The sequence below is a fragment of the Halorubrum sp. Ea8 genome (genome assembly GCF_002252925.1).
Classification (GTDB): domain Archaea; phylum Halobacteriota; class Halobacteria; order Halobacteriales; family Haloferacaceae; genus Halorubrum.
Map to the genome: position 1 here is coordinate 1 of NZ_NHPF01000081.1, position 55,656 is coordinate 55,656.

Sequence of the window (55,656 nt, forward strand, 5' to 3'; positions counted from 1 at the left end):
CGCGACGCGCTCGGTCCCGGGCTTGACCGAGAAGCGGCGGAGGTCGAAGAGGAACGCCGCCGCCTCGTGGTAGTCCATGTCCGTGGGTCGGCGTCGGGTCGCTTAGGCGTAACGGACCGTGCCCTCGAACCCGGCACCGGTGGGCGGTTCCCGCCGCCGCGCCGGCCCGTCGCCTCCCGCCGCGAAGAGCAACCCTTACGCGCGCGGCCGACCGAGCGATCGCATGAACGAGACAGCGGCCGCGTCGGCGTCCGCGGTCGACGAGGCCGATTCGACGGGGGACGACGGCGCCCGCGACCCGGCCCTCGTCGGCGAGGGCGTCCGGCGGTCGTACGGCGACGTCGTCGCGCTCGACGGGGTCGACCTCCGCGTCGAGGCCGGCGAGGTGTTCGGGCTCATCGGCCCCAACGGCGCGGGGAAGACGACTCTCGTCCGGGCGCTGACGGGGACGACCGACGCCGAGGGCGACCTGCGCGTGTTCGGCGTCCCGCCCCGCGAGGTCGACCCGCAGCGCGTGGGCCTGCTCCCGCAGTCGTTCGACCCGCCGGAGCGCCTCACCGCGACCGAGTTGGTCGAGTACTACGGCGGCCTCTACGACGACGCCCGCGGCGTCGAGTCGGTCCTCCGGGACGTGGGGATGGCCGACGACGCGGACGCGTGGTACGAGACGCTCTCGGGCGGCCAACAGCGCCGGACCTGCGTCGCGACCGCCATCGTCAACGACCCCGACCTCCTCTTCCTCGACGAGCCGACGACCGGGATCGACCCGGCCGGCCGGCGGTCGATCCACCGCCTGATCGAGCGGCTCGCCGACGGCGGGACGACCGTCTTCCTCACCAGCCACGCGATGGACGAGGTCGAGCGCCTCGCCGACCGCGTCGCCCTCCTCCGCGACGGCGCCGTCGTCGCGGTCGGGCCGCCCGACGAGCTGATCGCCGAACACGGCGGCGCCCCCCGGTTGGACGTGACCCTCGACGGCCCCGCGAGCGACGGGCTCGTCGAGCGCGTCGACGAGCGCGTCGCGGCGAGCCTCGCTGGCGACGCCGACGTCGAGTCGACCCGCGAGGGGCTGCGGGTCCGAGGCGTTCGGCCCGAGACGATCGGCGACGCGGTCGACGCCCTCGACGCCGCCGGGGTCGCCTTCGAGTCGCTCGCGTGGTCCGAGCCCTCGCTCGAGGACGTCTACCTGCGTCTCACCGGCGAGGAGTACTCGCCGCGGGAGGGGCGGGCGATCCCGAGCGAGGAGACGCCGGCCGCGCCCGACGGCGGCGACGCACCGGACGGAGGCGGCCGATGACCCGCGTCGGCCGGATCGGCACCGAGGCGACCGCGGCGGCGCGGTCGTTCCTCCGGCGGCGAACGGCGGTGTTCTTCACGTTCTTCTTCCCGGTGATCCTCGTGGTGATCTTCGGCGCCTTGGTCCGCACCCAGCCGACCGGCGGGGGGCTGTTCGCGGAGCCGGCGGGGTACTACATCCCCGGCTACCTCGCGGTCGTCGTCCTCTTCACTCCCCTCTCGCGGGTCGGCTCGGAGATCGCCCGCCACCGCGACGGCGGCCGGTTCGAGAAGCTGGCGACGACGCCCCTCTCCCGCGCGGAGTGGCTGCTCGCGCACACACTGGTCAACGTCGCGATCATCGGCGCGGCGAGCCTGCTGATCTTCGGGCTCGTCCTCGCGGTGACCGACGCCGAGCCGGTCGTCTCGCCCGCGCTCGCCGTCCTCCCCGTCTTCGTCGCCGTCGGCGTCGCGCTGTTCTGCGGGCTCGGCGCCGTGCTCGGCGCGCTCACGGACTCGCAGGACGGCGTGATCGCCGCGAGCAACACGGTCGCGCTCCCCCTGCTCTTCCTCTCCGAGACGTTCGTCTCGCCCGACCTGCTGCCGGCGTGGTTCCGGCCGGCCGTCGCCGCCTCGCCGCTGACGTACTTCGCGCGCGGGACGCGGGCGATCGTTCACGAGCCAGGCGCGTGGGTCGGCGACCTCGCCGTCCTCTCGGCGCTCGCGGTCGCGTTCCTCGCGGTCGGCGCGTACGCGGTCCCGCGGACGGACTGAGGCGGGAACGGCATCGAACCGAGGCGGGAAGGTACCCGACGGGGGACCCGCCGTCCCCGAAGCCGGTCATTTATATCGCACGGTGCCGTCTCGGAGAGACGAGAGAGGTCCAGTGTTGACGACCGTTCAATTCACCTGTTCGGACTGCGCGCAGACCATCGAGGTCAACGAGGAGATGCGGGAGACGATCCTCGCCACGGGCTGTCCGGTCTGTACGACCGGCGCCAGCGAGGGCGACTTCTCCGACGATACCGACGACAGATAGGGTCTCGCCCGGACGGGTCGCTCGCCGGGTGACGATCGAAAATCAGCGCGTCAGCGGCCGCCTCACTCGTCGTCGCGCTCGACGACGATCGTCCGCCCGGTGAGTCGGTCGGGGACGAACCGATAGAGGTCGATGTCGAGGTCGGGCTTCCCGTCGGCCCAGATCTCGAAGAGGGGGCGGCGGGTCTCCCCGTACTGCGCGATCGTCTCGGGCGTGAGCTCGTCGAGGTCGACCCTGCGGAGCGTGCCGACGCCGACGACACTGCCGTACTCGTCGCCGTCCTCCTCGTACACCACGATCCGCGCCTTCGGGTTCGAGGCGAGGAACTCACGCTTCTCGCTGTCGGGCGTCGACACCAGCCGGAGGAAGGCGTCGCGGGACTCCTCGTCGAATCCATAGGAGATCGGGATAGCGTACGGCGTCTCGTCGCGCGCAAGCGAGAGCACGCCGGTCTCGTGGTGCGAGAGGAACGCGTCGACCTCCGCGTCGGTCATCTCGACCTCGCTGTTCGTCGCCATACGCAACGAGTCGGCGTACGCCCGGATAAAGGACACGAGACGGATCGGACCGCGGAGCCGGCGAGGCGGGTGGAGGTCCGCGCGCTCGACGGGCGGAGGTCTGCGCGCTCGGCGGGCGAGGGCGATGCGGTCGACGTATCTCGGGGTAACGGCGGGGAGAGCCGAGGCAAACGACGGGGCGGCGTTACGCGGTCTGGGGGTCGCTGATGTCGCTCTCGGTGACGGGTTCGCCGCAGACGACGCAGCCGACGTCGAGCAGCGTCGCCCGCATAGCGTCGTCCACCTCGATCGACCGACGGCACTCCGGGCAGACGAACGTGTGAGTCCCTGGACTCGTCATGGATACGAGTACGACACAGACACTCATGAAGGATGGTTTGGATTCCTGAAGTTTCGGAATCCGATCAACGGCGGCTCTCGGTCGCACGCGGCCGCTCAGTCCAGTAGCGACGAAAGCAGCTTCCGCTGTGCGGCCGCGATATGCTCGCTGAACGTCGAGCGGTCGATGCCGAGCGATTCGGCGACCTCGCCGGCGTTCGCCCCCTTGGGGTGATCGAAGTAGCCGGCGTCGTAGGCGGCCGTGAGCACCTCGCGCTGACGCTCGGTGAGGTCGCTCCGGTCAACGGTGACCAGGTCCGACTCCTCCGGCGTCGACGACGACTGGAGGAGCCGCAACACCTCCATGTCCGGGGTCGACTCCCGGAACGCGTCGAGCACCGATCGGAGCGTCGGGAGATCGGTCGCGTGGAACGTGACGAGGAGGCGCCCGTCTCGGATCGTCGTCTCCGAAACCGGCAGCCCGTGCCGGTCGAGCACCGCGAACGGCGAGTCGGCCGAGGAGTCGGCCTCGAACCGGTACGCGGCCTTGGCGCCGTAGTCGAAGACGACGTCGACCCCCTCGGGCACCGACAGGTCGGCGTCGGCGATGAACTCGAAGACGGCCGACCCCCCGGCCCCGTCCGGCGTGCTCCGCGCGACGCTGTAGATCGGGCTCGAACCGTCGGCGACGCCGTCGAACGGCGACGGCGTCCCCGTCGGGAGCGAAACCTCCGCTCTGATGCCGGATCCCATCTGCATCCGTCCGTGACCGCCCCCGGGCAAAACGTTGACGCCGTGGGCCCGTCTGCGGTCCCGCACCCCGGTGGTCCCGCGTCCCGGCCTCGCTTCGCGCCGCGACGCGATCGGGCGCCTCGCTCCGCGCGGGCAGGCACCCCGCCGCGAACGGGTCGGAGGCGACCGATTCCGGCGCTCACTTATAAAATACCCCTCATATACAGGGGCGGTGTTGGGGTGGGTGGAGCGGGTACCTACATCCATGAAGCGACAGGCCTCGTACGCGACTGGACCGACGACGGCGACCGAGGGAGACGAGACGCTCGACGCGACGTTCGACGCCCTCGCGGACCCCGACTGTCGGGCGATCCTCGGCGCCGCCGACACGCCGATGACCACGAGCGAGCTGGCCGACGCGTGCGACATCGCGCTCTCGACGGCCTACCGGAAGGTCGAGCGACTGAGCGAGACGCCGCTCCTGGTCGAGGGAGTCCGCTTCGACCCGGAGGGAGACCACGCCGCCGAGTACAGTCGCGGCGCCACCGACGCGGCGGTCGAACTCGGTGACGACGGCGTCACGCTGACCGTCGAAGACGGGAGCATCGACTCGCTCACCGCGCCCCCCGAGACGACCGGGATCTCTGCCGACTGACTCTGAAACGCCGGTTTTTCGGGCTGATAATCGGGCGATCAGCCTTATGTGCCGCCCGGAGAACCCGTACCGTATGAACGCCGGTCCGGATCCCGAGACCCTCCTAAACCTCGCTCAGGACAAGGTCGTGGTCCTCGACGAAGACGGGATCTATCGGCACCTGAACGCGGCCGCCACCGACGTGATCGGGTTCGACCCGGAGGCGCTCGTCGGGACGGACGCGTTCGATCTCGTCCACCCGGAAGACGAGGGACGGCTCAGGGAGACGTTCGCGGCGGTCGTCGCCGGCGAGGTCGACCCGGACGAACCGATCGAGTACCGGTACGCCACCGCGGACGGCGGGTGGGTGTGGCTCCGGACGCGGGTTCACACCCCCGCGGAGACGGGCGTCGACGGCTACGTGTTGACCTCCCGCGACGCGACCCGCGAGGTGGAGTCGCGGCGGCGCCTGGAGACGATCGCCTCCGTGTCTCCGGACGTGTTCTGGATGTTCTCCGCGGACTGGTCCGAGCTGTTGTTCATCAACGACGCCGTCGAGAGCGTGTTCCACGTCGCCCCCGACCGGCTCCGTCGGAACCCGGAGAGCTTCCTCGACGCGGTCCACCCCGACGACCGACCGTACGTCGAACGAGCGATGGAGCGGCTCTCGGCGGGCGAGTCGGCGCTGATCGACTACCGGCTCGGGACGGAAGACGGGACCACCCGGTGGGTTCGAGTGCCCGGCGAGCCGGTCGTGGAGAGCGGGGAGGTCGTCGCTGTCACCGGGTTCGCGCAGGACGTCACCGACGAGTACCGCCGCGAGCGACAGCTCGCCGTGATGGACAACCTGCTCCGTCACACGCTCCGCAACGACATGAACATCGTCGACGGCACCGCGGAGCGGATCGTCGACCGCGTGGCGGCCGCGGACGCGTTCGACCCGGAGGCGTGGGAGAGCGAGGGGGCGGGGACCCCCCCGACCGACCCGGAGGAGCTGGCCGAGCTCGGAGCGGCGCTCGCGGAGGACGCCGAGACGGTTCGGCGGGTCGCCTCCGATCTGCTGACGACCGCCGAGAAGCAGCGCGGGGTCATCGACCTGCTTCGCCAGCGCGGCTCGCCGCAGTCGGTGGAGGTCGCCCCCGTCGTCGAAGCGGCGCTCGACATGGTCGTCGACGACTGCGACGGCCGCGGCGAGATCGACGTCAGCTACCGCGGACCGACCGCCGACGGAGCGGCCGGCGTCGAGCCGAACGGCTTCGAGCGGGCCGCCGACCGGGACCGCGACCCCGACGCGACCGCGGACGGCGATCCCGTCGCGAGCCTCTCCGTCTCGTACCCGCGAGGCGTGCGGGCGTTCACGCATCCGGAGCTCGACTACGCGATCGCCGAGCTCGTCGAGAACGCGATCGAACACGCGGAGTCGACGCCGCGGGTTCGGGTCGACGTGACCGAGACGACGGAGTCGGTCGGTATTTCGATCCGCGACAACTGCCCGCCCATCCCCCCGGAGGAGCGGTACGTCATCACCGACCGGTGGGAGATGGACGACCTGCGCCACACGGGCGGGATGGGGCTCTGGCTCGTGTACTGGGTCGCGAACCGATCGGGCGGCGACCTCTCGTTCGACACGCACGCGGACGGCAACGTCGTCACGCTCACCGTCCCGAGCGTCGGCCGGGAGGCGGGCGAGGAGTCGCTCGCGGCGAGACCGCCCGGGCGACCCGAGACGGCGGTGGGACGCGCGAACGCCGGAAGCGACGTCGCGGGACACGCGGCCGGGAAAGAAGTCGACGGTCTGGAGGACGTCGGTTCGGGAGCGGGGAGCGGGTCGGGGAGCGATTGAGGACGGGGACAGGAAGCGATTGAGGACGGGGACAGGAAGCGATTGAGGACGGGGACGAACCGCGCCGATCCGCGGACGGTCCTCGTCCGACCCAGACGATTCCGAACGGTCGTTCGTTATTGACTCCGCTACCGAAGACGCTCCCACGGATCTTAAGCCACAGGTTCGCGTAGATTCACCTTGATGGGTACGCTCAACGAGCTGTTCGACCCGGATCGGGTCGCCGTCGTCGGCGCGACGTCGCGCGAGGGGGCCGTCGGCCGCGCCGTCACGTCGAATCTCCTCGACGATTTCGACGGCGACACCGTCCCCGTCAACCCGAACTACGACGAGGTGCTCGGGACGCCCTGCGTCGACGAGGTGGCCGACGCCGACGCCGACGTCGCCGTGATCGTCGTCCCGCCCTCGATCGTGTTGGACGCGATCGAGGCGTGCGGCGCCGCGGGCGTCCGGAACGTCGTCGTCATCACCGCCGGGTTCGGCGAGACGGGGGAGGACGGGGCCGCGAGGGAGCAGCGTCTCGCGGAGATAGCCGACGAGTACGACCTCAACCTCGTCGGCCCCAACAGCCTGGGGATCATGTCGACGCCCTCGGGCATGAACGCGACGTTCGGCCCGGAGAACGCGCTCCCCGGCGGGCTCTCGTTTATGAGCCAGTCGGGCGCGTTCGTCACCGCGGTCCTCGACTGGGCCAACGACAACGGGATCGGCTTCAAGGACGTGGTCTCGCTCGGCAACAAGGCCGTACTCGACGAGACGGACTTCGTCGACCACTGGGGGTCGGACGAGGAGACCGACGTGATCATCGGCTACCTCGAGGGGATCGAGGACGGCCGCGAGTTCATCGAGACCGCCCGCGAGACGACGCAGGACACCCCGATCGTCGCCGTGAAGTCAGGGCGGACGAGCGCCGGCGCGCAGGCCGCCTCCTCGCACACCGGCACGCTCGCCGGCTCCGACAAGGCGTACGAGGCCGGCCTGGATCAGGCCGGGGTCATCCGCGCGGAGTCGGTCGACGAGCTGTTCGACTCCGCCGGTATCCTCGGGAGCCAGCCGCTCCCGGACACCGACAGCGTCGCCATCGTCACCAACGCCGGCGGCCCCGGCGTGATGGCGACCGACGCCGTCGGCGACGCCGACCTCGACATGGCGTCGTTCACCGCCGAGACGAGCGATGCGCTCGCCGAGTCGATGCCCGACGAGGCGAACATCCACAACCCGGTCGACGTGATCGGCGACGCCGACGTGGAGCGGTTCCGCGAGGCCCTGGAAATCACCGTCGCCGACGACAACGTCGGGGCCGCCCTCGTGCTGGCCGCCCCCACGGCGACGATCGACTTCGCAGACCTCGCGGACGCCATCGAGGCGGTCAGCGAGGAGATGGACGCCCCCGTGGCCGCCTGTCTGATGGGCGGCGACCGGACGCGCGAGCCGAAACAGCAGCTCCAGGCGCGGGGGATCCCCTGCTACTTCGACCCGGCGCGCGGGATCGAAAGCCTCGCGACGCTCGCGCGGTACCGCGACATCAGGGAGCGCGAGTACGACGACCCGATGTCCTTCGACGTCGACCGCGAGCGCGCCCGCGGGATCCTAGAGACGGTGCGCGACCGCGACGACAACCGCCTCGGCGTCGAGGCGATGGAGCTGCTGGACGCGTACGGGATCCCCACGCCCGACGGCGAGATCGTCGACACCCCCGAGCGCGCCGCCGAGGTCGCCGCCGGCGTCGACGGCGACGTCGTGATGAAGATCGTCTCGCCGGACATCCTCCACAAGTCCGACATCGGCGGCGTCGCCGTCGGCGTCTCGGACGCGGACGTGGCGGACACCTACGAGGACCTGATCACCCGGGCGCGAAACTACCAGCCGGACGCGACCGTGCTCGGCGTGCAGGTCCAGGAGATGGTCGATCTGGAGGACGGCGTCGAGACTATCGTGGGCATGAACCGCGACCCGCAGTTCGGCCCGCTGCTGATGTTCGGGCTCGGCGGCATCTTCGTGGAGGTGATGGAGGACACCACCTTCCGCGTCGCGCCCGTCTCGGAGCCGGAGGCCCGCGAGATGACCGAGGAGATCCAGTCGGCGCCGCTGCTGCGCGGCGCCCGCGGCCGGGACCCGGTCGACGTCGACGCCGTGATCGAGACGATCGGTCGGCTCTCGCAGCTGGTCACCGACTTCCCGGCCATCCTCGAACTCGACATCAACCCGCTCGTCGCACTGCCCGACGCCGACGGGGCGAACGCCGCCGCCGTCGACGTGAGACTCACCGTTGACCCGGAGGAACTCGACCCATGACAGACACCACCACGACACTCGTCACCGCGACCGGAGAAGGAGCCGGAAAGACAGCGATCACCGTCGCGCTCGCGCGGCTCGCCGCCGACCGCGACCGCAGCGTCGGCTACATGAAGCCGAAGGGGACCCGCCTCCAGTCGAACGTCGGCAAGACGCTCGACCAGGACCCGATGCTCGCCCGCGACGTGCTCGGCCTGGACGCCGAGATGCACCAGATGGAGCCCGTCGTCTACTCGCCGACGTTCGTCGAGGGCGCGATCCGCGGCACCGAGGACCCCGACGCGCTCCGCGACCGGGTCCGCGAGGAGTACGATGAGCTCGCGGCCGAGCGCGACCACATGTTCGTCGAGGGCGCCGCCAGCTGGACCACCGGCGGCGTCGTCGACCTCACCGACGTCGACATCGCGGAGCTGCTCGACGCGCGGGTGGTGCTCGTCGCGGGGTACGGCTCGCCGAACGACCTCGACGACGTGCTCGCGGCCGCCGACGCCTTCGGCGACCGGCTCGCCGGCGTCGTCTTCAACAAGGTCTCCGACGACGCGTTCGACTCGCTCGACCAGGACGGGATCCCGTTCCTCGAGTCGAGAGGGATCACCGTCTTCGGCGCGATCCCGCACGAGAAGGAGCTCGCGGGCGTCACCGTCGGCGAGCTCGCCGACGAGCTCGGCGCCGAGCTGCTCACCGACGCCCCGACCGACGGCTTCGTCGAGCGGTTCCTCGTGGGCGCGATGGGCGGCGACGAGGCGCTGCGGTACTTCCGGCGCGCCCGCGACGCCGCCGTCATCACGGGCGGCGACCGCGCGGACGTCCAGACGGCCGCGCTCGAGGCCTCGGGCGTCGCGTGCCTCGTCCTGACGGGGGGACACCGGCCCTCGGGCGCGGTGCTCGGGAAGGCCGCCGACGCCGGCAAGCCCGTCCTCGCGCTCAACACCGACACCGTCACCGCGATCGATCGGGCCGAGGGGATCGTCCGCAGCGGCCGGACCCGAGACGCGCGCACCGTCGATCGGATGGCGGAGCTGCTCGACGCGCACGTCGACATCGACGCGCTGGTGTAGGAAGGCGACGCGCCGGTGTCGGAGGGCGACGCGCCGGTGTCGGAGGGCGACGCGCTGGTGTCGGGGGCCTCCGGCGGCGCCGTCACCCCCGCAATCGCCGCCCCGTCCGTCGCCGCGGGCGAACGTCTGACATACTGTTTTCAGGGAGGACGACGTAGGCGGCGTATGACCAGTCTCTCGGAGGCGTACGGCGGACGGGGACGCTCCGAGGTCGACCCGCGTCGGCTCTACCTCGGCGTGGGCTCGTTCGTCGCCGGAACCCTGCTCCTCGTCGTCGGGCTCCTCGTCGCCGCGGAGGTCACTCTCCCGAGCGGCTACAGCTCCGGCGAGGCGCGGCGGCTCGGCGGCGTGCTCGGCGGCGTGGGCGTCCCACTGGTGTTGCTCGGCGTGATGGCCGTCCTCCCCGCGGACCGCAACACGCGGGTCGCCGCCGTCGTCGGGGCGAGCGTGATGTGCCTCGGCGTCGCGCTGTTCGCGTACGCCTACCCCTACCACTGGGTCAGCGGACCGCGACCGGAGCTGACCGACCTCACGCTGCCGACGGCGGGGCTGTACTTCGTCGGCGCCGCGACGGCGCTGTGGAGCGTCTTCGTCGGCGTCGCCAACTTCAAGACGCGCAACGACCCCGGCGGCACCGTCACGATGGAGGTGACCCACAAGGGCGAGACGAAGATCATCGAGGTCGGCCGAGACCAGATCGACGGGATGGGCGGCGTCGGCCTCCTCGGCGGGACCCCCGACGGCGACGTGGAGACGCAGACGAACCGACCGGACCGAGCGGGACGGACGGACGCGACGACCGGGAACGGAGCGACGACGAGTTCGGGAACCGGTCTCGGCACGGGCTCGTCCGGAGGCGTCTCGGGCGAGCGACGGGGGGGCTCCGCCGGCGTGAGCGACGGCGGCGAGGCCGACACCGACATCCGGTCGCCCCTCGGCGACGCGGGACCCGCCGACGGGCCGAACGGACCCGCGGGTCCGGGCTCAGACGGGCGGGCCGGCGCCGACGTCTCGCCCGGCGTCGACGCCGCCGCGCGGGACGGCCCCGGCGACACCTACTGCGGGAACTGCACGCACTTCGACTACGTCCGGACCGATCAGGGGATGCAGCCGTACTGCGACCATCACGACGAACTGATGGACGACATGGACGCCTGCGAGGAGTGGACGCCCCGGTAACGGACCCGGCCGCTCCGCCGCCGTCCCGCCCCGCCGCCGTACCGCCCCGCAACCTACCCGCTCTTTCGCTCGCCGACGCCCGTCGCCGACGGGAGCTGCGACTCCGCGACGGCGAACGCGAGCGTGCTCAACACGGCCGTGAGCGTCCCGGCCGCGAGCGCCATCGCGAGGTCCGGGAGGCCGAGCGACGTGACCCCCCGCGCGTCCGGGAGGAAGAAGCCGGAGACGGCGTACAGCACGACCGCGATGGAGAGCACGTAGAAGGGGGCGTTGAGGTACCGCCACCGGAACCGGCCGCCGAGGTACTCGTCGGTGATCTGACCGAGGCTGGAGGTGACGCCGGCGACCGCGAGCCACTGGACGAACCCGTGGACGAACGCGGCCAGCGTCACGCCGGCGGTGATCGACCCGCCGCGGACAGCGCTGACCGTCTCGACCGTCTCGACGCCCTGCACGCCGCCGACGACGATCAGCGCGAGCGCGACGACGTACGTGACGAGGGTCACGCGCCCCGTGTAGAGGACGTTCCGCACCGTCGAGGCCGCCCCGTCGACGGTCTCCTCCAGCCCGAGCCCGCGGAACAGCGAGTAGAGTCCGACGAGCCCGGAGAGGATCCCCAAGACCGCCGCGCCGGCGACGTCGAAGAGGTTCGCGACGACGACCAGCGGATAGATGAGGAGGAGGACGCCGAGGGGGACGAGAATCGTGCCGCGGGTCTCCGGGTCCGCGAGCACCTGCTTGATCGTGTAGTAGAGCGATTCGAGGTCCTGCGCCTGCCGGACGACGACGCGTCGCATCCCGTCGATCGGCATCCGCGAGCGGATCACCGGGAGGACGGATTCGTCCTGCGCGCCGTCGGTGATGACCACCGCGGAGACCTCCTCGCCGGTCGACAGCTCGGCGAGGACGCGGTCGACCTCCTTCCCGACCGCGCGGTTCGCCTTCACGTCGGACCCGTCAACGCCGGTGACGGCGGCGACCTCGACCGCCTCGCCGCCGGCCGCGAGTTCGTCGTGGACGTTCACGCCCTGGAAGAGGACGTTCACGTCCGAGTCCTCCGGGTCGGCCGTCGCGAGCGCGACGGCGGCCTCCGTGACGTCGGCGGCGCCGATCACCGGGGTCGGGATCCCGGTCTTGCGGCCGAGGTCGTCGTCGAGGTCGACGCAGAGGACCAACAGCATTACGCGACGCTATGCGAGGGGCCGGCATATGTTTTCGGCTCGGAGCGGCGGCGCACGGGGGCGGGAGTTTCCGGCCCGTGTGCCGGTCGCGTCTCCTCGGTCGGGTCGGCTCAGTCCCCGCCCGACGCCGGCTCGTGTTCGATCCCGTTCATCATCTGGCGGACGTTCTCGCCGTCGCTGAATGCGGCCGGGTACGCCGCGAGCGGGAGGACGAAGTCGTCACCGGCCGCGACCGGCTCGCCGATGTGAAGCTCCAGTTCCGTGCTCGTCCCCGTCCCCTCGATCTCTCCCTCGGCCGTGTACACGACGACCTCGGCGTCGGCGCCGAGGACCGTCGTCGTGTACTCCGAGCCGCGCTCCAAGTCGCCGACGTTCTCGTAGCGGTTCAGGATGAGCTCGGCTCGATCGCGGGTGCTCATCTCGGCGATCGGGTTGAGCGCCTGCCCGAGCACCCGCACCTGCGGCGTCGTCACCGCGGCGAAGACGGCGGCCTGGTAGCGCTGGCCGAACAGCTCGACTGCCTTGTCGTACTCGGCGACGGTGTTCGTCACGCGGACCTCTCGGGTTTGTCCGCCGACCTCGAACTCGCGCGAGACGGTCCGGTCGGTCACCTCGTTGAGCTCGTACCCGCTCTCCGACAGCGTCGCGTCCGCGACCGTCGCGGTGCCCGCGGTGAACTCGGCGGGCTCGCCGGTGGCGACGTCGAGCGCGGTGCAGCCGGCGAGGCCGCCGAGCGCGACTGCACCGCCGGCGGCGAGCGCGCGACGGCGAGTGTACGGCCCGGCGTCGGCTGACTCGGCTCTCTCGTCCGCGGTCGGCTCTCGGGTCATGGCCTCCGGTCGCGTCGGGGGCGGTACATACTTTGTGTTCGCCCGGTCCGAGGTGTCGGGTCGTAGACACGCCCCGTTCACGGCGGCCGCGACGCCCGCGTGACAACGCCTCTCCCGGGAACGCGGAGTTCGCACGCTTTTTGAGGCCGCGGGCGGTAGAGGGGGGTAGATGATCTCCAAGGGCTGTGAACAGTGCGCCAAGGGCGGTAAGATGGTGCTGTTCGTCTACGGCTACTGCGACCAGCGGGACTGTTTCTACTGCCCCCTCGGAGAGAACCGGAAGAACGTCACGGACGTGTACGCCAACGAGCGGAAGGTGGAGTCCGACGAGGACGTGATCGAAGAGGCCAAGCGCATGAGCGCGCTCGGCACCTCGATCACCGGCGGCGAACCGCAGGAGGCGATGGCGAAGACGACCCGCTACCTCGAACTGCTGAAAGACGAGTTCGGCGAAGACCACCACACGCACCTGTACACCGGGATCACGGGGGGCCGCGAGAACATGCGCCGCCTCTCGGAGGCGGGGCTCGACGAGATCCGCTTCCACCCGCCGGTGGAGCTGTGGGGCGACATGCACGGGACCGAATGGGAGGAGATCCTGTACATCGCCCGGGAGGAGGGGCTCACGCCCGCCTTCGAGATCCCCGGCATCCGCGCGGAGCCGGAGTTCCTGGAGTTCTTAGACGAGGGCGCCGCTGAGTTCTGTAACATCAACGAGTTCGAGATGTCCGACGGTAACTACCGCCGGATGCAGGAGGAGGGGTTCGAGCTACAGGAGGGCCACATGTCCGCCGTCGAGGGGTCGAAGGACGACGCGATCGTCTCCGAGATGGCGAGCCACGAGAAGGTGTACTTCTGTACGTCGGTGTTCAAAGACGCCGCCCAACACCGGAACCGGCTCAAGCGGATGGCGAAGAACATCCGCCGCGAGTTCGACGAGGTGACCGACGACGGCACCCTCGTCTACGGAAAGGCGTTCGCCGACCCCGAGCGGTTCGAGTCGCTCGGCGTCCCCGAAGACTTCTACACCGTCAAGTCGGACCACGTCGAGATCGCGTGGTGGCTCTTAGAGGAGATGATCGAGGACGGCGACCTCGACGAGGGGGAGATCGTCGAGCAGTACCCGACCGTCGACGGGACCGTCGTCGAGCGGACGCCGGTCGCCTGAGCGGCGTCTCAGTCCTCGCCTCCGCGTCGCATCGGTACGATATCGATCTTCCTTCTTCTGTGGGACGCGACCACATACCACACTTATGAGGGACCGGTGCGTACCCCCGCGCATGGCCTCCGAAGAACCCGTATTCGCCGACGTGAGCATCGGACAACCGGTGTACGACGAGGACGGCGAGGAGCTCGGGACGGTCCGAGGAGTCGACGACGACGGCTTCTACGTCACGTCGCCGTCGGAGTCACGGCAACTGGGGCTCACCGACGCCCGCGACGTGTTCGGCACCGCCTACGTGATGTGGCGCTGTTGGGAGTGCGGCGAGATGGGCGAGATCGGGACGGAGCTTCCCGATAGCTGCCCGAACTGCGACGCGCCGCGCGAGGACCTGTACTACTGGGCGGAGGACTGATACGGAGTGTTAACGACGACGGGAGCGAGCGACGCGGGCAGAGAGTCTGGGGTTTCTACCCAAACGTGAGCTGTCGCTGATCGGGATTTATCATCGAATCACGTCGCGGTGAATCCCTCCGTAGCAGCCGCTCGCGGGGCGAGAGCGAAGCTCTCGCTCACAGCCGGCGCTACGCACCGGCGACGCCACCGCATCGGGGTTTATAAGCTATCGTCGTCGCCGTCGCGGCTGTCCGGCTCGTCGTCCACCTCCTCGCGGAGGCGTTCGACCTCCGCCTCCAGGTCCGCGATGCGGTCGGCGTCCGCCTCCTCGCCGCCAGAGCGCAGTTTGAGGAACACCACGCCTGCCGCGATGAGAACGATTGGAACGCCGAAGAGGAGGACGAGGATGATCAGGATGATCACGAGCTCGGGACCGGCTGGAACGCCGCCGAACGCGGGGACGGTGGGAACCATGAGGCCACACACTCGGTGACGCGACTAAAGCGATCGGGGCGGGGACCCCCCGTCGCCTCCGCGACCTCACCCGACGTCGGCGAAGTCACTGAGATTCGCCTGCAGCCCGGCCGCCAGCGTCGACTTCCGCCGCAGGCGACCGAGCGACACCGGGAGGTGCTCGGCGACGCCGCGGACCGCCTCGCCGAACGTCTCGGCGGTCCCGCGCTCCCCGTCGAACGCGTTCCTGACGGCCTCGCGCACCTGCCAGACGCCGACGGGGCCCCAGTAGTCGTCGGAGACGTGCCGCAAGACGAGCGCCTTCGCCTGTCGCCCGCGGTCGTCGAGGTGTTCGAGGACGCCCAGCCGGGCCGCGTAGTAGGCGCCGGCCGTCTCCTCGACGTACCCGGTCCGGCCCTCGCGGCCCTCGCTGGCGGCCGCGAGGGAGACGCCCGCCTCGGGGTCCGGGTTCCAGATCGAACCGGGCGACTTCATCTCGACGAGCTCGTACTCCCACCGCCCCGGCGCCAGAACGACCCAGAACGCGTTGCCGAGGTACTCGTTGCGGTGGACCTCGATCCGGTCGACGGTCGGGTTATCGCGGATCGAGCCGCGAAGGAACTGCCCGACCGTGTCGTCGACCGCCGTGATCGACCAGCGCGTCGGGACGAGCCGGCGGTTCTCTCCGCGCCCCAGCGCGCCCGCGGAGAGGATCGTGTTGATCTCGTACACGTCGAACCCGCGGCGGTAGAGGTACGTCATCGCGCCCTCGGCGCGCCAGTCGTCGTCCTCCAGGGTCTTCTGTATCGGGCGGGGGACGTGTGGGTTCTCGCCGAGCTCCGCGGTGCGGGCGGCCGCGCGGGGTCCGGTCGGCGTCTTGATGTCCTGCGTGCCGACGTCGAAGTCGAGGTCGGGCGCCCCGTCGAGCCCAATCTCCACGTCGACCGGGCGATCGGCGATGGCGACCTCCCGCTGGACGCCGACCCAGCCGTTCCACGCGTCGTGGACGCTCGCGGCCGCGTCGGCGCCCGCGGTGACGGAGGCGGAGACGCCCCCCACGGCGTCGGCGCTCGCACCGACGTCCCTGACGTCGACGCCGCGCGCCGAGTTGAGCAGGCTGGTCCGGCGGTCGAACACGTCCGAGATGGAGACCCCTTCGTCGTACCACGACGCGGAGGTCTCGAACGCGGCCGCGCGCTCCTCGCGGCCGACCGGCGACAGCAGCCCGGTCGAGACGTTCGGGTAGTCCGAGCGACCGACGAAGATGGAGGGGGAGACGCTGCCGACCACGGCGTCGTCGGAGACGTGCTCCTCGAAGCGCCGCTCGAAGGAGTCCAGGCGGTCCAAGATGCCGTAGTCCTTCTCGGCGGCGAGGCGCCGCCGCTCGGCGCGCTCGTTCGCCTCGAACTCGATGAACTCGTCGAGCCGCATTCGCCGGTGCTAGGGGCGAGTCGGACTTGACGATGTCGCCGTCGGCCGGGCGGCGGTCAGGTCGCGAGCGACGTGACGCCGGCCGGCAGCGTCGCGCCGGTGCTCCACGCGCCGTCCTCGCGCACGACCAGCGGCGCCGGCTCCTCAGCGGCGAACCCGTCGTCGTCGACGCGCAGCGTCCCGCCGACGAGGGCGTCCCCGGTGACAGCCCACGAGACCACGAACGCCGGGTCGGCGGCGGGCACGGGGTCGGCATCGGCGTCGAACTCCCCGTCGTCCGCGGGCGCCGAGAGTGTCACGCCCGAGGGCGCGTCCGGCCCCCAGCGGTTCGCCCCGGCGTAGAGCCGCCCGCCGTGGACGATCGCCTCGCGGAAGTAGTTCGCCCAGAAGTCGCGGAAGTCGGTGTCGAGCCGGTGCCACCGGTCGCCGTCGTCGGTCCGGTAGAGCCCGTTCCCGGTGGCGGCGACGACGACGCCGTCGCCGAGCACGCGCAGGTCGTGGACGTCGTCGTGGACGCCGCGGCCGTACCGCCGCCAGAACTCCCCGCCGAAGGCGTAGACGCCGCCCGGTTCGAGCCCCGCGAGGACCCCGTCGTCCGGGTGCATGGCGAGCGTCCTGACGCTCGGCTCGCCGTCCGGCGCCCGGTCGCGCCACCGTTCCCCGTGCGGATGCGCGGCGAGGTCGCCGACGGGGTCGAACCGCCAGTCCCCGGTCTCCGGGTCCGGGCTCGCCCGCTGTACGCCGACCGGCCGGGTGCCGACGAGGACCGTCTCCGGACCGGCGAGGACGGAAAACGGGTCCTCGGAGAGCTCGAAGCGGTCCCACTCGGTCCCGTCGGTCGAGCGGAGCAGCCCCTCCTCGGTCGCGGCGATCCGGGCGTCTCCGCTGCGGACGACCTCGCGGACCCGCCCGCACGCGGCGACCCGAGTCGGGTCGTCCAGCGGATCGTCGAGCCGATACAGCCCTCGGTGCGTCCCGCAGACGAGCATGCGTTACGATACGTGCGCGCGATCCGAAAAACGCCGCGCCGCTCGCCCGCGCCGGCGCCTAGTCGTGGATCCCCGTCGCTTCGTTCAGCTGTGGATCCCCATCGCTTCGATCTGCTCCTGGTACCGGTTGCGGATGGTGACCTCCGTCACCTGCGCGACGTCGGCGACCTCGCGTTGGGTCTTCTTCTCGTTACACAGCAGCGAGGCCGCGTAGATCGCGGCGGCGGCGTACCCGGTCGGGGACTTCCCGGAGAGGAGCCCCTTCTCGGCGGTCGTCTCGATGATCTCGTTGGCCTTCGACTGGACCTCCTCGCTCAGTTCGAGCTCGGAGGAGAAGCGGGGGACGTACTTCTTCGGGTCGACCGGACGCATCTCCAGGCCGAGCTCCTGGGAGATGTAGCGGTACGTCCGGCCGATCTCCTTGCGGTCGACTCGGGAGACGTCGGAGATCTCCTCCAGCGACCGTGGGATCCCCTCCTTGCGACAGGCGGCGTAAAGGGCGGCGGTGGAGACGCCCTCGATCGACCGACCGCGGATGAGGTCCTCGTTGAGCGCGCGTCGGTAGATGACCGAGGCGACCTCCCTGACGGATCGGGGGACGCCGAGCGCGCTCGCCATCCGGTCGATCTCCGAGAGCGCGAACTGGAGGTTGCGCTCGCCCGCGTCTTTCGTCCGGATGCGCTCCTGCCACTTCCGAAGCCGATGCATCTGCGAGCGCTTCTTCGAGGAGATGGATCGTCCGTACGCGTCCTTGTCCTTCCAGTCGATCGTCGTCGTCAGCCCCTTGTCGTGCATCGTCTTCGTCGTCGGGGCGCCGACGCGCGACTTCGACTGCCGCTCCGAGTGATTGAACGCGCGCCACTCCGGGCCGGGATCGATCTGCTCCTCTTCGACTATCAGGCCGGTCTCCTCGTGAATCAGTTCGCCGTCCGCCGTCCGCGTCAGGTCCTCGGGGTCGAAATCCTCGGGGTCTAGGTCCTCCGGGTCCAGCTCTTCCGGGTCAATTTCGTTCTCGTCGACGTCCTCGTCCCGCACACGCTGCCGGTCGTGATCCCGTTGCCGGGTGGGCCGTGTCATCGCATTTATATACTATCTTAACGGATTAACTTAAAAGTTCGTGAGAGACGGGGATCGCTCGACCGCGCGGTGAGGCGCCGGCGAGGGACGGTCTTCACCACACCGGCGACGGACCCGACTTCACCGCACCGACGAGGGACAGTCTTCACCGCACCGGCGACGGACAGGCCTTTGACGCGCCGGCGACGACTGCGAACGAATGCCGACGATCGACTGCGATCCGGTGACCGCGCGGACCCGTCTGGAGGACGCCGGCGTCCGGATCGAGCCGGGAAACACCGCCCACGAGCGGTGGCGCGCCGAGCGCGAGGGCGCCGTCGCCGTCGCGTACGACGACAAGGTCGTGGTACAGGGGAGCGACCCGACGCGGCTGACGAACCTCATCCGCGAGGGGGGCGGCCGCGCGCACGTCTACTTCGACGGCGCCTCCCGCGGGAACCCCGGGCCCGGCGCGGTCGGCTGGTGTCTCGTCACGTCCGACGGCGTCGTCGCCGAGGGCGGCGAGCGGATCGGGACGGTCACAAACAACCAGGCCGAGTACGCCGCACTGATCCGGGCACTGGAGGCGGCCGACGAGTACGGCTTCGAGGCGATCGACGTCCGCGGCGACTCGGAGCTGATCGTCAAGCAGGTGCGCGGCGAGTGGGACGCCAACGACCCCGAACTGCGCGAGAAGCGGGTGCGCGCCAGAGAGCTGTTAGCGCGGTTCGACCGGTGGTCGATCGGCCACGTTCCGCGGGAGATAAACGCGCGCGCCGACGATCTAGCGAACGAGGCACTCGATGACGCGAACTAACGACGAACCCCCGGAGTGGGCGAAGGAACGAGCGCGAGAGGTGATGGCGGCCGAAGAGCCCGAGGGTGACGGGGACGCGGCCGAGGACGGCGCGAGCGACGACGATCGGGTCCCGGACGTGCCGGTCGAGGTCGTCGACGAGGCGGAGCGGCTCACGCGGCTCGCCCGGCGGACCGAGGACGACGCGGCCGCCGCGTTCTACCGCGATCGCCGCGACGAACTCGTCGCGGGTCACGACTACGCCCCGCGGCTCCGCGAGGACGACGACACCCTCGTGTTGTACCCCGAGGAGTGGATGGCCGACGGGACGGTGCAGCTCGACCGGATCGAGACCACCGACCGGGCCGTCGAGGTGTCGCTGTCCGGGCCGGGCGACGCCGACCGCTACGACGAGATCGCCGCCTACAACGAGGCGGTCGCCGACGCGGTCGCCGACGCGCACGGCGAGCCGCACGCCGACACCGCCCGCAGCTTCGCGGCGTTCATGAGCAATCACTACGTCCGCGCGGTCGACGACGCCGCTCCCGCGGTGCGCGAGGAGTTCCGGGAGGAGTACCTACCGCGGAACGGCTGGCCGACGGACGAGCAGCTCGCCGCCGTCGAGGAGTCCCTGACGGTGATCGAGTCGGTCGCCGCCGAGGTCGACGGGCCGGACCCGTCGTAGTCGAGACCCGGATCGGCGGTCGCGGCGGCGGCGGCGACGACGGCGCCGTCGCTCGGGAAGTCGGAAGCGCGCGGTTTTCACCGCGCGTGCGTGTGCCAGAATTGCGTCGGTCTCTCGCCGGTGCGTCCCGCGGGGCCTTCGGGCGTTACTCGCCGAGGAGCGCGCGAATCTCGTCGCCGCGCGCCTCGTCGGTAACGAACCGGTCGAGGACCCACTCCAGCTGTCCGAGGACCGCGTCGTGGCCGGCCTCGGTCAGCTCGTACTGGTTCGTCCGCTTGTCGAGCTCGCTCTTTTCGACGAGCCCGTCCTCGACCAAGTCGTCGAGGTTGGGGTAGAGCCGCCCGTGGTTGACCTCGGAGCCGTAGTACGCCTCCAGCTCGCGCTTGATGGCGAGCCCGTACATGGGTTCCTCCGACAGAATCGCGAGGATGTTCTGTTGGAACGCCGTTAGGTCCGATGCCGGTCGCGCTGCCTCCGTGTCAGTAACTGCTTGTGCCTCTGACATAGTTGACTGAAGGGAAGCCGAACTTATAACCTTTCTCAAGGTTCGTCGGTGTTTAAATACCTAGCTGCGGAAGAAACCCCTGATACCCCCGATATCGGAGCTATCGGATGCGACGCCGCCGATACGGACCGACCGCCGCATCCGAGTGATCGCCGGTCAACGAGACGCATCCGTGACGATCTATCAGACGAATCGGAAGGTTCGGGTGGAAATTGACAGTTGATCAACTGGTAAACCGGCCGGATGTCGGTCGAGGAACGGGGCTCCGAAACGGCCGGATCGACGAGACGATCGATCAAAAGCGGGGGTCACGTCGACGGGGCTCCGGCCTCGCCGAGGTCGCGACGGCGAGGGGAACCCGAAAGGACTTTGCGACCCTTGGACCGAATATCTGGCACATGGTCAACCTCTGGGAAGAACTCGAGACGGGTCCGGACGCGCCCGACGAGATCTACGCGGTCGTGGAGTGTCTCAAGGGCGAGCGGAACAAGTACGAGTACGACAAGGACATCCCCGGCGTCGTCCTCGACCGCGTGCTCCACTCGAACGTCCACTACCCGTACGACTACGGCTTCATCCCGCAGTCGTACTACGACGACGAGGACCCGTTCGACGTGATGGTGCTCGTCGAGGACCAGACGTTCCCCGGCTGCGTCGTCGAGGCCCGCCCCGTCGCGCTCATGAAGATGGACGACGACGGCGAGCAGGACGACAAGGTGATCGCGGTGCCCACCGAGGACCCCCGTTTCGACCACATCGAGGACCTCGCGGACATCCCCCAGCAGATCCGCGACGAGATAGACGAGTTCTTCTCGACGTACAAGAACCTCGAGGCCGGGAAAGAGGTCGAGACCCTCGGCTGGGAGGACAAGGCGGCCGCGAAAGCGGCGATCGAACACGCGCAGGACCTGTACGCCGACGAGTTCGGCGAGTAGTCCCGAAATAGGAGAATCGGATAACCACTGAACATACCCTCCCGCGGGCGGGATGCGTTATGCCCATGAGTAATTTTTAGTCGGTGCGTCGCGTACGCCCAGACAGAGCTATGAGCGCGAGCACCCCGTCCGTCGGCATCGACCACCCGACGGTCGTCCCCGCCAACTTCGATCCCGACCGCCGCGACGACGACCGCGAGTCCCCGGGGGACTCCGACGGCGACACCGAGGCGTAATCGCCTCAGATCAGGCGTTCTCGACGACGGCGGACAGCCGGCTGGCGTCGGCGACGAACGACTCGAACCGGTCGTCGACCCACTCGACCACCGCCGGGTCCGTGGACTCCAGCACGCACCGGGGGTTGTTCCGGCGGTCGTACGCCGTCACGCAGGCGACGTCGTCGCACCTGAACACGCCGTACTCGATCGGCTCCGGCGAGACGTAGACCGTCGCGTCGTCGTCGTCGAGCGCTCGGTCGGTCGCCGGCCCGAAGTCGGCGATCGACGCCTCGACGACGTCGCGGTCGATGACGAGCTCGACCTCCGCGCCGGCGTCGAGCGCGGTCGCGGCCGCCCGGTTGAACTGCTGGATAACGATCGGCGAGACCGCGCGGATCTCGGCGCCGCAGCCCTCGCGGAGGAGCTCGGTGATCCGGTCGACCGCGGCGAGCGGGTTCCCGTCCGTCGCGACGGTCAGTTCGCCGGCGTCGAGCGCTTCCGGGGGGAAATCGGCGCCCACGCGTTCGAGGTCGGCGGCGAACCCCCCGTACCGGTCGGCGAGCTCCACCTCGTCCAACAGGGCCTCGTACGCGTCGTGGACGCGCTCTCCCGTCGGCGTCACGCGGTAGGTCGCGTCGCGTTTGACGACCCAGTCGCGCTCGCGGAATCCCCCGAGGATCCGCTGGACCGTCGTCCGGGTCGCGTCGACCGCGTCCGTCAGCGCGGCCGGGCGACGCGGCTCCCGCCGGAGCGCCCGGAGGACCGCGACACGGACCGGCGACCCGGCGAGGTACTGTGCGTCGTCGTGTCCGTGGTCGGCCGTCATCGTATGCCCTACTGGTACGAGTACCACACGGTTAATCGTACCGCGTCACGGCCGGTGCTGGAACGAGACCACCGTCCCGATGGTGTCTTCGCCGTCGATCGTCTCCGTGCGCACGGTGGCACCGACGACCGCGTCCGCGCCGAGCGCCTCCTCGATCACCGCGCGGAGGGCGTCGGGGTCGGCCCCCTCTTGGAGCACCGGGACGCGCACCTGCCGTCGGTTGACCGCGACGTCACCGAGGTCGTAGTCGGTGTGCTCGAACGCCTCCCGTATCGCGGCGGCGGTGTCCGTCATACCCGCTCTCGGTCGCGGGAGGTGAAAAACGGCGGGGCGACCGGGGCGCGCCGTCTCGAACCACCGCTCCGCCGACGGTCAGGCGTACGCGTCGTACTCCTCGCCGAACAGCGCGAAGTAGGCCACGCCGACGAGCCCGATCGCGCTCGCGAGCCCGAACGCGACGACGGGATCCCCCGCGACGGAGAGCCCGGTTCCCGGCACCGAGAACCCGCCGTAGATCAGGCCGCCGAGCGCCGCGCTCGGGATGACGACCGCGTTGCGGAGGAGGTAGTACGACCCCGAGACGCGACCGCCGGTGTCGCGCTCTGCGGGGCCGACGATCAGCGCCTTGTGCGCGGGGAGCCCCGCGAACCGGAGGCCGGAGAACGCGAACAGCGCGACGACGAGCGGCGCGGTCAGGGGCGTGTCGGCGGGGACGTTGATGAGCAGCGCCGGGAACGCCGCGTACACGAGGAAGCCGAGCGCGACGACCGGCTTGAGCCCCACCCGCTCCGCGGCGCGCGCCGCGGGCGGCATAGAGACGAGCGCGACCGACATCTCGATCGCCAGCAGCACGCCGAAGAAGGCCGCGGGCGACAGGGAGAGGGGGCCGACGTCGAGGCCGACCTCGAGGAACTGCGTGATCACGATGACGAAGAATACGTACACCATTCCGTTCGCGAACCGCACGAGCGTGTCGCCGACGAGCAGCGGGCGGAGTTCGGGCGGGAGGCTCCGGAGGTCCTCGACCACCTCGCTTACCTCCTCGAACTCCTTGCCGAGCGTGTCCTCGCTCGCGTCGTAGAGCGTGTGTTGGAGCGCGGTGGCGACAACGCCGAACAGGAGCGCCACCGCGAGCACGTACTGGAAGCTCACGGTGAAGTCGGCCGCGTACTGGATGATCCCCGCCGCGATCAGCGGGCCGATCAGGAACGCGGTCCGGCGGAACACCTCGGTGCTCGCGAACCCGCGCGCCAGCCGCTCCGGCGGCACCGACTGCTTGACGATCGCGAACGTCGCGCCGAGCCCGAACGACTTCCACGCCTGCGCTAAGAATAGCCCGACGAAGATCCAGATCCACGGCTCGAAGACGACGCCCGCGAACCGCACGGTCCCGAGGGTCGGCGCGACGAGCCACACGCCGAACCCGAGGCTCGATAACAGTCCGAACAGCGTGAGCGCGAGCCGCGACCCGATCCGGTCCGAGAGCCGCCCGCCCGGGTACGGGTACACCGCGCCGATGACATTTCCGACGGTCCCGAACAGCCCGATGACGAACGCGCTCGCCCCCAACGCGGACATGTACTCGGGGACGTACCGGTTCGTCATCTGGAAGCCGAGGCTGAACGCGAACATCGCGAGCGACAGGACGAGCACGTCCCGCCGCAGCGAGAGGAACTGACGGAACGGGTCGAGGAGGTCGACGTCGTCCGTCTTTCCCATGCTGATAACTGCGCCGAAACGCCCTTTAATACACCGATGATACGGCCGAGCGAGGCGGTGCGGCGCCGATCGGCTCGATCGTTGCCGAGTTTGTTTATAACTCTTGAGTATTCAAATATCAGGAAATGGTTGGCGCACAATAATGTGTGATTTAATTACATGCGATATCTTGTGTAATATGCACGAAAGTGTTGCAGAATACGTGGCAGAGCACCCGAAGATGGCCGGCGTCCTGTTCACCGCGCTCCTCCTGCTGACGCAGGCGGCGCCCGCGGCGGCGGGCGCCCTCTCGTCGACCGCCGGGCCGTAATCAGTCGAATTCGTCACTCCAGACGAGTCCCGATTCGGTAAAGACCGGAAGCACCTCAAGATTGAGAAACGTCTTGAGTTCCGACTCACGTACATTTTGCAGATCGATATTACTCGGGACGTAGTAGTTAGCCGTATCCGATCCGGTGTTCGGAGTCGTCAGCGTTCCAACGCCGTAAGGGCCGTTCGGGTACGTTTTGATCGAGAAGTCCCACGGTGGCCCACCGTTGTGCACCTCGACGACTGCAGCCGTCCCGCTCTGGCTCTGACAGATCGTCGTCCCACCGTCGCCGACGACGATATACTGGTAGCCGGTGATCAGTTCGCGCTTCGCGACGTTCAGCGCGGTCCGGAGATTGAAGCCGCCGTTCATCAGCCGGGCGATGATGCGACCGAGCTGCGTCGCGGGGGAGTTCGCCACGTCGGAGAGCGTGACGATGCCGCCGCGGGAACCGCGGTGGACCAGCGCCTCGCCCTGCCGGTACGACTGGCAGGCGTTGAGCAGGAAGGCGCTGATGCCGACGTCGAGGTCCTCGTCGGTCAAGTCGAGGTACTCGTCGGTACACTGCATCCCGCGGTGGTCGACGTGGCCGACGTAGTGGAGGAAGTCGACGTCGGACTCGAGGACGTCGCGCATCTCCGCGCGGGTGAGGTCGTGGCGCACCTCGATGTCGAACTGGACCATGTCGCGGAGGCCGTACAGGTCCGCGACCTCGCCCTCCTCGCGCATCTGCTCGTCGTTGCAGACGACGAGCACCGAGATCCGCGACTGCTCGACCTGACCGGCCTCCAGCCGGCGGTAGTACGCGTCGAGGGTGGCCTTGTTGGCGTCGAGCGGGACCCCCTCGCCGACCCACGCGTGCTCGACGGTGTCGACCGGTTCCGGCTGCACGAAGTCGGCGTCCGCGGGGACCGCGCTGCGGTCGGTCGAGGCGTCGGCGCCGCGGACGGGCTCAGTCCCGGCGCAACCGCGAACGAACTCGTCGGGACCAAGTGATGCCGCGCTCAGCGTCACGTCCGCGCCCGAACCGCGGAAGAGCCCGACGCCGCCGCCCTCGCCCGCGGTCACCGGGGTGACCGTCTCGGGAGACCGGACGACCGACAGCTCCCCGGCGACGAACGGGAGCATCTCGACGTTCTCGGGATCGGGGCGCACGTCGGTCGTCAGCGTCCACTGCGGGAGTTCGGGCTCGACCCGCCGGAACGGTACGTCGAGGTACTCGCCCAGCCGCTCCGCGAGCGGCAGGTCGTACAGGCGGCCCCAGTCGAGGTCCAGGTCCGTCGTCTCGCGCTCGTGGAGGTCGACCGGGTAGAACCCCTCGGTGCGGGCGAGGCAGTCGAAGTGGAACGACTGCCGGAGCGCCTCGGCGGCCCGGCGCTCGAAGTCCGGCTCCAGCGGGTGGCTCCAACCGTCGCCCTCGATCCGGGGCGCGTCCCCGGGGACGACGTCGGCCGCGAAGTAGTACGCCAGCGAGACGATCGGGTAGAGGTGCTCGTAGGTCGGCGGCACGACGATCCGGACCCCGGAGTCGGGCGGTTCGATCCGGTCCGGGACGCGGAGCTCGTCGCCCGCCTCGATCAGCGGCGGGTGCCCCCGGAGGGTGGGGAACGACCGCTCCGGGCTCGTCGTCTGGAGCGCGGAGCCCAGCAGCGACACGGCGTCCATCAGCGACTCGGGGTCGGTCGGCGTCTCGATCGTCCCGGCGGGCACCTGGTGGAGCGAGCGGAACCCGAGCGCGACTTCGACGGGGGCGTCGAGGTCGATCCGGGTGGTTCGGTCCGTCGTCGACACCGAGAAGCCGGACTCGAAGGCGAGGTAGAACTTGGTCGGCGCGGGGTCGATCCCGACATGGTACTGGTCCGACGGCATCGCGTAGGAGTCGCCCCGAGTGAGGAGGGTCCCGTCGCCGGCGCGCGTCTCGACGATGGTGACCCGGGGGATCTCGACCGACGCGGTCTCGACGGTGACGCTGGCGTCGACCGGGAAGTAGTGCGCCTGCTCGGGGGTCGCGACCGGGTCGACCGCCCGGTCGGTGTACACCTCGAACTGGGTGTTCTCGATGTGGTCCGTGACCGTGAGTCCGGCGTCGGCAGACAGCGGGTCGATGTCGATGCTCATGTGTGTGGGACCGCACCCGACCGCCGGCCGGGGTGCCGGATCGCCGGGGGCGGGTCCGGCGCGACGGAGCGCGTGCCGGTCCCGGGCGCCCGGCGAACGCGGCGCTCGGTACCGGTTTGTTGACCGAGACGGCGATAAAGCTTGTGTCGGTGAATCGCCGTGGACCGAACGGATAAAGGGGCGCCCGACCCACATTCGCGTAATGATCACGCTTGGAACGGCCCGCGCCCCGCCGGGCGAGACGGACACGGGCCGTCTCGAAGTGGGGGAGACGCGGGACGGGAGCCCCGTGCGGCTGCCGGTCGCCGTCATCAACGGCGCGACGGACGGAGAGACGCTGTACGTGCAGGCGGTCAGCGACGGCGACGAGCTCAACGGGCTCGGGGTCGTCAACCGCGTCGTCCCGCGGATCGACCCGACGGAGCTGTCCGGCGCGGTCCTCGTCGTCGGCATCGTCAACTACTTCGGCTTTCAGGTCGCGGAGCATCGGAACCCGATCGACGACCGGAAAATGAACCGGGGGTACCCCGGCGACGAGGACGGGACGACGAGCGAGCGGATCGCCCACGCGACGTTCCAGGCGGCGAAGCGCGCGGACCTCATCTTAGACCTCCACCAGGGATCGACCAGCCGGATGATAAACGAGACGCGGGTGCGGTGCGGAATTCGCCATCACCTCCACGGCGACTGCCTGGAGCTCGCGAAGGTGTTCGGCTGCGGGCACGTCCTCGACATCAAGGGCCCGGACGGTCAGCTCGCGCGGGCCGGGCCGGAGCACGGGATCCCGACGATCGACCCCGAGCTCGGCGGCGCCGTCGGCTGGGACGAGGAGTCGATCCGATACGGCGTCGATGGGGTGTTCAACGTGCTCCGGCACTACGGCTTCCTCGACGGCGGCGCCGACGTCGAACGGCAGGTCCGGGCGCGCGGGTTCGACCAGTACGGGTCCCCCGCGGGCGGGCTCGTCAGATTCGAGCGCGACCTCGGCGAGCGCGTCGAGGCCGGCGACGCCCTCTTCGAAGTGACGGACACCTTCGGCGAGCTGAAAGGGCGCGTGACCGCCGACGCCGACGGGATCTTCTGGCGGACCAGGCGGCTCCCGCAGGTCGCCGCCGGCGAGTACGTCTGCTCGGTCGGCACCAACGTCGACCGCTACTGATGCGGACCGACGACGACCAGACGGGACCGGACGCGGGGGAAGCGAGCCCGGGAGGAGACGACGCCCCCGAGCGACTCGCCTGCCCCGAGTGCGGTCGGACCGTCGCCGACCGGTGGCGTTGCGAGTGCGGCGCCCCCCTGAACTTCGCCGACCCGCCGATCCCGGATCGCCCGGCCCCGGACGCCGAAGCGGGCGAGTCCCTCCCAGCCGGTGACGGGCTCTGGGCGTTCGCGGCGTTCCTCGCCGTCGGCGACGACCCCGCCGACCGGGTGACGCTCGGCGAGGGGATGACCCCGCTCGTCGACGCCGACGGGCCGCGAGGCGAATCGGACGGTTCGCGGGGCGACACCGGGCCCGACGGAGCGGAGTGGAACGCCGAGTTCAAGCTGGAGTACGTCTTCCCCACCGGATCGTTCAAGGACCGGGGCGCGACGACGACGCTCACGCGCGCCCGGGAGCTCGGCGTCGACCGCGTCGTCGAGGACTCGTCCGGCAACGCCGGCGCGGCGATCGCGACGTACGCGGCCCGGGCCGGTATCGACGCCGCGGTGTACGTGCCGGCCGACGTCAAGGAGTCGAAGCTCCGCGCGATCCGCCGCGCCGGGGCGGATCCGGTCCGGATCGAGGGCGGTCGGAGCGACGTGACCGACGCCTGCGTCGCCGCGCTCGGTGGAGGCGGCAAGGGCGACGCGGGCAGTGAGGACGGCGAGGGCGACGCGGGCGAAGGTGGCGGAGGTCCCGGCGCCGCCGCGTGGTACGCCAGCCACGCCTGGAACCCGGCCTTCTTCGAGGGGACGGCCACGGTCGCCTACGAGATCGCCGCCCAGCGCGGCTGGGAGGCCCCGGACGCGGTCGTCACGCCGCTCGGCCACGGCACGCTGTTCCTCGGCGCGTACCGGGGGTTCCGGCGGCTCGAACGCGCCGGCTGGATCGACTCGGTCCCGCGACTGTTCGGCGCGCAGGCGGCCGGCGTCGCCCCGATCGTCCGGGAGCTGCACGGGCCGGAGGCCGCCCACCCCGACGGACGCGTCAACGCGGCGGCCGACGGGATCCAGATCGCGGAGCCGGTTCGGAAAGGGGAGATCCTCGACGCCGTCGCCGAGACCGACGGCGACGCGCTCGCGGTGACGGAGTCGGCGGCGGAGCGCGAGCTCGACCGGCTCCACCGGGCGGGCTTCTACACCGAGCCGACCTGCGCCGTCGCGCCGGCCGCGCTCCGGGCGCTCCGCGAGCGCGGGACCCTCGCGGCCGACGACGACGTCGTCGTCCCCCTGACCGGGAGCGGGCTGAAAGGGTGACGGGCGGCGAGTTCTGACGAGCGGCGAGTTCGCGGGTCGGCGGCCCGCGCCACCGCCACGCCTTTTCAGTCGCGCCCCGTGGGACCCCACATGGAGGTCCTCGTCTACGGCGCCGGCGCGCTCGGCAGCCTGATCGGCGGGCTGTTGGCCCGGAGCCACGACGTCACCCTCGTCGGGCGCGACCCGCACATGCGGCGGATCCGGGAGGACGGGCTCCGGATCGACGGGGAGATCGACGAGCGCGTCCGTCCGCGGGCGCTCACCGACGGGACGCACCGCGCTGCCGATCTCGCCGTCGTCACGACGAAGGCGTACGACACCGACGCGGCGGCGCGGGCGCTCGCGACCGGCGAGTACGACGCGGTCTGCTCGCTGCAGAACGGGCTCACGGAGGATCGGCTCGTCGCCGCGCTCGACCCGACCGTGCTCGCCGGCACCGCGAGCTACGGCGCCCTGCTCGCCGAGCCCGGACGGGTGACGTGTACGGGGATCGGCGAGGTCGTCGTCGGCTCGCTCGCCGGCGGTCGGGACCCCCTCGCGGAGCGCGTCGGTGCCGCGTTCGACGAGGCCGGGATCGAGACGACGGTCGCCGCGGACATGCCCCGACGCCGGTACGAGAAGCTCGCGGTCAACGCGGGGATAAACGGCCCCTCCGCGCTCGCGCGCCTCACCAACGGCGCGACGCTCGACGGGCCGGGCGGCGAGGTGGCGCGCGAGGCGGCCCGCGAGGTGGCCCGCGTCGCGCGCGCCGACGGCGTTGATCTCGGCGAGGACGAGGCGGTCACCGCCGTCGAGCGCGTCGCCGACGAAACCGCGGCCAACCGCTCGTCGATGCACGAGGACGTCGCCGCGGGGCGTCGGACCGAGGTCGACGCGATCTACGGCGCCGTCGCCGACCGCGCCGACCGCTTCGGGGCCGCGACGCCGACGTGTCGGACGATCGCGTCGCTGATCCGCGCGTGGGAACTGGGCGAAGGGCTCCGGGAATCCGCGTGAAAAATATCCGAGAATCCGCGTGACTGCGGCCGGGAGTCGCTGGTGAACGGGGCGGCGCGGGACAGCCGGAAGGCCGTCGATACCGTCGAGCGACTACCGAGTCAGCACCACTCCTCGAGGACGGTCGCGTCGGTCTCGTCGACCGAGACCCACGCGTTCTCCCGCGAGACGTCCGCGATCACCAGCTCCGATCGCGACGCGGACGAGTCGATCGACGCCATGATGTCCGGCGAATCGTCGGCGTCGAGCGTCGGGTCCGCGGGCAGCGCGGTCCGACGGTGATCGGGGTCCGGGTCGTCCCAAGGAGTGGAACTCCGTGACATGATTGTCAATTGTTCACAGTACGTATAAGCGTTCCGAACCGAAGCCGACCGCAGTCGGCGAATTCCCGGTTCGATCGAGCGGATCGACGGCGAATCCGGGATAGAACCGTCGATCGGACGGCCCGGGGCGCCGGTCGGGCGTCGATCCGACGGATCGGTCGGATAGTTGTCGGATACGTGACGCCGTTCGAGCGCCGACCCGCGGCCGCGCCGTCTCCGACCACCTTCGCAGTATACAAGAGGTGCCACGCTGAAAGACGGTGCATGAACGTGTCAGACGCCATGACGCCGCGGTCGGATCTCGTCGTCGTCGAGATTCCCGGGAGCCGGAACGACGTGCTGGAGTACATCCAGGAGTACGGCTTCTCCTCGGTCCCCGTCGTGAAGGACGTCGACGGCGACGAGGTGTACCGCGGCCTCGTCACTCGCGACGACCTCATCGAGCAGCCGGACGAAGACCAGCTCGCGCTGCTGATGCGGGAGGTCCCGACGATCGGCGCGGACGAGGACCTCGTCGATGCCGCGGCCACGATGGTCGCCGAGCGCTCCCGCCGCCTCCCCGTCGTCGACGGCGACGAGCTCGTCGGCATCCTCACCGTCACCGACGTGGTGCGGGCGATCGCCCGCGGCGAGATCAACGGGGGCACCGAGGTCGGCGAACTCGCGACCGAGGCGGTCAACGCGACCCACACCGAGACCCCGCTGCCGGTCGCCGAGCGTGAGATCGGGCTCGCGAACGTCCCCTACGCGGTCGTGCTCGACGACGACGCCGCGATCGCCGGCATGCTCACCGAGGTCGACATTCTCGAGGTCGCCCGCGTCGTCGAGGGCGAGGCGAGCACGGGCGACTCGATCGCCGAACAGGACTCCGAGTGGTCCTGGGAGGGTATCAAGGCCACCGGCGCGCGCTACCTCCCGACCCGCAACGTGGAGCTCCCGGCGGAGGCGGCGCGCCACTTCATGACGGAGGACCTCGTCACGGTCAGCGGCACCCGGACGGCGAAGGAGGTCGCACAGGAACTCATCAGCAACGACATCGAGCAGGTTCCCCTGGTCAACGGGACCGATCTCAACGGTATCGTGCGCGACGTCGACCTGCTGGAGGGCCTCTAGATGGCCGCGGACGACCTCGTCGAACTGGCGAAGCGACGGGGCTTCTTTTTCGGCTCGAACGGCGCGTACGGGGGGACGGCCGGCTTCTACACGTTCGGTCCGCAGGGCGCGGCGCTGAAGCGGAACCTCGAGGACGCGTGGCGCGACCGGTTCACCATCCGCGAGGGGAACCGCGAGATCGAGGCGCCGACGGTGATGCCGGAGGCCGTCTTCGAGGCGTCCGGCCATCTCGAGGGGTTCGACGACATGCTCGTCGAGTGCGGCGAGTGCGGCGAGTCCCACCGCGCCGACCACCTCGTGGAGGCCGTCACGGAGATCGAGGACGCCGAGGCGCTCCCCGGCGACGAGGTCGAGGACCTCATCGCGGACAACGAGATCGCCTGCCCCTCCTGTGGCACCCCGCTCGCCGGCGAACCCGTCGAGGACTTCAACCTCATGTTCGCGACCGACATCGGCCCGGGCGACGGCCAGCCCGGCTACCTCCGGCCGGAGACGGCCCAGGGGATCTTCGTCGAGTTCCCGCGGCTGAAGGAGTACGCCCGCGGGAACCTCCCGTTCGGGATCACCCAGATCGGGCCCGCCTACCGCAACGAGATCTCGCCGCGCGGCGGGCTCCTCCGCCTGCGCGAGTTCACGCAGGCCGAGCTGGAGCAGTTCATCGACCCGGAGGAGGACGAACCCCCGCTGGACCGCGTCCGCGACGTCGACGTCCGGCTGTACCCGGCGACCGAACAGGAGGCCGAGGACGGCGAGTACGTCGAGACGACGGTGGGCGAGGCGGTCGACGAGGGCGTCATCGGCTCCCCGTGGGTCGGCTACTACCTCGGCGTCGCTAAGGCGTGGTACGAGCGCGTCGGCGTCGACACCGACCGGTTCCGGTTCCGCCAGCACCTCGCGGGCGAGCGCGCCCACTACGCGGCCGACTGCTGGGACGCCGAGAGCGAGGTCGACAGCGACTGGATCGAGATCGCCGGCTTCTCGTACCGCTCCGACTACGACCTCTCGAAGCACGGCGAGTACGGCGACGACTCGTTCACCGTGTTCAAGCGCTACGACGAGCCGAAGACGGTCGAGCGCGCGACGGTCGACCCCGACATGTCGGTCCTCGGTCCCGAGTTCGGCGGCGACGCCGGCGCGGTCGCCGCGGCGCTGGAGACGCTCGCCGAGCGCGACCCCGACGCCTTCCACGGCGAGACGGTCGCGGTCGACGTGAACGGTGAAAGGCATGAAGTCGACGTCGACGTCGCGAACTTCGCCGTCGAGGAGACCACCGAGAGCGGCGAGCACATCACCCCGCACGTCGTCGAGCCGTCCTTCGGCGTGGGCCGCACCGTCCAAACGCTCCTCGCGCACTCGTATCGCGAGGACGAGGTCGACGACGAGGCGCGGACGTACCTCTCGCTGGAGCCCGAGATCGCGCCCCAAGACGCGGCGGTATTCCCGCTGGTGACGAACGACGACCGGCTCGTCGACCTCGCGGACCGGGTCGCGGGCGACCTGCGCGCGGCCGGCCTCGCGGTGGCGTACGACGACTCCGGCTCGATCGGGCGGCGCTACCGCCGCCAGGACGAGGTCGGAACGCCGTTCTGCGTCACGATCGACCGCGACGGGATCGAGGGGGGCGGCCCCGACACCGTCACCGTCCGCGAGCGCGACTCGGCCGCGCAGGTCCGGGTCCCCGCCGACGACCTGGCCGGCGAGTTGGCCGCGCTCCGCGCGGGCGAGTCGTTCGACGCGCTGCGGGACCGGTACCAGAGCGTCGAGACGGACGTCGAGACCAACTGACCCGTGCCCCTTCCGGCGGCGGAGTGGCGGGCCGACGTGGAGTTCGAGCGGCGGCTGGTCCACTCCGGGGGGACCCTCTACCCGGTGCCGTACCTGCTCGGCTGGTTCACGTGGACGGAGACGCGCTACTTCCTCCTCGCCGCGCTCGCCGTCGTCCTCACGCTGGAGTTCCTCCGGCTCGTCGTCGGGCTCGACCACTGGCTCTACCGGAAGCTCACCCGGGAGTACGAGACCGACGCGCTCGCCGGCTACGCGCTGTACCAGGTGAGCATGACCGGCGCGGTCCTCCTCTTGGAGCCGACCCTGGCGATCCCCGCGATGTGGATGCTGTCGGTCGGCGACCCCGTCAGCGGCGCGCTGGGGGACAACGAGGCCACCGAGGCGAAGCGGCCCGCCGCGTGGGTCGCGATGTTCCTCGTCTGCTTCGGGCTCGCCGTTCCGTTCACCATCCCCGCCTTCGGCCCCGACGTCGGCGTCGTCGTCGCGGGCGCGGGCGCCGCCCCCGCCGCGGTCGCCGACGGCCTCCCACCGATAATCCGTGGCGTCGCCGTCGACGACAACCTCACCATCCCGCCCGCCGCCGCCGGCGGGATGCTCCTCGCGCTCGCGGTGGTGGGGTAGGCACAGCGCGGATCACGGCGCGGATCACGGCTCGGCAACGAGCGAAGAGCGAGGAGCGAGGAGCGAGGAACGCAGAGGGCGTTTATATACAAACGCGGCGGTGGCGCGTGCCGATGAGCGCCCGGAGGGCGCGAATCGCACGCGCGAGGGAGTCGGACCGGCGCGACCGCGCCGGTCCGACGAGGCTGGGGAGGCGTGAGGTGCGGTCGTGGTGCGGGGCGGGACTCAAAGGGGCAGCCGCGAGGCGGGCGCAGNNTGCGCCCGCCTCGCGGCTGGGGCTTTGGAGGTGTTCAACGCGTCAACAACGACTTATAAGCGAGCGGCTGGGGCTTTGGAGGTGTTCATCGCGACGTCAACGAGAGCAACGATCGATACCCGATCAACGGAGAGATGACCAGACAGATTGCACCCGCGGCTACCGAACAAACGGGTCGCAGAGAACGAATGAGGGGACGACCGCTTACGTCGCGCGGCGTTCCGTCGCCTTCGGGCGGAGGTTCTTGTAGCCGCACTTGCGGCAGCGCTTCGCGTCGGGGGCGTTGCGGGCGTTACAGCGCATGCAGATCTGCCGGTCAAGGTTGCGGCGTTCCGCGGCGTCGAAGCTGGCCATACGGCTACTGTCGCGGCGACGCTGTAAAAGGTTGCGAGACGCGGCGGCGGGTCGGCGGTACCCCGGACCGCCGAAACCGAACGGGCGGTCCGAACCTCAGGCGCCGGCCTCGGACAGCGCGGCCTCGATGTCCTCGCGCTGGGTGACGCCGACGAAGCGGTCCACGACGCCGTCGTCGTTCTCGATGATCAGCGTCGGGAGCGAGCGGACCTGGTACTGGTTGGCGACGTCCTGCTCCTCGTCGACGTTCACCTTCTGGAGCTCGAAGGCGTCGCCGAGGTCCTCCTGGATCTCCTCCAGGATCGGGTCCTGCGTCTTACACGGGCCGCACCAGTCAGCGTGAAAATCCAGCAGTCGAACAGTCATTATCCGACCGGTTCTACCGGCGGACCGCGCATAAGGGTTTCCCACTCGGCGATACGCGGGGGCTGTCGGATTCGGCTCGCCGGCCGCGGCCGAGGCTCGTCGGCCGCGAGCGAAACGTTTAGAACGCCGCGCGGGTCACTCACGAGTATGAGCAGTGGCTCCAACTCCGGCGGGCTGATGTCCAGTGCGGGACTGGTCCGCTACTTCGACAACGAGGACCGGAACGCGATCTCGATGAGTCCCAAGACCGTCCTCGCGTTCTGCGTCCTCTTCGGCGTCTTCGTGCAGATCCTCTCGCTGACGGTCGCCTAACGGTCCGACGTCTCCGTTCGAACACTTCCCGCCGGCTGACCGGTAGCGCGCCCTTTTTGCCCGTCCCCGACCGAGTGAGTGACATGAAAGCAGGCGTCATCGCCGTGCAGGGCGACGTGGCCGAGCACGCCGCCGCCGTCCGGAACGCCGCGGCCGCTCACGACGAGTCCGCCGAGGTCGTCGAGGTCCGCGACGCCGGGATCGTGCCGAACTGCGACGTGCTCCTCATGCCGGGCGGGGAGTCGACGACCATCTCGCGGCTGATCCACCGAGAGGGGATCGCCGCGGAGATCCGCGAGCACGTCGCGAGCGGGAAGCCCGTGCTCGCCACCTGCGCCGGCCTCATCGTCTGCTCGCGGGACGCGAAGGACGACCGCGTCGACGCGCTCGAACTCGTCGACGTCTCCGTCGACCGCAACGCGTTCGGTCGACAGAAGGACTCCTTCGAGGCGAAGATGCCGGTAACCGGTCTCGACGAGCCGTTCCACGCCGTCTTCATCCGCGCGCCGCTCATCGACGAGGTCGGCTCGGACGTCGAGGTGCTCGCGACCGTCGACGGCCGCCCGGTGGCCGTTCGCGACGGCCCCGTCGTCGCCACCGCGTTCCACCCGGAGCTCACCGACGACCCGCGGATCCACGACCTCGCCTTCTTCCCCGATCGCGAGGTGGTCGCGTGAGCGACCCCGAGACCGACGCGCGAGAGGACCCCGACGCCCCGCCCGAGGCCGTCCTCGACGAGCTGTTCGCCACCATCGCGTCCCGGAAGGCGGAGCTCCCCGAGGGCTCGTACACGGCCTCGCTTTTTACCCACGAGAAGGGCGAGAACGCCGTCTTAGAGAAGATCGGCGAGGAGTCGACCGAGGCCATCCTCGCGGCGAAGGACGACGATCTCGACGAGCTCACCGCCGAGAGCGCCGACCTCGTCTATCACCTGCTGGTGCTGCTCGCGATGAAGGATCTCGACCTCGACGACCTCCGCGGCGAGCTCCGCGAGCGGTTCTGACCGCCCACTGCTCGCCGCCTACCGCTCCCGTTCCAGCTCGCGGTCGATGTCGTCGAGCTCCTCCGTCTCGAGCTCGCTGGCGATCCGGCGCTCGAACTCCGCCTCGCTGATCTGTCCCTCGACGTACTGCTGGCGGAGGCGGTCCTGTCGATTACTCCCGGCGTCGGTCGAGGACGACGACGACACCGAGCCGATCGAGTCGAACGACCCGGCGTCGTCGTCGCTCAGCAGCCACGAGCCCGCCTTGTACGCGGCGTAGCCGAGCCCCGCCAGCACGGCGAGCCGGATCGCCCAGGTGAGCACCCAGAAGGTGACTCCGAGCACAACGGAGATGATCGTCCCGACGACGGAGAGGGCGATCAGCACCCCGATCGCGATCGCCCCGTAGTAGAGGGCCTTCTTGCCGTCCATACCGAGGAGTCACGGGTCCGGGCGCAAATACCTTCTCCCGGGCGCATCCGAGCGGCATGTCTCTTGGCGTCAGAAGACTTATTCGGCGCTACGGTCGTAAATCAGTGAAATGAATCAGGAGCCGCGAGCGGCGACGATCGATACGGCCTCGGTCTGCGGGGAGGACCGCCCGTGACCGGAGAGCCGGATCCGGACGCCGACCGGCAGACCGTCGGTCGGCGGACCGTCCTCGGCGCGCTCGCGGGCGCCGGGAGCGCCGCGGTCGCCGGCTGCTCCGGCTCCGAGGCGGACGACGCCGCGACCGCCGGGGTGGAGTCGGACCGGCTCGACGAGCTCGCGGCCCGGTTCGCGCCGACGCTGTACTTCGATTCGGCGGAGCCGTGGTTCCCCACGGACCCGCGCCCGTACGCGACCGAGGAGGACGGCGAGACGGTGGTCGACGGCTTCGCGGCGTTCGACGGCTACCACGAGCGGTACGACGAGGCCGGCGAGCCGCCGAACCCCACCGTGTTCTACAACGGGGTCCGGTACGAGGACTCCCCGCTCGCGGTCGTTCAGTTCTGGTTCTACTCCGCGTTCGACCAGTTCACCGCGAACTTCCACTGGCACGACTGGGAGGTGCTCCACGTCTTCGTCGACCTCGACACCGGCGACCCCCAGCTGTACGTCGCCAGCTCGCACTCCCGGAGCGTCCCGAACAACGAGTTCCTCGACCCCGACCCCGACGTGGTCCCGCGGATCCTCCCCGAGCTCGGCTCGCACTCCAGCACGCTCTCGGTCAACGAGATCCCCGACCGGTTCCAGCGGGTCGGCGAGGACGGGTTGCTCGCGGACATCACGAACACGACGATCGACACCGTCGAGGACCTCCTCGGGATCCCGATCGCGTACGGGCTCCCCCGCGACGAGGGGGCCCGGCTCCCCTTCGTCGTCCCCGAGTACGAGGGCGAGCCGATCTACGAGCACCCAGACCTCCCGTCCGTCACCGAGGAGTCGCTGGTCGACGGGGCGCTGAGCGTCCGATCGCTCGACGCCCTGCGGTCGCCCCCGAGCGACCTCCCGCTCCGGGAGACGGGGATCGCGTTCCGCCACGCCGACCGCGAGGACGCGCTCGCGGACGAGACCGTCGACGAGGTCGTCGGCTACGAACTCGTCGAGAGCGCCGAACTGGAGGGGATATCGGCGTTCACCGGGCCGCAGCTCAGCTTCGAGTTCGCCGTCCCCGAGGCGGTCGAGGACGCCGTCGCGAGCCACATCACGACCACCGGCGTGCCGTGGGAGCAGCCGCGCTACGAGAACCCCGCGCTCGATGTCACGGCCGGGAACCACCGCGCCGAGCTCGCCGACCGATACGACGCCATCGCCGGCGACGCGGAAGTCGGCGGCGACGCCGCGGGCGCGCTCGACGCGGTCGTCGCCCGCGTGACGCGGGCGACCGAGACCGACGAGGCCCCCGACGGCGAGGGGCTGACGACGGCCGACGCGGGCGTCGAGTCGTTCGTCCTGATCGAGAGCGACCCCGAGGCGGTCCCGACGTTCGCGGGCGGGATCGCGGTCGCGAACGGCGTCCCCGAGGGCGACCACCGGCTGACGGTGAACGGCGCGGGGCGGGCGCCGCACAGCGAGGAGCTGACGGTCTCGGCTGACGAGCCAGTGACGGCCGCCGGCGTCGACGGCGAGATCCCGCTCGTCGCCCGCGAGGACGCGCGGAAGGTGGAGCTCTCGGACGAGGAGAGCGACGTCGACCTGACGCGGACGGCGATCGAGGACGACTTCGCCGGTCGGATCTACGACTCCGCGATCGACGGGAGCGACGCGGCCTACGTCCACGCCGGCGGCGCGTACACGACCGAGGTCCGCGACGCCGACGACGAGGTCGGCGCGTACCGGGTCAACCCGGACCCGCCGGGCTCGGAAGGCGATGACGGCGGGGATTCGGGCGACGGCGACGACGGCGAGGGGCGCTCGCCGATCCGGATCGACCGCCCGGAGACCGGGGCGGCCCCGCTCGCCGGCTACGTCGCCGACGTGGCCGAGGAGACCCGCGCCGCGGTCGCGGCCGCGGCGGCGGAGGGCGGCGACGGAGACGGCGATGACGACGACGGGAGCGACGACACAGGTGGCGGGAGCGGGACGAGCGGCGGCGGAGGCGGTTCGGGCGGCGGCCCGTCGAACGCGGTGAACGGGCTCGAACGCGCGCTCGCGGCCGCGGTCGACGCCGCGGAGCGGGCCGAGGAGCGCGCCCGCGAGGGCGACGGCGAGGGGACGGAGCGTCAGCTGGCGAACGTGCTCGACCGGATCGCGCGGATCGAGGAGCGACTCGCGGCGGCGCGCGAGGGGCTCCCGCCCGGGCTCGCGAACGCGACCGGGAAGCGGGTCGAGCAGGCGACGAAGCGCGTCGAGCAGGCGCGGAACGCCGGGAAGCTGTAGGCGACCGGCGGTTCCGGCGCCGGCGCGTCCCGCTCTCAGTCCACGGGGCGGTGTGTCACACCGCACCAGTGGATGGAAAGCTATACGACGCCGACCCGACCACGAGTATATAAGCAGATGTCTCAGGAGGGTTACGACCACACCGCGGTCGAGAATCGGTGGCAGGAGGCGTGGGAGGACGCCTCCGTGTATCACACGCCGGACGAGGCCGACGACCCAACCTACGTGCTGGGGATGTACCCGTACCCGTCGGGGAAGCTCCACATGGGCCACGTCCGCAACTACACCATCACGGACGCGTACGCCCGGTACCGCCGGATGCGCGGCGACGACGTGCTCCACCCGATGGGATGGGACGCGTTCGGGCTCCCCGCCGAGAACGCCGCCAAGGAGCGCGACACCAACCCCCGCGACTGGACGTTCGACTGCATCGACACGATGAAGGGCCAGATGAAGTCGATGGGGTTCGGCTACGACTGGGAGCGGGAGATCACCACCTGCACGCCGGAGTACTACAAGTGGAACCAGTGGCTGTTCAACCGCTTCGCCGACGCCGACCTCGTGGAGCGGCGCGACGCCGAGGTGAACTGGTGTCCCTCCTGCGAGACGGTCCTCGCCGACGAGCAGGTCGAGGGCGACGCCGAGCTGTGCTGGCGCTGCGACACGCCCGTCGAGACCCGCGACCTCGACCAGTGGTTCCTGAAGATAACCGAGTACGCCGACGAGCTGCTGGAGGCCATCGACGACCTGGAGGGGTGGCCCAACTCGGTGCGCCAGATGCAGCGGAACTGGATCGGCCGGCAGTACGGGACGACGCTGGACTTCGAGGTGAGCGAGGCGCGGAGCGCCTCGAACGGACGCGGCGAGGGAACCGAGCCGCGGGAGTACGGCCCCGTCGAGGCGTTCACCACCCGCGTCGACACCGTCCACGGCGCGACGTTCTTCGCGCTGGCGCCGGACCACCCGATCAGCGAGGAGCTTGCCGCCGAGGACGACGCCGTCCACGAGTTCGTCCACCACGAGGCCGACCCCGAGGGCGACGAGCCGAACGGCGTCGAGACCGACCTCACGGCCACGAACCCGGCCACGGGCGAGGAGATCCCCGTCTTCGTCGCCGACTTCGTCCTCTCGGACGTGGGGACGGGCGCGCTGATGGCGGTGCCCGCGCACGACGAGCGCGACCACGCCTTTGCGACGAAGATGGGCGTCGAGATCCGGCCGGTCGTCGCGCCGGAGCCAGACGACTGGGACGGCGAGACGGTTCCGGACGCGCCGGACGTGAGCGAGGCGGCGTTCACCGACGACGGCGTCCTCATCGACTCCGGCGAGTACAGCGGCCTCGACAGCGAGACGGCCCGCGAGCGGCTCACCGCGGACATCGAGAGCGCCGTGGAGAGCACCCAGTACCAGCTGCGCGACTGGGGCATCTCCCGCCAGCGCTACTGGGGCACCCCGATCCCGGTCGTCCACTGCGACGACTGCGGCCCGGTGACGGTCCCGGACGAGGACCTGCCCGTCGAACTGCCGGAGTTCATCAACACGACCGGGAACCCGCTGGACGCCGCCGAGGAGTGGAAGGCGACGACCTGTCCGGAGTGCGGCGAGCCGGCCACCCGCGAGACGGACACGATGGACACGTTCGTCGACTCCTCGTGGTACTTCCTGCGCTACGTCTCGCCGGACCTGGACTCGGCCCCGTTCGACTTAGAGCGCGCGAACGACTGGATGCCGGTCGACCAGTACGTCGGCGGCATCGAGCACGCCGTGATGCACCTGCTGTACTCCCGCTTCTTCACCAAGGTGCTGGCCGACGAGGAGGGGCTGGAGCACCGCGAGCCGTTCACGAACCTGCTGGCGCAGGGGATGGTCCAGCTGGAGGGCGAGAAGATGTCCAAGTCGAAGGGGAACGTCGTCTCCCCGCAGCGCATCGTCGACGAGTACGGCGCCGACACGGCCCGGCTGTTCATGATGCAGGCGGCCCAGCCCGAGCGCGACTTCGACTGGTCCGAGGAGGGCGTCCGGTCGACCCACCGCTTCCTGGCGCGGCTGACGGACCTCGTCGAGGGGTACGCCGCGGGCGCGGCGGAGACCGCACCCCCTGACGCCGACCGCGACACGGTCGACGACTACGTCGCCGACGAGGTCGACGCCGCCGTCGCCATCGCGGGCGACGAGTACGACGACCTCACGTTCAACGTCGCGCTCCGCGAGGCGCAGGACCTCGTGGGGACGCTGCGGAGCTACCGCGGGCACGCGGACCCGGACCCGGACACCTACGAGCGCGGGCTCGACGTCGCCGTCCGCCTGCTCGCGCCGGTCGTCCCGCACCTCGCCGAGGAGCTGTGGGCGACGCTGGGTCGCGACGGCTTCGTCGTCGAGGCCGACTGGCCGACCGCGACGGTCGACCGCGAGACGGTCGAGAAGCGGCGCCGACTGGTCGAGAACACCCGCGAGGACGTGCGCGACATCGTCGAGGTCGCCGGCATCGAGGACCCCGAGCGGATCGACGTCGTCGTCGCGCCCGACTGGAAGTACGACGCGCTGAAGGTCGCGATCGACAGCGACGCGGACAACCTCATCTCGGAGCTGATGGCGGAGAGCCACATCCGGGAGCGGGGCGACGACGCCGCCTCCTACGGCCAGGACCTGCAGGCGAACCGCGAGGCGCTGCAGGAGACCCTGTCGGGCGACGAGGAGTACGAGGCGCTGCGCGCGGCCTCGTGGCTGATCGAGCGCGAGTTCGACGCCCCGGTCCGCGTCGAGCGCGCCGCGGACGCCGACGACGCGGTGGTCCGGAAGGCCGAGCCCGGCCGGCCCGCGATCGACATCGTCGACTAGGGGTCCGGCTCTCGTCCGGCAGACGGCATCCGAACTGCCGCCGGGCGCAGACGCCCGACCGGTCGATGCCGGCCGGCGTTCTCGACGCGGAACATCACTGGTTAGTGACACCAATCCAATGTAAAAATACGTAAATTATCTATGATAGTGTGTGAATATCACGCACGAGATGCAGTACACCATCGAGAAGGGTCCGAGCTACGCGGTGTTGCGAACGACCATGGACCGAGACGACCGACTCATGGCCGAGACCGGGGCGATGATAAGCCGGAGCGAGAGCGTCGACGCGGACGCCGAGGTGGGCGGCGGTGAAGGGGTCGGCGGGATCATCAAGTCGGCGATCAGTTCGAGTCAGGACGTGGTGGAGAACGCCTTCGAGGCGACGGCGGACGGGGCCGAGATCACGCTGGCGCCCGACCATCCGGGTGACGTCTTCGCTGTCGACGTCGGCCGAGACGGGCCGATCAAGGTCAATTCGGGGGCGATCCTCGCGTGGGAGCCGACCGTCGAGCGGTCCACGGCGTTCAACGACGCGCAGGGCTTCTTCTCCTCGGGAAGCCTCCGCGTCCTCGAACTGTCGGGAACCGGGCAGTGCTTCCTCTCGGCGTACGGCTCGATCGTCGAGACGGACGTGAAGCCCGACGATCCGACGGTGGTCGACACCGATCATCTGATCGCGTGGACGGACGGCCTCACGGTCTCCAGAGAGACGGACGGCACGATCAAGTCGGCGGTGCTCGGCGGCGAGGGGCTCGTCTCGAAGTTCTCCGGCGAGGGCCGCGTGTGGATCCAGACGCGCAACCCGGCGGTGTTCCGGACGACCACCGGTGGAGAAAGCGGCGAGGACGAGGGGGACGCGGGCATGGGCGTCGAAGACTTCCTCTGATCGCGTCGATACTGTCTCCCCACCGCCGAGACGCCCCGCGCCAGGGTTTCGACCGGAAATCCGCGCCCGCCCCGGAAACGATTAGTCGGCGGCGCCACCCGATCGGGTATGGACGATCCCTACGCCCCAGCCCGCGACGCCCTCGCCGGCGACGGGCTGGCCGGCGGCGCGGCCGACGGCGACGCGCCCGACGGCGACGCGCCCGACTTCGACGGTTCCGACCCGGCCGTCCTCGCCGCTCGCCTCGACGAGGCCGACCCGCTCTCCTCGTTCGCCGACCGGTACCACGTGCCCGGCGACCGCCTGTATATGGACGGCAACTCGCTCGGCCCCGCGAGCGACGCCGCCCTCGCGAGCGTCGACCGCGTCGTCGACGAGTGGCGCGAGCTGCTCATCGGCGGGTGGACCGACGCCGACCCGCCGTGGTTCTCGGTCGGCGAGCGGCTGGGCGACGCGCTCGCGCCCCTCGTCGGCGCCGCACCCGACGAGGTCGTCGTCGGCAACTCGATCACCGTCAACATCCACACCCTGATCGGCACCTTCCTCGACGAGTTGCTGGCGGGGAACGGCCCGGAGCGGGAGGAGATGACACGGGCAGACGGCGAGTGGGACCGGAGCGTCGAGCCCGCCGTCCTCGTCAACGAGCTCGACTTCCCCTCCGACCACTACGCGATCCGCGCCCAACTGCGCCAGCGCGGGATCGACCCCGACGAGAAGCTCCGCGTCGTCGAGAGCCGCGACGGGCGGACGATCGACCCCCGAGACATCGAGGCCGCGCTGGAAGCGCACGACGACGTGGGGATCGTCTGGATGCCGACCGCGCTGTACCGCTCCGGCCAGCTGTTCGACGTCGAGCGGATCGCCGCGGCCGCCCACGAGGCGGGCGCGTACGCCGGCTTCGACGCGGCCCACTCCGCGGGCGCGGTCCCGCACGCGTTCGGCGACGTCGGCGTCGACTTCGCGGTGTGGTGCACGTACAAGTACCTCAACGCCGGCCCCGGCGCGATCGGCGCGCTGTTCGTCGCCGAGCGCCACCACGGGCTCACGCCCGCGCTGGCGGGGTGGTGGGGCCACGAGAAGGCGACGCAGTTCGAGATGCGGATGACGTACACCCCCGCCGACTCCGCCGGCGCGTGGCAGATCGGGACGCCCCCGCTGCTGGCGGCCGCGCCCCTCGAGGGCTCGGTCGAGCTCCTGCGGGAGTCGGGGATCGACCGCCTGCGCGCCAAGTCGCTCGCGCTCACGGACTTCCTGATCGCGCTCGTCGACGATCGGCTCCCCGACGTCTCGGTCGGAACCCCGCGCGAGCACGGGGCCCGCGGCGGCCACGTGGCCCTCGAACACCCCGAGGCGGAGCGGCTGAGTAAGGCGCTCACCGACCGCGGCGTGGTCGTCGACTTCCGGCCGCCGAACGTGGTACGCGTGTGTCCGGCCGCCCCGTACACCTCGTTCGCGGACGTGCTGGACGTGGTCGACGAGATCGAGGCGGTCCTCGAGTCGGGCGCCCACGAGGCGTACGCGACGGGTGCGGGCGGCGTGACGTAGCGGTCGCGACGTAGCGGTCGCGACTGGTGAGGACGACGCGACGTAGCGGCCGCGGCTGGTGAGGACGACGCGACGTAGCGGTCGCGACGGCCGAGGCGACGAGCACGAATCCGGCGATCGAGCGTCGATTTCGTCGCCCTCGCGGCCCGTTAGAGTTCGAGTTCGGGCGTCGATATCCGCACTCTTATCAGCGTATTAATCCTATATACCGCTAAGAGAACCGATGGACGAGAATGCACGTTCGAACACCAACGCTAGCTCGTTCGGCGTGGCCGACGAGGGCGTCGACGCAGTTTACGAAGCGATTTTTCGCGAGATGGACGACGCCGTTTTCGTCGTTGAGGTCGGGCGGACCGGCGACGGCTACGAGTTCACGTTTCGACAGAACAACACCGCGCACAAGGAACAAACGGGGTTCTCCGAGGACGCGATGCGCGGTGAGACGCCGCGGGAACTCCTCGGCGACGAGCAGGGCGCGGTCGTCGCCGCGAACTACCGCCGCTGCGTCGAACGGGGCGACACGGTCGAGTACGAGGAGCGGCTCACGTTCCCGGGCGGGACGAGCCACTGGCAGACGAAGCTGACGCCGATCACCGAGGGCGGGACGATAACGCGGATCGTCGGCGTCGCTCGGGAGATCACCGCGCAAAAGCGACAGGAGCGAGAGCATCAGCGCACGTACCGCCGGTTCCAGACCGTGTTGGAGACGATGTCGGCGGCGGTGTTTCTCAAAGACGCCGACGGTCGGTATCTCCTGGTGAATCAGGCGTGCCGCGACCTGTTTGACGTCGACGAGGATCCCGTCGGGATGACCGACGAGGACCTCTTCCCGCAGGAGATCGCCGAACAGGCGCGGGCGGACGACTTACGAGTCCTCGACGGCGGCGAGCAGATCGAACTCGAGGAGACGATCCCGACTCCCGCGGGGGAAAGCGTCCGCCTCACTCGGAAGTCACCCGTGTACGACGACGAGGGAGAGATCGTGGCCGTCTGCGGCGTCTCGACGAACATCACCGAGCAGAAAGAGGGAGAGCGAGCGCTTCAGCAGCTCAAAGACCGCCTCGAACTCGCGGTCGAGGGCGCCCAACTCGGCATCTGGGACTGGGACATGACCACCGACGAAGTCGAGTTCAACGATCAGTGGGCGCGGATGCTCGGGCATTCCGCCGACGAGATCGAACCGCGCCTCGAGGAGTGGGAGCGCCGCGTCCACCCCGACGATCTCGGGCCGGTCGAGGACGCCCTGTCAGACCACATGGCGGGCGAGACGGAGTACTACGACACGGAACATCGGATGCGGACCGCGTCCGGCGAGTGGAAGTGGATCCGCGACGTCGGGAAGATCGTCGAGCGCGACGGGGACGGGGAGCCGGTGCGAGCGGTCGGCATCCACCTCGACATCGACGAGCGAAAGCGGCGAGAGACGGAGTTGGAACGCACGCGGGCGCTCATCGAGCGGACGCAAGAGAGCGCGTCGATCGGGTGGTGGGAGGTCGATCTGATCGACGAGTCGCTCACGTGGAGCGACGAGGTGTACCGAATCCACGGGGTGCCCGTAGAAGAGTCGATCGACCTTGAGGAAGCCATCGAGTACTACCATCCGGCCGACCGAGAGACCATCGAGACCGCGTTCGACCGGCTGACCGAGGAGGGCGAGCCGTACGATCTCGAACTGCGGATCGTCACGGCGCCCGGGCAGACTCGGTGGGTCAGGGGGATCGGCGATCCGCAGTTCGACGACGCGGGAAACGTCGTCGGCGCGTTAGGGCTGTTCCAAGACATCACGGAGCGGAAGGAGTACGAGATCGCCCTCGAGTCGACCCGCGAGGAGCTCCGGGAGATCATCGACCTCGTGCCGGACCTGGTGTTCGTGAAGAACCGCGACGGCGAGTACCTCTTGGCCAACGAGGCGACCGCGGAGGCGTACGGGAAGACGCCCGAGGAGGTCGAGGGTCGCTCGGAGGGCGAGATAATCCCCGACGTCGACGACTCGGCCGAGTTCCGACAGGACGACTTGGAGGTGATCGAGTCGGGCGAGCCGAAGGAGATCGGCGAGGAGACGTTGACGACGGCGGCCGGCGAAACGCGCATCCTGCAGACGGTGAAGATCCCCTATAAGATGCCGGAAACGGGAGAGGACGCCGTCTTGGGATACGCCCGCGACGTGACCGAGCTCAAGGAGTACGAGCAGACGCTCGAGCAGCAACGGGATAACCTCACCCTGCTCAATCAGGTCGTCCGCCACGACATCCGGAACCAGCTGATGGTCGTGGAGTCGTACACCGACCTGCTCAAGGACTCGCTTCCCGACGATCGGAGTCGAACGTACGCGCGGACGGTCATCGAGGCGGCGAAGCAGGCGGCCGAGATCACGGAAACGGCCAAAGACGTCACGGACGTGCTGCTACAGGTCGGCGCCGACCGGACCCCGATGAGCCTCCGCGACGAACTCACCGAGCAGATCGAGAAGGTCCGCTCGGATCAGGACCGGGCGACGATCTCCGTCGACGGGTCGGTCCCCGACGTGACGGTGCTGGCGGACGAGCTGTTGGAGTCGGTGTTCCGGAACCTGCTGACGAACGCGGTCGTCCACAACGACAAGGACGCGGCCGAAATCGGGGTTTCGACCCGCGTTGGGGACGGTTCTGTGCGCGTGTCGATCGCCGACAACGGTCCCGGTATCGAGGATAAACACAAAGAACAGATCTTCCAGGAAGGCGAGAAGGGCCTCGAGAGCGGCGGAACGGGTATCGGGCTCTACCTCGTCAAGACGCTCGTCGACAAGTACGGCGGCGGCGTGTGGGTCGAAGACAACGAACCGACGGGCAGCGTGTTCGTCGTCGAACTGCCGATCGTCGACTGAACGGACGGCTACCGGGCGTCGACCGAACTGACCCCAGCCTATCGGGGACGCGGACGGCCTCGATCGCCCGTCCGGATCTCGCACAGCGACGGGCTTAATCGCCCGAGCGCCCAACGTCCGACGATCAGCTAATGGCGGAACAGTCGGGCATGGACGCGTTCGCGCACCTCGGGAGCGAGGTCCGAGAGGCGCTCTCCGAGCAGGGGTTCTCGACGCCGACGGAGCCGCAACGCGAGGCGATCCCGCCGCTCGCCGCCGGGCGGAACGCGCTCGTCCTCGCCCCGACGGGGACCGGGAAGACGGAGACCGCGATGCTCCCCGTCTTCGACGCGATCGTCGACGCCCGAAACGCGCCGGGCGACCAGCCCCGCGAGGGGATCTCCGCGCTGTACATCACCCCGCTCCGCGCGCTCAACCGCGACATGATGGACCGGCTGGAGTGGTGGGGCGACCGGCTCGGCGTGGAGGTCGCGGTGCGTCACGGCGACACCACGCGGTATGAGCGGTCGAAGCAGGCCGACGACCCGCCGGACGTGTTGATCACGACGCCGGAGAGCCTGCAGGCGATCCTGACGGGCTCGAAGATGCGGGTCGGCCTCGAGGACGTCGCGCACGTCGTGATCGACGAGGTCCACGAGCTCGCCTCCGCGAAGCGCGGCGCGCAGCTGACTATCGGGCTCGAACGCCTCCGGCGCGTCGCGGGGCCGTTCCAGCGGGTGGGGCTCTCCGCGACCGTGGGGACTCCGGAGGAGGTCGGGAAGTTCCTCGTCGGCAGCGGTAAGCGCGACCCGAACCGCGAGGGCGACCGCGAGTTCGAGATCGTCGAGGTGGCGGCCGGCTCGCGGACCGACGTGCGCGTGCTCGACCCGGAGATCACGGACCGCGACGCGACCCTCGCCGGCGAGCTGGCGGTCGACGAGACGACCGCGAGCCACGTGCGGACGATCCGCGGGATCGTCGCGGACCGCGAGTCGACCCTGATCTTCGTCAACACGCGACAGACCGCGGAGGCGCTCGGCTCGCGGTTCAAGACGCTCGCGGAGCGGGAGCGAGAGGCGGCCGAACGCGGCGGGGAAGGCGACGGGGACGCCGACCCCACCGAGATCGAGGTCCACCACGGCTCGCTCTCGAAGGACGTCCGGATCGACGTCGAGGACCGGTTCAAGTCGGGGGACCTAGACGGGCTCGTCTGCACCTCCTCGATGGAGCTCGGGATCGACGTGGGGCGCGTCGACCACGTGGTCCAGTACGGGAGCCCGCGGGAGGTCGCCCGCCTGCTCCAGCGCGTCGGGCGCGCCGGGCACCGCCGCGACCTCGTGTCGGAGGGGACCGTCGTGACGCAGGGCGGCGACGACACGCTCGAGGCGCTCGCGATCGCCCGGCGCGCCGACGCCGAGCTCGTGGAGCCGGCCGCGATCCACCACGGGAGCCTCGACACGGTCGCGAACCAGATCGTCGGGGTCGTGATGGACGAGGGCGACGTCCACGCCCGCGTGGCGTACGAGACCGTCACGAGCGCCTACCCGTTCCGGGACCTCTCGGAGCCGCAGTTCCAAGAGATCGTCCGCGAACTCGACGGCAACCGCCTGCTGTGGCTCGACGAGGAGTCCGACACGCTAGAGAAGTCGGGCGGCACGTGGCAGTACTTCTACGCGAACCTCTCGATGATCCCCGACGAGTCCACCTACGAGGTGTACGACATGTCCTCGCGGCGGGGGATCGGCACCTTAGACGAGCGGTTCGTCGTCAACTTCGCCGGCCCGGGCGAGACGTTCATCCAGCGCGGCGAGATGTGGCGCATCACCGAGGTCGACGAGGAGGAGGAGCGCGTGAACGTCACGCCCATCGCCGACCCGGCGGGCGAGGTGCCCTCGTGGATCGGCGAAGAGATCCCGGTCCCGAAGCCCGTCGCCGAGGAGGTCGGGCGAATCCGGGGCGACGCCGCCGCGGCGCTCGCGGCGGGGTCGACCCCCGGGGCGGTCGCGGGCGACCTCGCGGAGCGCTACCCCGCCGACGAGGAGACGGTCGCGACCGCGCTGAAACCGGTCGTCGACCAGGTCAAGGCCGGCCACCCGATCCCCACCGACCGCCGGATCGTGATCGAAGGGAGCGCTCGTACCGTCGCGGTCAACGCCGCCTTCGGCCACGAGGTCAACGAGACGCTCGCGCGCCTGCTCGCCGCGCTCGTCGGTCAGCGCGCCGGCTCGTCGATCGGAATGGACGTCGACCCCTACCGGATCGAGTTCGAGGTCCCTCACGGGGTCGATCCCGGGACCTTCCGCGAGGTGCTGGAGACGACCGACCCCGACCGGTTGGAGGCGTACCTCGAACTCGCCCTGAAGAAATCGGACGCGCTCAAGTTCACGCTCGCGCAAGTCGCCGCGAAGTTCGGCGCCGTCAAGCGCTACCGCGAGGGGAAGGGGCGGTTCGGCGGCGACCGCCTGCTCGCGGCGTTAGAGGGGACGCCCGTCTACGACGAGGCGCTCCGCGAGGTGTTCCACGCCGACCTCGCGGTCGCGGAGACGGCGGACCTGTTGGCGGCGATCCAGGGCGGGTCTCTCGACGTGGACATCGCCCGCGAGCGCACCCCCCTCGGCACGGCCGGGCGCTCCGCGGGGACCGAGTTCCTCGTCCCGGAGAACGCCGACGCCGACGTGATCGAGACGATCCGCGAGCGGATTCGGAACGACCGGGTCATCCTCTTCTGTCTCCACTGCGCCGACTGGCGGCGCACGACGAAGGTGCGGCGCGTCCCCGACCAGCCGGAGTGCCCCGACTGCGGGTCGACCCGCGTCGCCGCGCTGAACCCGTGGGACGACGAGACGGTCGCAGCGGTCCGGGCGAGCGAGAAGGACGAGGAACAGGAGCGGCGGACGAAACGGGCGCATCGGGCGGCGAGCCTCGTCCAGACGCACGGGAAGCGCGCCGTGATCGCGCTGGCGGCGCGGGGGGTCGGGCCGCACAACGCCGCGCGGATCATCAACAAGCTGCGCGAGGACGAAGACGAGTTCTACCGCGACGTGCTCCGACAGGAGCGCGAGTACGCGCGAACGCAGTCGTTCTGGGACTAGATCGGTACGGGGATTCGGTCGGCTATTTATAAGCGGCCGATGCCGAGCCGACAGCGAACACCGCCAAAGCCCCGGCCGCTCGCTGATAAATTACTGACGACAGATCGACAGTGAACACCGCCAAAGCCCCGGCCGCGAGGACTCGCGCGGCTTGCTGCGCTCCTCGTCACTCGCTTCGCTCGTTCCTGCGGTGCTTACTGCGCCGTGCTTCGTCCTCGCGACTGCCCCTTTTGAGTCCCACCCCATACCGCACCGCAACCGCGGCCTCACGCCTCCCCAGCCTCGCCGCTCGCGCTTATCAGCGCTCGCGGCGTCCCTCGCGCGTGCGACTCGCGCCCGCTGGGCGCTCGTCGGCACGCGCCACCGCACATCTATTTATATATAATCGCAGATGTCGCTGGCGCGGTTCAGTCGCTACTCGCCCGGGTACTTCGGCTCTCTACGCTCGGCGCGCTCGGTCGCGCGCTCGATGACCTCGCGGACCGTGTCTGGGCCGTCGCTCGCGCGGTAGACGTCGCCGTGGCCGGGGTACATCGCTTCGACGGTGTCCGGGAGGACGTTGAGAATCGTGTGGAGGCTCTCGATCAGGTCCTCGCGCGACTGGCCGGCCATGTCCGTGCGGCCGAACGAGCCGTCGTCGAACGCGCCGTCGTTGTACACGACCACGTCGCCCGAGTAGAGCCGCTCCTCGCCCACGAACGCGACGTGGTCGTCGGCGTGGCCCGGGCTCTCGACGACCTCGCAGGGCTCGTCGCCGATCAGGATCTCGTCGCCGTCGACGATCCCAACGTCCCGTCGCGGGTGCGAGGCGTTCGCGTAGAGGGTCGCGTCGAACCGGTCGAGCACCGCGTCGAGTTCGCCGACGTGGTCGTGGTGCTGATGGGTCAAGACGACCCGATCTAACCCGTCGACGCCGGCGTCGGCGAGCGCGTCGGCGATGACGTCGTCGACGCCCGGCATCGTCCCGGCGTCGACCAGCGTCGGCGCTTCGCCGGGCACGAGGTACGCGTTGCAGGTGAACTCCTCCGCGTCGGCGGTGACGGTGATCGGCTCCATATCCACACGAGGGCGTTCGCGGCGTAAAAACGTGTGCGGGCCCGACCCCGATCCCGGCAGGGGATTTATCACTGGTGGGGTGTTAGTATTACACACATATGGGCTTCGGAAGCTACGACGAATCCGAACAGGAGAACCAAGACCTGGACGCGGATTTCGACGACGAGGACGGAGTCCGAGCGGCCGAGGAGGTACACGAGGGCTCCGTCGACTACGAGCCCGGCGCCTCCAACGACGAACTTCTCGACCGGCTCCAGGAGATCAAGTCCGAAGAGAACTAGCGGAGTGACAGCGCCGAGCCGGACGCTCGGGATCGCCTTCTCCGACGGCGACCGAACCAGCCGCCTAGCCGGCGCCGTGGTCAGATCCGACGGGACCCTCGACGGACTCGGCTTCGAGCGCTGCGCCGTCGGCGGCACCGACGCCACCGACGCCGCGATCGCCCTCTTCGACGCGCTCGGCCGCGAGGACGTCCGCCACGTCGCCTGCGCCGGCGTCGCCCCGGCGTGGTTCAACCTCCTCGACCTCCGCCGGCTTCACGAGGTCCTCGACCGCCCCGTCTACGCCGTGAGCTACGAGCCGAGCCCCGGGCTCGAACCCGCGCTCCGCGAGGCGTTCGACGGCGACGCCCTTGAGCGCCGACTCGGCGTCTACCGCTCGCTCCCGCCGCGGGTGCGGGTCGAGCGCGGCGGAGAACCCGACGGGAAGCCCGCGGGTGACCCCCTCTTCGTCCGCGCGATCGGCCTCGACGACGGCCGCGCGGCCGCCGCCGTCCGCGACCTGGTGCGAGACGGCTTCCGGCGGCCCGAGCCGCTCCGGATCGCCGCGCTCGCGGCGAGCGCGCACCGCGAGGCGACCGCGGGAGAGTAGCGCGCACCGCGAGTGACCGTCGCGGACGCGCGAGCGGGACCCCCGTGGATATATGTCGTCCCCGGCCGACCGCCTCCGCATGAGCGACGACTCTCCGCCGGACGGCGACGCCTCGGACGGCGGCGCGCCCGGCGTGACGTTCCGCGACCGCGACCGACTCGTCCGGACGCCGGCCCACGGCGTCGCCCTCGACTGCCTCGCCGCCGGCATCGCGGCCGCGCGCCCGGACCGACTGATCCCGAGCGCCGTCTCGGTGCGCGACGGGACGCTCCGGATCGAGGGCTCGACGACGGCCGCGGGCGCCGACTGCGCCGGCGAGTACGACCTCGCCGACTACGACCGCGTGGTCCTGATCGGGGCCGGAAAGGCGTCCGCGGAGGTCGCCGCCGCGCTCGCCGGCGTGCTCGAGGGCGACGACCGCGAGTTCGCCGAGGGCGTCGTCGTCACCGAGGACCCGGCGGAGCGACCGTCGACGGCGGGCGTGGAGATCCTGCCGGGCGACCACCCGGTCCCGAGCGACGCCGGCGTGGAGAGCGCGCGGCGCGTGCTCGACGTCGTCGAGCGCGCCGGCCCGGACGACCTCGTACTCGCCGCGATCACCGGGGGCGGGAGCGCGCTGCTCGCGGCGCCCGCGGACCCGATATCCCCGGACGACCTCCGCGAGCTGACCGAGGGGCTGCTCGCCTGCGGCGCGTCGATCGACGAGATCAACGCTGTCCGCAAACACTGCTCGGCGGTGAAGGGCGGCCGGCTCGCGCGGTCGGCGGCGCCCGCGACCGTCGTCACCCTCGCGATAAGCGACGTGATCGGCGATCCGCTCGACGCGATCGCCAGCGGCCCGACGGTCCCCGACCCCTCCACCTACGCGGACGCGCTGGCGGTGCTGGACCGCTACGACCTGGACGTTCCGGGGTCCGTCCGCGAGCGGCTCGAGGCGGGCGCGGCGGGCGATCTCGCGGAGACGCCGACCGCGGGCGACCCGGCGTTCGACCGCGCCCGGGCGTTCGTCGTCGGCAACGGCCGGACCGCGCTCGACGACGCCGCGGACGCCGCCGCCGAGCGGGGGTACGAGCCGCTGGTGCTCGCCGCGGGGGTCCGAGGGGAGGCGCAGGGCGCCGGGACCACTCACGCCGCGATCGCGGAGGAGTGCGCGGTGCGGGGGTCGCCCGCGGAGCCGCCGACCGTGTTGCTCTCGGGCGGGGAGACGACCGTGACGCTCGGCGACGCCGACGGGACGGGCGGGCCGAACGCGGAGTTCGCGGCGAGCGCCGGCCTCGCGCTGGCCGAGGGACCGCTCGGCGGCGACGGGAGGGAGGACGGCGACGGTGACGACGGGCCCCGGATCGTCGTCGCGAGCGCCGACACCGACGGGATCGACGGCCCGACCGACGCCGCGGGCGGGATCGCGGACGCGACGACGCTGGACCCGGACGCCGCCCGCGACGCCCTCGACCGCCACGACGCATATCCCCTGCTCGACGAGGCCGGCTCGCTGCTCCGTACCGGCCCGACCGGCACGAACGTCAACGACCTGCGCGCCATCGTGATCGAGGCGGCCGACTCGGAAGGCGAGTCGTAGACGGACCGCGGCGTCGTCGCGTGAGAGGCGTTCACGCGTCGCATCCGGTTGCTGTAGGTTTTTGCGGCGACCGGGACAAGGTTCTGAGAGATGACGCCCGAACTCGACGAGATCGACCTCGGCACCGTCCCGCTCGGTCGGACCGGGCTGCGAACGAGCGAACTGCAGTTCGGCACGTGGCGCTTCGGCCGCGTGACCGAGGCGGGCAACGTGGAGATCGACGAGGCGCGCGCCCACGAGCTGCTCGACGCCTACGAGGCCGCCGGCGGCCGGTACATCGACACCGCCGACGTGTACGGCGGCGGGGACTGCGAGCGCTGGATCGGCGACTGGCTCGCCGAGCGCGACCGCGAGCGCTACACGGTCGCCTCGAAGGTGTACTGGCAGATCCGCGACGGCGACCCGAACAGCCGCGGCACGAACCGCAAGAACGTCCGCCACCGCGTCGACGCCCTCCTCGACCGGCTCGACACCGACTACGTCGACGTCCTCTACATCCACCGCTGGGACGACGAGACGCCGGCCCGCGAGCTGATGAAGACGCTGAACGGGCTCGTCGAGTCCGGCAAGGTCCACTACCTCGGCGCCTCCACGCTCCGCCCGAACGCCTGGAAGGTCGCCCGCGCCAACGCGATCGCCCGCAGCGAGGGGTGGGAGCCGTTCACCGTGCTCCAGCCGCGGTACAACCTCGTCGACCGCGAGGTCGAGGGGGACTACCTGGAGTTCGCCCGCCAGCGCGACCTCGCCGTCTCCCCGTGGAGCCCGCTCGGACAGGGGTTCCTGACCGGGAAGTACGACCGCGACGAGGACCTCCCGGAGGAGTCGAAGGCGGCCGAGTCGAGCCGCTTCCAGGAGGCGTACCTCACCGAGGAGAACTTCGACGTCCACGACGAGCTCGACGCGGTCGCCGACGAGGTCGACGCCTCGCCCGCCCAGACCGCGCTCGCGTGGCTCGCCCACCGCGACGGCGTCACCGCGCCGATCGTCGGCGCCCGCACCGTCGACCAGCTCGCCGAAAACCTCGCGGCCGCGTCCATCGACCTCTCGGACGAGCAGGTCGACCGACTCACCGCCGCGAAGCCCGGCCCCTACGACGAGCTGTAGGGCGCGCCGTCAGTCGGAGTCGTCGGACCGCTCGACCTCCCCCGTCACCTTCCCGTCCGCGCGGTCGCGCTCCCGCGCCGTCGGGTCGCGCTCGCTCGGGTCGCCGTAGCCGCCTCCACCCGGCGTCAGGACCGTGACCGTCGTCCCCGGTTCCACGTCGACGGTCGCCTTCGCCGGCACCGCGTCGCCGTCGATCAGGTTCTCGCCGGTGGCGCCCGGCTCGCCGCCCTCGATCCCCGCGGGGGCGCGGCGCCGACGCTCCGTCAGCAGCGAGACCGTCGCGGCGGTCTCGACGCGAACCCGTCGTTCGAGGCCGAGCCCGCCGCGGCGGCGCCCGTCGCCGCCGCTGTCCGGGCGGAAGGCGTACCGCTCCACGCGGAGCGGGTACGCCGCCTCCAGCGCCTCCACCGGCGTGTTGAGCGTGTTCGTCATCCCGACCTGCACGCCGTCCATCCCGTCTGCGTCCGGGCGCGCGCCGAAGCCGCCGCCGATCGTCTCGTAGTAGGTGAACGACTCGGCGGCGTCGCGGTCGCGGTCGCCGCGGTCGCCGGTCGCGCCGCCGCGCGCCCCGATCGTGAGGTTGTTCATCGTTCCCTGGCTCCCCGCGGTCACCCGCTCCGGGGCCGCCTCGCCGAGCGCGGCGAGCACCACGTCCGTGACGCGCTGGCTCGTCTCGACGTTCCCGCCGACGACCGCCGCCGGCGGGTCCGGGTTCAGGACCGATCCGTCTGGCGCCGACACCGACACCGGCTCGTAGCAGCCGTGGTTCGGCGGGATCTCCGGGTCGGTGACGCAGCGCACGACGAAGTACACCGCGCTCTTCGCGACCGCCAGCGGCGCGTTGCAGTTCCCGTCGACCTGCGGGGCGCTGCCGGCGAAGTCGATCGCGAGCCGGCCGCCGTCGACCGTCACCGCC

Annotated in this window: 54 protein-coding genes (1 of these 54 only partly in view); 34 read left to right on the plus strand and 20 right to left on the minus strand. The window is 70.5% G+C overall.

Going from position 1 to position 55,656, the window contains the following annotated elements; all coding sequences use genetic code 11:
• Positions 1-223: 223 nt before the first annotated feature.
• The 3 genes from DJ74_RS08675 to DJ74_RS18670 all read left to right on the plus strand — a co-directional run bounded on the left by DJ74_RS08675 (position 224) and on the right by DJ74_RS18670 (position 2,314).
• The gene (locus tag DJ74_RS08675; protein WP_094521855.1) at positions 224-1,297 is read left to right on the plus strand and encodes an ABC transporter ATP-binding protein; all 1,074 of its coding nucleotides are present in this window, start codon (positions 224-226) and stop codon (positions 1,295-1,297) included.
• Positions 1,294-2,049, plus strand: coding sequence for an ABC transporter permease (locus DJ74_RS08680; RefSeq protein WP_094526991.1), 756 nt, complete (start codon positions 1,294-1,296; stop codon positions 2,047-2,049). The genes DJ74_RS08675 and DJ74_RS08680 overlap by 4 nt, the downstream gene beginning before the upstream one ends.
• Before the next feature lie 115 nt (positions 2,050-2,164).
• Positions 2,165-2,314 carry a zinc ribbon domain-containing protein gene (locus DJ74_RS18670; protein ID WP_141211934.1) on the plus strand — a complete coding sequence of 50 codons (150 nt, stop codon included), beginning with the start codon at positions 2,165-2,167 and terminating at the stop codon, positions 2,312-2,314.
• A 62-nt stretch (positions 2,315-2,376) separates the two neighbouring features.
• Here DJ74_RS18670 and DJ74_RS08685 read toward each other — a convergent pair whose 3' ends face one another.
• From DJ74_RS08685 to DJ74_RS08690, 3 genes are all read right to left on the minus strand, one after another.
• Positions 2,377-2,832 carry a pyridoxamine 5'-phosphate oxidase family protein gene (locus DJ74_RS08685; RefSeq protein ID WP_094521857.1) on the minus strand — a complete coding sequence of 152 codons (456 nt, stop codon included), beginning with the start codon at positions 2,830-2,832 and terminating at the stop codon, positions 2,377-2,379.
• 184 nt (positions 2,833-3,016) lie between these two features.
• Positions 3,017-3,172: a hypothetical protein gene (locus DJ74_RS19140; RefSeq protein ID WP_170938315.1), complete on the minus strand. Its 156-nt coding sequence runs from the start codon at positions 3,170-3,172 to the stop codon at positions 3,017-3,019.
• Between the two features lie 95 nt (positions 3,173-3,267).
• Entirely contained in the window at positions 3,268-3,903 is a 636-nt protein-coding gene (locus DJ74_RS08690; protein ID WP_094521893.1) for a helix-turn-helix domain-containing protein, read from the minus strand.
• 244 nt (positions 3,904-4,147) lie between these two features.
• On the opposite strand from DJ74_RS08690, the gene DJ74_RS08695 reads away from it, so the two are divergent.
• The 5 genes from DJ74_RS08695 (at position 4,148) to DJ74_RS08715 (ending at position 10,891) form a co-directional block, all read left to right on the plus strand.
• Positions 4,148-4,537 (plus strand): helix-turn-helix domain-containing protein, encoded by a 390-nt coding sequence (locus tag DJ74_RS08695; RefSeq protein ID WP_094521858.1) that lies wholly within the window; start codon positions 4,148-4,150, stop codon positions 4,535-4,537.
• Positions 4,538-4,610: 73 nt separating this feature from the next.
• On the plus strand, positions 4,611-6,359 hold the full coding sequence (locus DJ74_RS08700; protein WP_094527021.1) for a PAS domain-containing sensor histidine kinase: 1,749 nt from the start codon (positions 4,611-4,613) through the stop codon (positions 6,357-6,359).
• A 183-nt stretch (positions 6,360-6,542) separates the two neighbouring features.
• Entirely contained in the window at positions 6,543-8,654 is a 2,112-nt protein-coding gene (locus tag DJ74_RS08705) for an acetate--CoA ligase family protein (protein WP_094526992.1), read from the plus strand.
• Positions 8,651-9,712: a phosphotransacetylase family protein gene (locus DJ74_RS08710; protein ID WP_094521860.1), complete on the plus strand. Its 1,062-nt coding sequence runs from the start codon at positions 8,651-8,653 to the stop codon at positions 9,710-9,712. Before DJ74_RS08705 ends, DJ74_RS08710 begins: the two co-directional genes overlap by 4 nt.
• A 165-nt stretch (positions 9,713-9,877) precedes the next feature.
• The gene (locus tag DJ74_RS08715) at positions 9,878-10,891 is read left to right on the plus strand and encodes a hypothetical protein (protein ID WP_094521861.1); all 1,014 of its coding nucleotides are present in this window, start codon (positions 9,878-9,880) and stop codon (positions 10,889-10,891) included.
• A gap of 53 nt (positions 10,892-10,944) precedes the next feature.
• Here the strand turns inward: DJ74_RS08715 and DJ74_RS08720 are convergent, their stop codons facing one another.
• Complete coding sequence (locus tag DJ74_RS08720; protein WP_094526993.1) at positions 10,945-12,072, minus strand: DUF373 family protein; 1,128 nt, start codon at positions 12,070-12,072, stop codon at positions 10,945-10,947.
• A gap of 110 nt (positions 12,073-12,182) precedes the next feature.
• On the minus strand, positions 12,183-12,902 hold the full coding sequence (locus DJ74_RS08725; RefSeq protein ID WP_094526994.1) for a DUF6517 family protein: 720 nt from the start codon (positions 12,900-12,902) through the stop codon (positions 12,183-12,185).
• Between the two features lie 169 nt (positions 12,903-13,071).
• On the opposite strand from DJ74_RS08725, the gene DJ74_RS08730 reads away from it, so the two are divergent.
• Together DJ74_RS08730 and DJ74_RS08735 are read left to right on the plus strand one after the other, a co-directional pair.
• A complete protein-coding gene (locus DJ74_RS08730) occupies positions 13,072-14,070 on the plus strand; it encodes a radical SAM protein (protein ID WP_094521864.1) in 999 nt (332 codons plus the stop codon).
• A 112-nt stretch (positions 14,071-14,182) separates the two neighbouring features.
• On the plus strand, positions 14,183-14,479 hold the full coding sequence (locus DJ74_RS08735) for a PRC-barrel domain-containing protein (RefSeq protein ID WP_094521865.1): 297 nt from the start codon (positions 14,183-14,185) through the stop codon (positions 14,477-14,479).
• Positions 14,480-14,679: 200 nt separating this feature from the next.
• Here DJ74_RS08735 and DJ74_RS08740 read toward each other — a convergent pair whose 3' ends face one another.
• From DJ74_RS08740 to DJ74_RS08755, 4 genes are all read right to left on the minus strand, one after another.
• Positions 14,680-14,934 (minus strand): preprotein translocase subunit TatA, encoded by a 255-nt coding sequence (locus DJ74_RS08740; protein ID WP_094526995.1) that lies wholly within the window; start codon positions 14,932-14,934, stop codon positions 14,680-14,682.
• Between the two features lie 66 nt (positions 14,935-15,000).
• A complete protein-coding gene (locus DJ74_RS08745; protein ID WP_094526996.1) occupies positions 15,001-16,344 on the minus strand; it encodes an Nre family DNA repair protein in 1,344 nt (447 codons plus the stop codon).
• 56 nt (positions 16,345-16,400) lie between these two features.
• A complete protein-coding gene (locus DJ74_RS08750) occupies positions 16,401-17,333 on the minus strand; it encodes a hypothetical protein (RefSeq protein ID WP_094526997.1) in 933 nt (310 codons plus the stop codon).
• An 84-nt stretch (positions 17,334-17,417) separates the two neighbouring features.
• Positions 17,418-18,410: a transcription initiation factor IIB family protein gene (locus DJ74_RS08755; protein ID WP_094526998.1), complete on the minus strand. Its 993-nt coding sequence runs from the start codon at positions 18,408-18,410 to the stop codon at positions 17,418-17,420.
• 199 nt (positions 18,411-18,609) lie between these two features.
• On the opposite strand from DJ74_RS08755, the gene rnhA reads away from it, so the two are divergent.
• Both rnhA and DJ74_RS08765 read left to right on the plus strand, forming a co-directional pair.
• The gene (gene rnhA, locus DJ74_RS08760) at positions 18,610-19,206 is read left to right on the plus strand and encodes a ribonuclease HI (protein WP_094526999.1); all 597 of its coding nucleotides are present in this window, start codon (positions 18,610-18,612) and stop codon (positions 19,204-19,206) included.
• Positions 19,193-19,870 (plus strand): hypothetical protein, encoded by a 678-nt coding sequence (locus DJ74_RS08765; RefSeq protein ID WP_094527000.1) that lies wholly within the window; start codon positions 19,193-19,195, stop codon positions 19,868-19,870. Before rnhA ends, DJ74_RS08765 begins: the two co-directional genes overlap by 14 nt.
• Positions 19,871-20,015: 145 nt before the next feature.
• Here DJ74_RS08765 and DJ74_RS08770 read toward each other — a convergent pair whose 3' ends face one another.
• Positions 20,016-20,375 (minus strand): PadR family transcriptional regulator, encoded by a 360-nt coding sequence (locus DJ74_RS08770; RefSeq protein ID WP_094521872.1) that lies wholly within the window; start codon positions 20,373-20,375, stop codon positions 20,016-20,018.
• A 398-nt stretch (positions 20,376-20,773) separates the two neighbouring features.
• Between DJ74_RS08770 and DJ74_RS08775 the strand changes: the two genes are divergently transcribed.
• Positions 20,774-21,310 (plus strand): inorganic diphosphatase, encoded by a 537-nt coding sequence (locus DJ74_RS08775; protein ID WP_094521873.1) that lies wholly within the window; start codon positions 20,774-20,776, stop codon positions 21,308-21,310.
• Positions 21,311-21,420: 110 nt separating this feature from the next.
• Positions 21,421-21,546 carry a hypothetical protein gene (locus DJ74_RS19620; RefSeq protein ID WP_254921631.1) on the plus strand — a complete coding sequence of 42 codons (126 nt, stop codon included), beginning with the start codon at positions 21,421-21,423 and terminating at the stop codon, positions 21,544-21,546.
• Positions 21,547-21,556: 10 nt separating this feature from the next.
• Here DJ74_RS19620 and DJ74_RS08780 read toward each other — a convergent pair whose 3' ends face one another.
• The 3 genes from DJ74_RS08780 to DJ74_RS08790 all read right to left on the minus strand — a co-directional run bounded on the left by DJ74_RS08780 (position 21,557) and on the right by DJ74_RS08790 (position 24,073).
• Positions 21,557-22,354 carry a winged helix-turn-helix domain-containing protein gene (locus DJ74_RS08780; protein WP_094527001.1) on the minus strand — a complete coding sequence of 266 codons (798 nt, stop codon included), beginning with the start codon at positions 22,352-22,354 and terminating at the stop codon, positions 21,557-21,559.
• Positions 22,355-22,399: 45 nt separating this feature from the next.
• Positions 22,400-22,648: a hypothetical protein gene (locus DJ74_RS08785; protein ID WP_094521875.1), complete on the minus strand. Its 249-nt coding sequence runs from the start codon at positions 22,646-22,648 to the stop codon at positions 22,400-22,402.
• 78 nt (positions 22,649-22,726) lie between these two features.
• The gene (locus DJ74_RS08790) at positions 22,727-24,073 is read right to left on the minus strand and encodes an MFS transporter (protein ID WP_094527002.1); all 1,347 of its coding nucleotides are present in this window, start codon (positions 24,071-24,073) and stop codon (positions 22,727-22,729) included.
• A gap of 178 nt (positions 24,074-24,251) precedes the next feature.
• Here DJ74_RS08790 and DJ74_RS19625 point away from each other — a divergent pair, with 178 nt between their 5' ends.
• Entirely contained in the window at positions 24,252-24,383 is a 132-nt protein-coding gene (locus DJ74_RS19625) for a hypothetical protein (protein WP_254921630.1), read from the plus strand.
• On the opposite strand, the gene DJ74_RS08795 is transcribed toward DJ74_RS19625, so the two are convergent.
• On the minus strand, positions 24,384-26,501 hold the full coding sequence (locus DJ74_RS08795) for a caspase family protein (RefSeq protein ID WP_094527003.1): 2,118 nt from the start codon (positions 26,499-26,501) through the stop codon (positions 24,384-24,386). It abuts the gene before it with no gap.
• A 202-nt stretch (positions 26,502-26,703) separates the two neighbouring features.
• Between DJ74_RS08795 and DJ74_RS08800 the strand changes: the two genes are divergently transcribed.
• From DJ74_RS08800 to DJ74_RS08810, 3 genes are all read left to right on the plus strand, one after another.
• On the plus strand, positions 26,704-27,660 hold the full coding sequence (locus DJ74_RS08800; RefSeq protein WP_094521878.1) for a succinylglutamate desuccinylase/aspartoacylase family protein: 957 nt from the start codon (positions 26,704-26,706) through the stop codon (positions 27,658-27,660).
• Complete coding sequence (locus DJ74_RS08805) at positions 27,660-28,958, plus strand: pyridoxal-phosphate dependent enzyme (RefSeq protein ID WP_094527004.1); 1,299 nt, start codon at positions 27,660-27,662, stop codon at positions 28,956-28,958. The genes DJ74_RS08800 and DJ74_RS08805 overlap by 1 nt, the downstream gene beginning before the upstream one ends.
• 90 nt (positions 28,959-29,048) lie before the next feature.
• On the plus strand, positions 29,049-29,954 hold the full coding sequence (locus DJ74_RS08810; RefSeq protein ID WP_094527005.1) for a ketopantoate reductase family protein: 906 nt from the start codon (positions 29,049-29,051) through the stop codon (positions 29,952-29,954).
• 101 nt (positions 29,955-30,055) lie between these two features.
• On the opposite strand, the gene DJ74_RS08815 is transcribed toward DJ74_RS08810, so the two are convergent.
• Entirely contained in the window at positions 30,056-30,277 is a 222-nt protein-coding gene (locus DJ74_RS08815) for a hypothetical protein (RefSeq protein WP_094521881.1), read from the minus strand.
• 264 nt (positions 30,278-30,541) lie between these two features.
• Between DJ74_RS08815 and DJ74_RS08820 the strand changes: the two genes are divergently transcribed.
• From DJ74_RS08820 to DJ74_RS08830, 3 genes are read left to right on the plus strand one after another with little or no spacing between them, the layout of a single operon-like run.
• On the plus strand, positions 30,542-31,390 hold the full coding sequence (locus DJ74_RS08820) for a CBS domain-containing protein (protein ID WP_094521882.1): 849 nt from the start codon (positions 30,542-30,544) through the stop codon (positions 31,388-31,390).
• A complete protein-coding gene (gene glyS, locus DJ74_RS08825; protein WP_094527006.1) occupies positions 31,391-33,175 on the plus strand; it encodes a glycine--tRNA ligase in 1,785 nt (594 codons plus the stop codon).
• Between the two features lie 3 nt (positions 33,176-33,178).
• Positions 33,179-33,796, plus strand: coding sequence for a dolichol kinase (locus DJ74_RS08830; RefSeq protein WP_094521884.1), 618 nt, complete (start codon positions 33,179-33,181; stop codon positions 33,794-33,796).
• A gap of 460 nt (positions 33,797-34,256) precedes the next feature.
• On the opposite strand, the gene DJ74_RS08835 is transcribed toward DJ74_RS08830, so the two are convergent.
• Both DJ74_RS08835 and DJ74_RS08840 read right to left on the minus strand, forming a co-directional pair.
• A complete protein-coding gene (locus DJ74_RS08835; protein ID WP_094521885.1) occupies positions 34,257-34,406 on the minus strand; it encodes a 50S ribosomal protein L40e in 150 nt (49 codons plus the stop codon).
• Positions 34,407-34,502: 96 nt separating this feature from the next.
• Positions 34,503-34,772: a co-chaperone YbbN gene (locus tag DJ74_RS08840; protein WP_008002506.1), complete on the minus strand. Its 270-nt coding sequence runs from the start codon at positions 34,770-34,772 to the stop codon at positions 34,503-34,505.
• 147 nt (positions 34,773-34,919) lie between these two features.
• Between DJ74_RS08840 and DJ74_RS08845 the strand changes: the two genes are divergently transcribed.
• The 3 genes from DJ74_RS08845 to hisE all read left to right on the plus strand — a co-directional run bounded on the left by DJ74_RS08845 (position 34,920) and on the right by hisE (position 36,087).
• Positions 34,920-35,084 carry a preprotein translocase subunit Sec61beta gene (locus DJ74_RS08845; protein ID WP_094521886.1) on the plus strand — a complete coding sequence of 55 codons (165 nt, stop codon included), beginning with the start codon at positions 34,920-34,922 and terminating at the stop codon, positions 35,082-35,084.
• Positions 35,085-35,167: 83 nt separating this feature from the next.
• The gene (gene pdxT / locus DJ74_RS08850) at positions 35,168-35,761 is read left to right on the plus strand and encodes a pyridoxal 5'-phosphate synthase glutaminase subunit PdxT (protein WP_094527007.1); all 594 of its coding nucleotides are present in this window, start codon (positions 35,168-35,170) and stop codon (positions 35,759-35,761) included.
• The gene (gene hisE / locus DJ74_RS08855; RefSeq protein WP_094521888.1) at positions 35,758-36,087 is read left to right on the plus strand and encodes a phosphoribosyl-ATP diphosphatase; all 330 of its coding nucleotides are present in this window, start codon (positions 35,758-35,760) and stop codon (positions 36,085-36,087) included. Before pdxT ends, hisE begins: the two co-directional genes overlap by 4 nt.
• 18 nt (positions 36,088-36,105) lie before the next feature.
• Here the strand turns inward: hisE and DJ74_RS08860 are convergent, their stop codons facing one another.
• A complete protein-coding gene (locus DJ74_RS08860; RefSeq protein WP_094527008.1) occupies positions 36,106-36,498 on the minus strand; it encodes a hypothetical protein in 393 nt (130 codons plus the stop codon).
• 171 nt (positions 36,499-36,669) lie between these two features.
• Between DJ74_RS08860 and DJ74_RS08865 the strand changes: the two genes are divergently transcribed.
• From DJ74_RS08865 to DJ74_RS08890, 6 genes are all read left to right on the plus strand, one after another.
• The gene (locus DJ74_RS08865; protein ID WP_094527009.1) at positions 36,670-38,928 is read left to right on the plus strand and encodes a hypothetical protein; all 2,259 of its coding nucleotides are present in this window, start codon (positions 36,670-36,672) and stop codon (positions 38,926-38,928) included.
• A 117-nt stretch (positions 38,929-39,045) separates the two neighbouring features.
• A complete protein-coding gene (gene leuS, locus DJ74_RS08870) occupies positions 39,046-41,766 on the plus strand; it encodes a leucine--tRNA ligase (RefSeq protein ID WP_094527010.1) in 2,721 nt (906 codons plus the stop codon).
• Positions 41,767-41,917: 151 nt separating this feature from the next.
• Positions 41,918-42,652, plus strand: coding sequence for a TIGR00266 family protein (locus DJ74_RS08875; protein WP_141212584.1), 735 nt, complete (start codon positions 41,918-41,920; stop codon positions 42,650-42,652).
• 108 nt (positions 42,653-42,760) lie between these two features.
• The gene (kynU, locus tag DJ74_RS08880) at positions 42,761-44,197 is read left to right on the plus strand and encodes a kynureninase (protein ID WP_094527012.1); all 1,437 of its coding nucleotides are present in this window, start codon (positions 42,761-42,763) and stop codon (positions 44,195-44,197) included.
• A gap of 223 nt (positions 44,198-44,420) precedes the next feature.
• On the plus strand, positions 44,421-47,060 hold the full coding sequence (locus DJ74_RS08885) for a PAS domain-containing protein (RefSeq protein WP_094527013.1): 2,640 nt from the start codon (positions 44,421-44,423) through the stop codon (positions 47,058-47,060).
• A gap of 131 nt (positions 47,061-47,191) precedes the next feature.
• The gene (locus tag DJ74_RS08890) at positions 47,192-50,131 is read left to right on the plus strand and encodes a DEAD/DEAH box helicase (RefSeq protein WP_176451329.1); all 2,940 of its coding nucleotides are present in this window, start codon (positions 47,192-47,194) and stop codon (positions 50,129-50,131) included.
• A 414-nt stretch (positions 50,132-50,545) separates the two neighbouring features.
• Here DJ74_RS08890 and DJ74_RS08895 read toward each other — a convergent pair whose 3' ends face one another.
• Entirely contained in the window at positions 50,546-51,187 is a 642-nt protein-coding gene (locus DJ74_RS08895) for an MBL fold metallo-hydrolase (protein WP_094527014.1), read from the minus strand.
• A 98-nt stretch (positions 51,188-51,285) separates the two neighbouring features.
• Between DJ74_RS08895 and DJ74_RS08900 the strand changes: the two genes are divergently transcribed.
• From DJ74_RS08900 to DJ74_RS08915, 4 genes are all read left to right on the plus strand, one after another.
• Positions 51,286-51,468 carry a DUF5786 family protein gene (locus DJ74_RS08900; protein WP_094522147.1) on the plus strand — a complete coding sequence of 61 codons (183 nt, stop codon included), beginning with the start codon at positions 51,286-51,288 and terminating at the stop codon, positions 51,466-51,468.
• Positions 51,469-51,472: 4 nt separating this feature from the next.
• Positions 51,473-52,057 (plus strand): DUF99 family protein, encoded by a 585-nt coding sequence (locus DJ74_RS08905; RefSeq protein WP_094527015.1) that lies wholly within the window; start codon positions 51,473-51,475, stop codon positions 52,055-52,057.
• Between the two features lie 79 nt (positions 52,058-52,136).
• Complete coding sequence (locus DJ74_RS08910; protein WP_094527016.1) at positions 52,137-53,636, plus strand: glycerate kinase; 1,500 nt, start codon at positions 52,137-52,139, stop codon at positions 53,634-53,636.
• Between the two features lie 90 nt (positions 53,637-53,726).
• Entirely contained in the window at positions 53,727-54,740 is a 1,014-nt protein-coding gene (locus DJ74_RS08915) for an aldo/keto reductase (RefSeq protein ID WP_094522150.1), read from the plus strand.
• A 9-nt stretch (positions 54,741-54,749) separates the two neighbouring features.
• Here the strand turns inward: DJ74_RS08915 and DJ74_RS08920 are convergent, their stop codons facing one another.
• On the minus strand, positions 54,750-55,656 hold the 3' portion of the coding sequence (locus DJ74_RS08920) for a hydantoinase B/oxoprolinase family protein (RefSeq protein ID WP_094527017.1). The gene runs 812 nt beyond the window's last position; the window shows 907 of its 1,719 coding nt (coding positions 813-1,719); its start codon lies off the right edge, out of view; the stop codon is at positions 54,750-54,752.

What these genes read in the sequence shown, in the direction of transcription:
- DJ74_RS08675 (WP_094521855.1), top strand. Translation starts at nt 224, where the DNA reads ATGAACGAGACAGCGGCCGCGTCGGCGTCCGCGGTCGACGAGGCCGAT.
- DJ74_RS08680 (WP_094526991.1), top strand. Translation starts at nt 1,294, where the DNA reads ATGACCCGCGTCGGCCGGATCGGCACCGAGGCGACCGCGGCGGCGCGG.
- DJ74_RS08685 (WP_094521857.1), bottom strand. Translation starts at nt 2,832, where the DNA reads ATGGCGACGAACAGCGAGGTCGAGATGACCGACGCGGAGGTCGACGCG.
- DJ74_RS19140 (WP_170938315.1), bottom strand. Translation starts at nt 3,172, where the DNA reads ATGACGAGTCCAGGGACTCACACGTTCGTCTGCCCGGAGTGCCGTCGG.
- DJ74_RS08690 (WP_094521893.1), bottom strand. Translation starts at nt 3,903, where the DNA reads ATGGGATCCGGCATCAGAGCGGAGGTTTCGCTCCCGACGGGGACGCCG.
- DJ74_RS08695 (WP_094521858.1), top strand. Translation starts at nt 4,148, where the DNA reads ATGAAGCGACAGGCCTCGTACGCGACTGGACCGACGACGGCGACCGAG.
- DJ74_RS08700 (WP_094527021.1), top strand. Translation starts at nt 4,611, where the DNA reads ATGAACGCCGGTCCGGATCCCGAGACCCTCCTAAACCTCGCTCAGGAC.
- DJ74_RS08705 (WP_094526992.1), top strand. Translation starts at nt 6,543, where the DNA reads ATGGGTACGCTCAACGAGCTGTTCGACCCGGATCGGGTCGCCGTCGTC.
- DJ74_RS08710 (WP_094521860.1), top strand. Translation starts at nt 8,651, where the DNA reads ATGACAGACACCACCACGACACTCGTCACCGCGACCGGAGAAGGAGCC.
- DJ74_RS08715 (WP_094521861.1), top strand. Translation starts at nt 9,878, where the DNA reads ATGACCAGTCTCTCGGAGGCGTACGGCGGACGGGGACGCTCCGAGGTC.
- DJ74_RS08720 (WP_094526993.1), bottom strand. Translation starts at nt 12,072, where the DNA reads ATGCTGTTGGTCCTCTGCGTCGACCTCGACGACGACCTCGGCCGCAAG.
- DJ74_RS08725 (WP_094526994.1), bottom strand. Translation starts at nt 12,902, where the DNA reads ATGACCCGAGAGCCGACCGCGGACGAGAGAGCCGAGTCAGCCGACGCC.
- DJ74_RS08730 (WP_094521864.1), top strand. Translation starts at nt 13,072, where the DNA reads ATGATCTCCAAGGGCTGTGAACAGTGCGCCAAGGGCGGTAAGATGGTG.
- DJ74_RS08735 (WP_094521865.1), top strand. Translation starts at nt 14,183, where the DNA reads ATGGCCTCCGAAGAACCCGTATTCGCCGACGTGAGCATCGGACAACCG.
- DJ74_RS08740 (WP_094526995.1), bottom strand. Translation starts at nt 14,934, where the DNA reads ATGGTTCCCACCGTCCCCGCGTTCGGCGGCGTTCCAGCCGGTCCCGAG.
- DJ74_RS08745 (WP_094526996.1), bottom strand. Translation starts at nt 16,344, where the DNA reads ATGCGGCTCGACGAGTTCATCGAGTTCGAGGCGAACGAGCGCGCCGAG.
- DJ74_RS08750 (WP_094526997.1), bottom strand. Translation starts at nt 17,333, where the DNA reads ATGCTCGTCTGCGGGACGCACCGAGGGCTGTATCGGCTCGACGATCCG.
- DJ74_RS08755 (WP_094526998.1), bottom strand. Translation starts at nt 18,410, where the DNA reads ATGACACGGCCCACCCGGCAACGGGATCACGACCGGCAGCGTGTGCGG.
- rnhA (WP_094526999.1), top strand. Translation starts at nt 18,610, where the DNA reads ATGCCGACGATCGACTGCGATCCGGTGACCGCGCGGACCCGTCTGGAG.
- DJ74_RS08765 (WP_094527000.1), top strand. Translation starts at nt 19,193, where the DNA reads ATGACGCGAACTAACGACGAACCCCCGGAGTGGGCGAAGGAACGAGCG.
- DJ74_RS08770 (WP_094521872.1), bottom strand. Translation starts at nt 20,375, where the DNA reads ATGTCAGAGGCACAAGCAGTTACTGACACGGAGGCAGCGCGACCGGCA.
- DJ74_RS08775 (WP_094521873.1), top strand. Translation starts at nt 20,774, where the DNA reads ATGGTCAACCTCTGGGAAGAACTCGAGACGGGTCCGGACGCGCCCGAC.
- DJ74_RS19620 (WP_254921631.1), top strand. Translation starts at nt 21,421, where the DNA reads ATGAGCGCGAGCACCCCGTCCGTCGGCATCGACCACCCGACGGTCGTC.
- DJ74_RS08780 (WP_094527001.1), bottom strand. Translation starts at nt 22,354, where the DNA reads ATGACGGCCGACCACGGACACGACGACGCACAGTACCTCGCCGGGTCG.
- DJ74_RS08785 (WP_094521875.1), bottom strand. Translation starts at nt 22,648, where the DNA reads ATGACGGACACCGCCGCCGCGATACGGGAGGCGTTCGAGCACACCGAC.
- DJ74_RS08790 (WP_094527002.1), bottom strand. Translation starts at nt 24,073, where the DNA reads ATGGGAAAGACGGACGACGTCGACCTCCTCGACCCGTTCCGTCAGTTC.
- DJ74_RS19625 (WP_254921630.1), top strand. Translation starts at nt 24,252, where the DNA reads ATGCACGAAAGTGTTGCAGAATACGTGGCAGAGCACCCGAAGATGGCC.
- DJ74_RS08795 (WP_094527003.1), bottom strand. Translation starts at nt 26,501, where the DNA reads ATGAGCATCGACATCGACCCGCTGTCTGCCGACGCCGGACTCACGGTC.
- DJ74_RS08800 (WP_094521878.1), top strand. Translation starts at nt 26,704, where the DNA reads ATGATCACGCTTGGAACGGCCCGCGCCCCGCCGGGCGAGACGGACACG.
- DJ74_RS08805 (WP_094527004.1), top strand. Translation starts at nt 27,660, where the DNA reads ATGCGGACCGACGACGACCAGACGGGACCGGACGCGGGGGAAGCGAGC.
- DJ74_RS08810 (WP_094527005.1), top strand. Translation starts at nt 29,049, where the DNA reads ATGGAGGTCCTCGTCTACGGCGCCGGCGCGCTCGGCAGCCTGATCGGC.
- DJ74_RS08815 (WP_094521881.1), bottom strand. Translation starts at nt 30,277, where the DNA reads ATGTCACGGAGTTCCACTCCTTGGGACGACCCGGACCCCGATCACCGT.
- DJ74_RS08820 (WP_094521882.1), top strand. Translation starts at nt 30,542, where the DNA reads ATGAACGTGTCAGACGCCATGACGCCGCGGTCGGATCTCGTCGTCGTC.
- glyS (WP_094527006.1), top strand. Translation starts at nt 31,391, where the DNA reads ATGGCCGCGGACGACCTCGTCGAACTGGCGAAGCGACGGGGCTTCTTT.
- DJ74_RS08835 (WP_094521885.1), bottom strand. Translation starts at nt 34,406, where the DNA reads ATGGCCAGCTTCGACGCCGCGGAACGCCGCAACCTTGACCGGCAGATC.
- DJ74_RS08840 (WP_008002506.1), bottom strand. Translation starts at nt 34,772, where the DNA reads ATGACTGTTCGACTGCTGGATTTTCACGCTGACTGGTGCGGCCCGTGT.
- DJ74_RS08845 (WP_094521886.1), top strand. Translation starts at nt 34,920, where the DNA reads ATGAGCAGTGGCTCCAACTCCGGCGGGCTGATGTCCAGTGCGGGACTG.
- pdxT (WP_094527007.1), top strand. Translation starts at nt 35,168, where the DNA reads ATGAAAGCAGGCGTCATCGCCGTGCAGGGCGACGTGGCCGAGCACGCC.
- DJ74_RS08860 (WP_094527008.1), bottom strand. Translation starts at nt 36,498, where the DNA reads ATGGACGGCAAGAAGGCCCTCTACTACGGGGCGATCGCGATCGGGGTG.
- leuS (WP_094527010.1), top strand. Translation starts at nt 39,046, where the DNA reads ATGTCTCAGGAGGGTTACGACCACACCGCGGTCGAGAATCGGTGGCAG.
- kynU (WP_094527012.1), top strand. Translation starts at nt 42,761, where the DNA reads ATGGACGATCCCTACGCCCCAGCCCGCGACGCCCTCGCCGGCGACGGG.
- DJ74_RS08885 (WP_094527013.1), top strand. Translation starts at nt 44,421, where the DNA reads ATGGACGAGAATGCACGTTCGAACACCAACGCTAGCTCGTTCGGCGTG.
- DJ74_RS08890 (WP_176451329.1), top strand. Translation starts at nt 47,192, where the DNA reads ATGGCGGAACAGTCGGGCATGGACGCGTTCGCGCACCTCGGGAGCGAG.
- DJ74_RS08895 (WP_094527014.1), bottom strand. Translation starts at nt 51,187, where the DNA reads ATGGAGCCGATCACCGTCACCGCCGACGCGGAGGAGTTCACCTGCAAC.
- DJ74_RS08900 (WP_094522147.1), top strand. Translation starts at nt 51,286, where the DNA reads ATGGGCTTCGGAAGCTACGACGAATCCGAACAGGAGAACCAAGACCTG.
- DJ74_RS08910 (WP_094527016.1), top strand. Translation starts at nt 52,137, where the DNA reads ATGAGCGACGACTCTCCGCCGGACGGCGACGCCTCGGACGGCGGCGCG.
- DJ74_RS08915 (WP_094522150.1), top strand. Translation starts at nt 53,727, where the DNA reads ATGACGCCCGAACTCGACGAGATCGACCTCGGCACCGTCCCGCTCGGT.